This window comes from Roseovarius sp. A-2 (genome assembly GCF_002072155.1).
Taxonomy (GTDB): domain Bacteria; phylum Pseudomonadota; class Alphaproteobacteria; order Rhodobacterales; family Rhodobacteraceae; genus Roseovarius.
This window is the reverse complement of record NZ_BDIY01000022.1, coordinates 1-56,480: the sequence shown is the minus strand read 5'-3', so window position 1 is coordinate 56,480 and position 56,480 is coordinate 1. Positions and strand designations below refer to the sequence as shown.

Sequence of the window (56,480 nt, the reverse complement as noted above, 5' to 3'; positions counted from 1 at the left end):
GGGTGCTGTGTGGGTCTTGACCCGGGCAAGCGCCTCCTCCACGCCGATCAGGCGCTTGAGCGCGTCTTGCCCGTCACATCCACAGTGCGCTGTCTCGATTGCCCGATGGATCGTCATGCGTTTGTCTCCTTGGTGAAATGCCCCGGCCCGATACTGCAATCGAGATTGCGCAACAGGCCGTCCTTCAACCCGTAGATCAGGCCATGCACGCGCAGATCTGCCCTGTGCGCCCACGCGCCTTGCAGGATCGGGGTCTCGCAAACGCGCCGCACCCCTTCAACGACATTCAACTCCGACAACCTGTCGCGCCGCGCCTCGGCATCCGATTCCCGTGCGAGATCAACGGCATAGCTGCGGGCGAGACGCCGGATCGGCTCCAGCCAGTGATCGGCAAGGCCATGCGGCAAGTTCTCGGTCGCGGCCTTGATCCCGCCGCAGCCGTAATGACCACAGACGATGACCTCGCGCACACTTAACGTCTCGACCGCGAATTCCAGTGCCGAGAGCAGGTTCATGTCGGCGGAATGGATGATATTGGCGACGTTGCGATGCACAAAGACCTCGCCCGGATCAAGCCCCGCGACCACGTTGGCCGGAACCCGGCTGTCCGAACAGCCGATCCAGAAGAACTCGGGCGCTTGCTGTCCGGCAAGCCGTGTGAAATAGCCCGGATCCTCAACATGGCGTGCCTTGGCCCATCGGACGTTGCGCTCAAGCAGGTCGTTCAGCATTTATCAATCCGTATTTGTTTCAAGACCGCGCCGCCGCCTCATGGAGGCACGGAGCGTTTCAAGATCGGCCTCGGTCAGGCGAAGCCGTGCAAAGGGCATGAGAACGGCCTTCTCCAGGGTAAGATGGCGTCTCACATGCCCTGCAAACCGGCGCAGGTCAGTGATATCCTTAGCCCCCAGACCTGACGCCGCTGATTGCAGGATTCTTGTTACCCCGGTGACGTCGAAATGCGCGTGGCGATGGTCGTCCATCAGCTTGTCAAGCAGTCGGTCGATGTCGTCGTCCCGCTCGCACCGCAGGCGCAACAGGGGGAAAAGATCCTGCTCTTCATCCTCGAGGTGGATCGGGAATTCATCCGACAGGAAGGCTGTCGCGGCCTCGACATTTTCCGAGGGGGCGGGGTCGCCATCTGCGATCCGTTCCAGCAGGGCGCAAAGCTCGCGCTTGCACAGATGCACGGCATGCAGGTAGTCGATCGGCGAGGTCGGCAGGCCCGGGTCGAGAGGGACAAGACCGGCCCCGTTCTGTGCTTGATCAGACTGTTGCATGACCCGCACCCCACCCAAAGATTCAGATCGGCGCGAGGCTTGCGCCGGTGATGGCGGCCCCTGCGGCCAGCGTCTCGACGAACTCCCGCGAGGCGCGTGCCCATGCCGTCTTTTCCAGTGCCTGCGCGATCTTGGGTCGGACAGTATCATAGGGCAGGACCTGCCCCGGAGCGATGGCGTTCAGGCGGATGATGTGCCAGCCGTGCCGCGAAAGCACCGGCGCAGGGCTTATGCTACTCTCATCCAGTTGGCGCAGCGCCGCCTCGAATTCGGGCACGGTGTCGTCGGGGCCAAGCTGCCCCAGATGGCCGCCCGCGTTCTTCGATCCGCAATCGCTCTCGCGAGCGGCCGAGGCAAAGCCCTTGGCTTCACCATCCAGTTTGGCCAGCAGCGCCGTTGCCCGTCTCTCGGCTGATGCACGCTCTTCGTCATCGCGCGGGTCGCAGGCGCACAGGATGTGCGACACGTCCCATAGAGGGGCGGAGCGGTAGCGCTCGGGGTCCTTTTCCCATTCGGCGCGCACGGCCTCTTCCGTCACCGGCGCGATGGATAGCGCCTCGTCCAGAAGGGCGCGGATCAGTGCCTCCTCTTCGGTCTCGAACCGGTCGGGGGCCAGTTCCACGGGATCGGGCACGAGCCCGCGCCGCCGCGCCTCCTGCAAGAGAAGCGCACGGATCGCCAGCGCCTGCGCGGCCTTGCGCCATGCGATGCCGGGCTTTTCGCGCGGACCGGTGTGATTCTGGGCCTCGGCAGCAATCGCCGCCGAGGGGATGGTCTCATCGTTCACGACGACATCGGGGAAAAGGGCCACGTTCATCGCGCTTACTCCGCCGGGGTCGTGGTTGCGGGGCTGCTCTCGCCCTGCCGCTTGTCGAACGCATGACGGCGCTCCTCAAGCGGGCGGCGACGGCGCGAGCGCACGATCTGGTAACCCGAGCGCGTCAGCAGGTAGCGGACCGGGGCGGCGAAGCCCGACCAGATATGCACCAGCCGCGTGAATGGGAACAGGATGGTGATGATCAGCCCGAGGAAGATGTGCAGCTTGTAGAGCCAGTGCACGTCCACCACCGTGACCCAGGCGTTGACGTTCCACGTCACCACGCTTTGCGACCAGGTCATGAAGCGGACCATCTCGGACCCGTCCATGTGCTGGAGCGTCTGCGTGATGGTCAGAAGGCCGATGGCAAGCTGAAGCCAGATCAGCCCCATGATGACGATATCCGGGGTGGTCGAGGTCACGCGAATGCGCGGATCGACCAGCCGCCGGTGCAACAGCATGGTCGAGCCAATGAGCGCGGCGATGCCCGCCGGGCCGCCGATCAGAACCGCCATCCACTGTTTCAGACCATAGGGGACACCGAGCGCATCCAGTACCCAGATTGGCGTGAAGAGACCGATCAGATGGCCGAAGAATACCGTCAGAATACCGACGTGAAACAGAATGGACCCCCAGACCAGTTGCTTGCGGCGCAAGAGTTGGCTGGAAGAGCTTTTCCAGGTGAAGGGATCGCGTTCATAGCGCACGACGGAACCCACGAGGAACACCGTCAGCGCGATATAGGGCATGACCCCGAAGATGATGAAATTGATATCGAAATTGCCGAACATGTCATGCGCTCCTGTTCAGGGGTGTGGTGGGGGCGTCCATGCCCGCCAGCATGTCGCGGACCTGCGGGCAGCCGCCATTCGGGTCGGGGCCAAAGGTAACTTCGGTTTCCTCCCAGACCGCATCGAGCGCCTCGAGATCGGTCGGGTCGTCGTCGGGCTGCGCCAGCATCTCGGTCAATGCCTCGGCGTCGGGCTGCGTTCCGGAAAGCTGCGATAGCGCCTTGAAAACGTCTGCGTAACCACTTTCGCGCCGCTCCAGTCGCGTGCCGAGCGCGTCGAGGATATGCGCCGCGTCGGCGAGGATGTCCTGTGCCTCGGCAAAGGGCCGCATGGAGAGGAACTCCAGAAGTACCGGCAGGTGATCGGGCAATTCCGAGGTGGCGGGCTCGACCCCGCCCTCCCGGTAGGTCTCGATCAGGCTGACCATCGCGCCACCCCGATCCCGGCTTTCGCCATGGACATGCTCGAAGAGGTTGAGCGACAGGCTGCGCGAGCGGTCGAAGAGCATCACATAACCCTCTTGCAGGGCGTAGATATCGCCCTGCGCCAGGTTTTCGGTAAGCGTTTGCAACGCCGCGCGATGGCTTGCTTCGATGCGCGCGTCACGCGCCAGAACGGCCGCGATCTCGGGCATTGCCTCCTGCAACTCTGTTGAGGGGTAGCTCAGCAGCAGCGACAGGGCTTTCAATGTACGGTCCATCATCAGAATGTCTCCGTCGGAAGGGCAAAATTCTTCTTCTTCCCGCCAAAGAGCGTCGTCTTGCCCGTTTCGCCGGAAGAACAGCCATTGCCATCGGTAAAGCCGCAGCCGCCGCGAATGTCGGCCCCGTCTTCGTTCTGTTCACGGTGCGCCGTGGGGATTGCGAAACGGTCCTCGTAATCGGCGATAGCCATGATCTTGTACATGTCCTCGATCATCCGGCCCGACATGCCGACGCGGGCGGCGATGGCCTCGTCGCGCACGCCGTCCACGCTCAGCGCGCGCATGTAAAGCCGCATGGCAGACATGCGTTCGAGCGCGTGCACAATCGGCTCCTCATCGCCCGCCGTCAGCATGTTGGCGAGGTATTTCACCGGGATGCGCAAGGAGCGCACGTCGGGCATCTGGTCGCTCATCGCGATCTGCCCCGCCTGCGCGGCGTTCTGAATCGGCGACAGCGGCGGGATATACCAGACCATCGGCAGGGTGCGGTATTCCGGGTGCAGCGGGAAGGCCACCTTCCAATCCATCGCCATCTTCCAGACCGGGCTGACCTTCGCCGCCTCGATCCAGTCCTCGGGAATGCCGTCGCGGCGTGCAGCGGCGATCACCTCCGGATCGTTGGGGTCGAGGAACACATCCATCTGTGCACCATAAAGATCGGTCTCGCGTTCGGCGCTGGCCGCTTCCTCGATCTTGTCGGCATCATATAGGATCACGCCCAGATAACGGATGCGACCGACGCAGGTCTCCGAACACACGGTCGGCTGGCCGCTCTCGATGCGCGGATAGCAAAAGGTGCATTTCTCGGATTTACCGCTCTCCCAGTTGTAGTAGATCTTCTTGTAGGGGCAGCCCGAGATGCACATCCGCCAGCCCCGGCACTTTTCCTGGTCGATCAGGACGATGCCGTCCTCCTCGCGCTTGTAGATCGCGCCCGAGGGGCACGACGCCGAGCAGGTCGGGTTCAGGCAATGCTCGCACAGGCGCGGCAGATACATCATGAAGGTGTTTTCGTACTCTCCGTAGATCTCCTTCTGCACATTCTCGAAGTTGTAGTCCTGCGACCGCTTGGAGAACTCGCCGCCGAGGATTTCCTCCCAGTTGGGGCCCTTTTCGATCTTTTCCATCCGCTCGCCGGTGATCGCAGAACGCGGGCGCGCGGTCGGGAAATGATCCATGTCGGGCGCGGATTTCAGGTGGTCATAGTCGAAGTCGAACGGCTCGTAATAGTCGTCGATCTCGGGCATCGAGGGGTTGGCAAAGATATTCGCCAGAATCCGCCACTTGGCCCCCTGCTTGGGGTGCAGCTTGCCGGATGCCGAACGCACCCAGCCCCCGTTCCAGCGTTTCTGGTTCTCCCAATCGGTCGGATAGCCGGTGCCGGGCTTGGTCTCGACATTGTTGAACCAAGCGTATTCAACGCCTTCGCGGGTCGTCCACACGTTCTTGCATGTGACCGAGCAGGTGTGACACCCGATGCATTTATCAAGATTCAGGACCTTGCCGATTTGCGCACGAACTCTCATTCCGCTGCCTCCACTTTTCCGGTTGCGGGCTGATCCAGCCAGTCGATCTTTTTCATCTTGCGCACGATCACGAACTCGTCGCGGTTGCTGCCAACGGTGCCGTAGTAGTTGAACCCGTAGGAAAGCTGCGCGTAGCCGCCGATCATATGCGTGGGCTTGAGCGTGGTACGGGTGACCGAGTTGTGAATACCACCGCGATGGCCGGTCTTTTCCGATCCGGGCGTGTTCACGATCTTTTCTTGCGCGTGATACATGAACAGTGTGCCCTGCTTGATCCGCTGGCTCACCACCACCCGCGCGGTCAGCGCGCCGTTGATGTTGTAGGCCTCGACCCAATCGTTATCGACCAACCCGGCCTTTTGCGCGTCCACCTCGGACATCCACACGACCGGACCGCCCCGGTTCAGCGTCAGCATCAAGAGGTTGTCGGTATAGGTGCTGTGGATGCCCCATTTCTGGTGCGGCGTGATGAAGTTGAGCACGACGTGCGGGCTGCCCTCGGCGGCGTCATTGTTTACGGCCTTGGTGATGGTCTTGAGGTCGACCGGCGGGCGATAGGCCACGAACCCCTCGCCAAAGGCGCGCATCCACAGGTGATCCTGATAGAGCTGTTGTCGCCCCGTGAGGGTGCGCCACGGGATCAGCTCGTGCACATTGGTATAGCCCGCGTTGTAGCTGACCTTGTCGCTCTCGATACCCGACCATGTGGGCGAGGAAATGATCTTGCGCGGCTGTGCGGCGATATCGCGAAAGCGAATCTTGTTGTGATGCTCGCCCTCGGCCAGATGCGCATGGTGCCGCCCGGTGGGTTTCTCCAGCTCTTCCCACGCCTTGACCGCGACATTGCCGTTGGTTTCCGGTGCAAGCATCAGGATCATCTCGCAGGCGTCGATGGCTGTCTCAAGCTTCGGCTGCCCCTTGGACACACCCTCGTCCAGCACCTCGCCGTTGAGGTCGCGCAAGGCTTGCACCTCAACATCGGTGTTCCAGTTGATCCCCTTACCGCCATTGCCAAGCTTTTCCATGAGCGGGCCTATGGAGGTGAACTTCTTGTAGAGGTTGGGATAATCCCGCTCCACGGCGATATAGTTGGGTGCGGTCTTGCCCGGGATCAGGTCGCATTCGCCCGTCTTCCAGTCCTTGACATGCGCCTGCGCCAACTCGCCCGGCGTGTCGTGCAGAAGCGGAAGCTGCACGATGTCGGTTTCCACTCCCAGAACTTCGGGCGCGACCTCGCTGAACTTCTTGGCAATCGTCTTGAAGATTTCCCAGTCGGATTTGCTCTCATAGGCCGGGTCCACCGCTGCCTGAAGCGGGTGGATGAACGGGTGCATGTCGGACGTGTTCATGTCGTCTTTCTCGTACCAACTCGCCGTCGGCAGGACGATGTCGGAATAAACGGCGGTGGTGGACATGCGGAAGTCGATGCAGACCAGCAGGTCAAGCTTGCCCTTGGGCGCCTCGTCATGCCAGACGGCCTCTTTCGGCATGGCCTGCCCTTCCTCGCCCAGATCCTTGCCCATGACGCCATGATCGGTGCCCAGAAGGTGCTTGAGGAAATATTCGTGCCCCTTGCCCGAGGAGCCGAGCAGATTGGAGCGCCACACGAACAGGTTGCGCGGCCAGTTCTCGGGCGCGTCGGGGTCTTCGCAGGACATTTGCAGATCGCCGGATTTGAGCTGTTCGGCGACATAGTTCTTGATGTCCTTGCCCGCCGCCTTGGCCGCTTTCGACACCTCCAGAGGGTTGGTCTTGAGTTGTGGGGCCGAGGGCAGCCAGCCCATGCGTTCGGCGCGGATATTGTAGTCGATCAGCGAAATGTCCCAATCGCCCTCGGGAGCCGTGGGCGACAGGATTTCGCCTGCGCGCAGCGTCTCGTAGCGCCACTGATCGGTATGGGCATACCAGCAGGACGTGGAATTCATGTGCCGCGGTGGGCGGTTCCAGTCGAGCGCGAAGGCCAGCGGTTGCCAGCCGGTCTGCGGGCGGAGTTTCTCCTGGCCCACGTAATGCGACCAGCCGCCACCCTCCTGCCCGATGCAGCCGCACATCACCAACATGTTGATGATGCCGCGATAGTTCATGTCCATGTGATACCAGTGGTTCAGACCGGCCCCGAGGATGACCATGGACTTGCCATGCGTTTTCTCGGCATTGCCCGCGAATTCGCGGGCCACGGCGATGATCTTTTCGGCGGCCACGCCGGTGATCTTTTCGGCCCATGCGGGGGTGTAGGGGCTGTCGTCGTTGAAATCGGCGGACACCCAGTCACCGCCAAGGCCCCGGTCAAGCCCGTAATTGGCGCAGAACAGATCGAACACCGTCGCAACGAGAACCTCTTGCCCATCGGCCAGGGTGACTCGGCGCGCGGGGATGTTGCGGGTCAGCACATCGGGGTGGTCGCATTTGACGAAATCGCCGGTGGCGACACCGCCGAAATAGGGAAAATCGACGCCCACCACCTCGTCGTGATCCCCGTCGAGGATCTGGCTCAGGCGCAGGTTTACTTCTGCTCCCTTGGCTCGTTCCTCAAGATTCCACTTGCCTTCCTCACCCCAGCGGAACCCGATGGAGCCGTTGGGGGCTACGACTTGGCCGCTTGCCTCGTCATAGGCGACGGTCTTCCAATCGGGGTTGTTCGTTTCGCCCAGCTTGCCGTCGAAATCCTCGGCGCGCAGCATCCGACCGGGCACGATGTGGCCGTCCTTTTCATCGAGCCGCACCAGCATCGGCATGTCCGTGTATTTGCGGGCATAGTCCTCGAAATACTCCGCCTGCCGGTCAAGATGGTATTCGCGCAGAATCACGTGGCCCATGGCCATCGCCAGCGCCGCGTCGGTCCCCGCCTGCGGGTTTAGCCAGATATCACCGAACTTGGCGGCCTCGGAATAGTCGGGGCTGACCACCGCCGACTTGGTGCCGCGATAGCGCACTTCGGTGTAGAAATGGGCGTCGGGCGTGCGGGTCTGAGGCACGTTCGAGCCCCAGAGCATCAGGAAGCCCGCATTGTACCAGTCAGCCGATTCCGGCACGTCGGTCTGTTCGCCCCATGTCTGCGGGCTGGCGGGGGGCAGGTCGCAATACCAGTCATAGAACGACATGCAGGTGCCGCCCATCAGGCTCAGGTAGCGCGTGCCTGCCGCGTAGCTGACCATCGACATGGCCGGGATGGGCGAGAAGCCGAACACCCGGTCGGGGCCGTAGGTCTTGGCAGTGTAGGCATTTGCGGCGGCGACGATTTCGGTCGCCTCGTCCCAGGTGGCGCGCACGAAGCCACCCTTGCCGCGCGTCGTGGTGATCGAGGCGCGCAGGGCAGGATCGGTCTGGATCGCGGCCCAGGCGGCCACCGGCGTCATCTTGGCGCGCATCTGGCGCCACGCGCGCATCAGCGCACCGCGGATGAGCGGGTTTTTTACCCGGTTGGCGGAATAGAGATACCAGCTATAAGACGCCCCCCGCGCGCACCCGCGCGGCTCGTGGTTGGGCATGCCCGCGCGGGTGCGCGGATAATCGGTCTGCTGCGTCTCCCAGGTGACGATCCCGGATTTCACGTAGATCTTCCAAGAACACGAGCCGGTGCAGTTCACCCCGTGGGTCGAGCGCACCACCTTGTCGTGCCGCCAGCGGTTGCGATAGGTGTCCTCCCAGTCGCGGTTCTCGGACGTGGTCTGGCCCCAACCGTCCGAGAATTGCTCCAGTTTCTTGCTCTGGAAGAAGTTCAGTTTATCGAGCAGATGGCTCATCTGGCTTTCCTTTCGTTACTCGGCGGGTTGGGTAGAGCCGCGCGGCGCGCGTGCGAGTTCGATGTCGTGAAGCAGGCCACCCTGGCGGGTGTAGACGGCCCAGGTGATCGCCACGCAAATCGCGTAGAAGACCAGAAAGCCCCATAGCGCCCCCACGGCCGTTCCTGTCATCGCGATGGAGGTGCCGTAGGCCTTGGGGATGAAAAAGGCACCATAGGCTGCGATGGCCGAGGTAAAGGCGGTGATCGCGCCCGATTCCATGGCGATCTGCCGCGTGCACTCCTCCTGCCCCAGTTGCGGCATGAGACGCGGCACCTCGCGGCCCATGATCACCGGGATCATCTGGAAGGTCGACGCATTGCCGATGCCGGTCAGCAGGAACAGCGCCATGAAGCAGGCGAAGAACCCGATGAAGGAGCCAATTCCGAGAAAGAAGATCACGCCGAAGGTGGCCACGATCATGGCGGCGAAGGTCCAGAAGGTCACCCGCCCGCCACCGAACCGGTCGCTGATCCAGCCGGTCGCGGCGCGGCTCAGCGCCCCCACCAGTGGCCCGAGGAACACGTAGTTGAGCGCGTTGACCTCGGGAAAGGCCAGCTTGGTCAGCAGCGGAAAGCCTGCTGAGTAGCCGATGAAGCTGCCGAAGGTGCCGGTATAGAGGACACACATCAGCCAGTTATGCTTGCGCGAGAAGATCACCGCCTGATCGGCAAAGCTGGCGCGCGCATCGGCGATGTCGTTCATGCCCAGCCAGGCCGCGATGGTGGCCGCGAGGATGAAGGGAACCCAGACAAAGCCCGCGTTCTGCATCCACATCTGGCCGCCATCGGACATGGTCTGCGGCTGTCCGCCCAAGGCCCCGAACACACCCGCCGTGATGACGATGGGCACTAGGAACTGCATGACCGAGACGCCGAGATTGCCCAGCCCCGCATTCAGCGCCAGCGCATTGCCTTTTTCGGCCTTGGGGAAGAAATAGCCGATATTGGCCATGGAGGAGGCAAAGTTACCGCCGCCGAAGCCACAGAGCAGCGCGAGCGTCAGGAAAATGAAATAGGGGGTGTCCGGGTTCTGCACCGCGTATCCGATCCCAAGCGCGGGCAGGAGCAGCGATGCGGTCGAAAGCGTCGTCCAAAGCCGCCCGCCAAAGATCGGGATCATGAAGCTGTAGAAGATGCGCAGCGTCGCCCCCGAAAGCCCCGGCAGCGCCGCCAGCCAGAACAACTGACCCGGTGTGAAATCGAACCCGATGGCGGGCAGGCGTGCCACGACCACCGACCACACCATCCAGACCGAGAAGGCGAGCAGTAGCGCGGGGATCGAGATCCAGAGGTTGCGCCTGGCGATCCGGCGTCCCTTTTCCTCCCAGAATGCCGGGGCCTCGGGATGCCAGTCCTCCAGAACCTTGGGCATGTCGGTCTTGCCGGGGACGTGGATCTCCTGCATCTCGGGCAGGGCCGGAAGCTGATCGAGTTCGGCACCGCGCGCCTTGCGCTCCATCGCGCGGACCGACATGTGCATCCAGCCGAGCGAGACGGCCACCAGGCCGAAGAGGATCACGAAGCAGGAGGTGTAGATTCCCGTCAGATCGAGCGCGGCCCCGAAGATGATCGGCAGAACAAAGCCGCCAAGGCCGCCGATCATGCCGACAAGACCGCCGACCGCACCGACATGGCTCGGGTAATACACGGGGATGTGCTTGAACACCGCCGCCTTGCCAAGGCTCATGAAGAAGCCCAGGCCAAAGAGGACGATGACGAATGGCCAGAGCCCCATTTCGGTCGAGAAGGCAATCGGGCCATCCCTGCCGACAATGACATACTCGGTCGGCGGATAAGACAGCATGAACAGAAAGATCAGCGAGAAGCCGAAGGTCCAGTACATGACCTGACGCGCCCCGAACTTGTCGCTGAGATGCCCGCCATAGGCCCGGAAGAGCGAGGCCGACAGGCTGAACGAGGCTGCGGCCATGCCCGCCGTCTTGACGTCGATGCCGTAGACGTCGATCAGGTAATGCGGCATCCAGAGCGCCAGTGCCACGAAGGCCCCGAAGACAAAGAAATAGTAGAGCGAGAAGCGCCAGACCTGCAGATTCCTAAGCGGCGCGAATTGCTCCGCGAGCGAGGGGGCCTTTGCCCCGGATTTGCGTCGCGCCACCAGTTCGGGATCGTCCTTGGCCAGCAGGAAGAACAGAACGGCGATGATCGCCAGCACCGCCGCCCAGGCATGTGCAACCCCGTGCCAGCCATAGGCGACCAGGACAAAGGGCGCGACGAACTTGGTCACCGCAGCCCCGACGTTGCCTGCGCCGAAAATGCCCAGGGCGGTGCCCTGATGGCCCGCGTCATACCACCGGCTGACATAGGCGACACCGATGATGAACGAGCCGCCCGCCAGACCGATGCCAAGCGCCGTAACCAGATACATCACATAGGTATCCGCCAGCGTCAGCGCCCAGGTCGCGAGGGCTGTCAGAAGCATCTGCACGGGAAAGACCAGTCGCCCGCCATACTTTTCCGTCCATACCCCGAGAAACAGGCGGGAGATGGACCCTGTCAGAATGGGCGTTGCAACCAGCAGGCCGAACTGCGTGTCATTCAGGCCGAGTTCGGCCTTGATCGACACGCCGATGATGGAAAAGATCGTCCACACGGCGAAGCAGGCAGTGAAGGCGATGGTGCTCAGGACCAAAGCGCGCGTCTGTTCGGCGGGTGAGGCTGTGGCAACGGTCTGCATGGCTTGATCTCCGGAAAGATTGGCGTGGGCCTCCCATAGGAAACCTTGGACAAGCCTATCGCGACCCGCGGATCGAAGGAATTGATCTGCATCATATGGAATGTGAAAATGTATTTGAAATGAATGGGTTATTATGATTTATCAATCGCGAATGAAGACCTCGTCAAATTGACGGAGTGCAAAAATCAACTCCAATATTGATATTTGTCAATTTCATCTGCGATAAACGGAATGGCCAAAGGCCGGAAAGAAACATGGATGCCTGATTCCGTCCACGAGGAGATTCGAAAGCTGCATCTGTTCGATGCCATGGCGGTGGAGCATTTCCAGACGCTCATGCGCGGTGCCTTCGTGCAAACCTTTCCGCCGCTGGTCGATCTGATCACCGAAGGAGACCCGAGCGATTTCCTGCATGTCCTCATTTCCGGTTCGGTCGATCTGTTCTCGGCGTGGAACGACCGGGAAACAAGCTTGGCCACCGTGCGACCCGTCTCGACCTTCATCCTCGCCGCCACGATCCGCGACCAGCCCTATCTGATGTCGGCGCGCACCCTGGAGAAAAGCCGCATCGCGCTCATTCCGAGCGCCGAGATCCGTCGCATATTCGACGCCGACAGTGACTTTGCCCGCGCCATCGTGACCGAACTTGCGCTATGCTATCGCTCGGTAGTCAAGGCGCAGAAGAACCTCAAGCTGCGCACATCATCTGAACGTCTCGCGAATTACCTTCTGCGCGCGCAGGCACGTGCGGGCGGTCAGGCCGAATTTGAACTCGGGTTCGAGAAACGTCGCCTCGCCTCGGTACTTGGCATGACGCCCGAGCATCTGAGTCGGGCCTTCAAGGGATTGCAACCGCATGGCGTTGTCGCCACAGCAATGCGCGTGGGCATTGCGGAGCCGGACAAGCTCAAACGCTTCGCGCGGCCGAATCCCCTTATAGATGACCCCAAGACGTGAAGGCGACGAACATGTCCAAGCAGATGTCCGGCACCGCCGGAGATTTGGCAGGGCAATACCCCGATATCTGGCAGGCCTAGGCCACACTCGGCGCGGTTACGGCCGATTGCGGGCTGCTTACGGATCGCGAGATCCGACTCGTCAACCTGGCACTTGCCATCAACGCGCTCGGCGATATCTGCCGGATGTTCACGCCGGACGAATGTTGGAGCTACTTTCTCGCTGTTGGATATGTCGCAGGTTAAAACCGAATTTCTTTAATTGAAGAGCAAAAGGAGTTGGATGCGCTGATTTCGGAGAAGCTGTACCGCAAACGCTGCATGGCGAATGCTGATGTATGACATCGGCGACTAGGCTGGTTTCGGCTGAGCCTGTGCATGAAACTTATTCTTTCGCCATGACATATATCAAAGACGGAATATGTTAATTCATTTATATTTAATATGTTATCAAGTGTTTTGATTGTCAGTCTTAGTGCAGTGTGGGGGATTTACCTTTGAGGTGCGTGCGTCCCAAGCGTATGTGTAAGCGCCATGCCAATTTGAGGAAGTATAGCCCGCGACGTTACATCGTCGCGGGCAATTTTTCAGTGATAAGCGCGTTCAGGCAGGTCATTGTCCGCACCGCGCGCCTTGAGGGATGGCGAGAATAAGTAACGCTAACCTCAACCGCCAAGAGGGGAGACCGGGGGCGTGTTAGACTTCAGAAGGTGACAAACTGGAACCGGCGGCGATAGTCATTTTTTCTTCCGGGCAGTTTGAAAGATAAAAAGCAAAACACCCTTAAGCGTTTTTTCCACGTGAGGCTTTATGTGGGGCGCTTATTCAATAGGCCAGTTTAAATCAATAAAATCAATGGATAGTGGCGGAGAGGAAGGGATTCGAAATTTGGGTCAATTTATGTGAACCAGTTTTAACCAGATGAAAATCTAGCAATTTGAATTATACATATGTGCAGCCCCAAAAGTTTGCGTCGCCTAGCCTCCGAGCACATCAACGAGCAGGTGTTCAACGGCTGGATGCAGGACAATGCGTTCGACTCCATTTCCAAGGGCTACAAGCAGATGCTGAGTTCCCTGGATCTGAGTGAGCTGTCTGATGCAGCCATCAAGGAGATCGAAGGTATTCTGGCTCTTGAGAAGGGTCAGTTAATTGAGGAAGAGCTTGATCGTATCTCTGCCCAGTTGGAGAGCAAGGCAGACATCATCAAAGCCCGCAAGGAAGCCATGGCAAGCGTTCCCAGTAGGATTGACCACATGGCGGGTGCTGGCGCCTCCCACGAGCACAAGGGCACTGCTGAGGCTGCTGAGGCTTCTGAGCCAGTGACCAACCTCAATGACATGGCTGATCTGATCTCGTCTCGGGCAAGAGAAGCCTATGACCGGATCCAGGCAGAGAAGGAAACCAAAACCAAACGACCCACGATCCAGACACCCAACAAGAACGCTCAGGACACGATGAGCGAGTTGGGTCTCCCAGTCGAGGGCTATGATAACGTGAAGTCGATGCCGGGTAATGCCCTGATGCTCATGGTCACGAAAGAGAACGGGGCTTCTCCCGAGCAGATCCGCCTGATGAACCTGGTTCGTCAAGGTGGTGGTATGGGTGGTTTGGACAACATCAAGGTGTTCGTTGGACCGGTAGAAGAGCTGAACCGTCTGAAAGAGACAGAGTATAAGTACCTTGGGGATGACAAGATCGAAGAAGGTCAGACCTTCGTCGGATCCCAGGTCATGTTCCTGACCAACTTCTCGCCCGAGACTGTGCTTCATGAGTCCCTGCATGCCTCCACATTCAAGGCAACCGTGGACTATTTCGACAACCCCGAAGCTGCTCCTCAGCCAGTGCGGGAAGCCGTGCAACGGCTGGAAGCACTGGAGGCAGAGTTCCTGAAAATCAAACCTGATACCCAGAGAGACAACATCCGGAAAGCGATGGAGACGCTGCGGGCAGATCTCTCAAATCCGAACATGAGCCCTGCACAGAAAATATCCGAGTTCATTTCCTGGAGTTTGTCGAACCAGAACCTGATCGAACTTGGTCAAGCCACCCGTGTCCGTAATCCCCTGGTTCAGGTGGTTTCGGGGGTGCTCAAGATGCTTCGCAAGATGCTTGGGCTCAAGACCAGTCCAGGCAAGAACCTGTTCGAGAACGTCCGGTTCAACGCTGAAATCCTGGGGGCCTTCTCAGGCAAGGAGCTGACCGCACGTCGTCAGTCCGTGGAGACCGATCAGGTCCTGAACCAGAAGTATCCGGGCAGTGAGCGTCTGAAGACCATCGAGTCCCGGTTCCTGTCCCGTCTGAACAGCTATCTGGAAGCCAGTCGGCCCGAGGCATCCAACACCAAAGGACGTGCTCAGTTCGACAAGGAAGTCGAGACCCGTCGCCAGCAAGCACGGACAGCCTCTGAGACAGCCATTGCCAACGGCTACGACCTCAACCCTCGTCAGGGGCAAGCCTATGAAGCTATGCACTTGGCTCTGATGTCTGGCATGCGTCTCGATCCGTCCCTGATGCGTCAGGCCACTCAGGCTTATCCTTTAGGATGTCTTTAGTCGAAACCAGTGACTGTTTTGGATCTGGTCTTTAGGAGTTGAAATTGGAAAGTTAACTTATGTTCGCTCGTTCGAGATAAAATTCGCGCACAGCTTATGCCCATCCAATCGCTATGAGAACCTAAAAAGTCCCTATATCGTAGTATTTTGTAGAGAGGGGTAGCGAGAGTTCCGAGAGCGTTTCGGCGACCGCGCTTGCAACCGCGTCAGATCCCAGCATTCCGATTTTGATCGCGGAGGGGGTGTCCTTAGCCAGGGCCGCTTTGATCTGCTCCACCACAAACGCCGCAGGCATCATTTGACTCCGACCTTGGCCGCGGTTTTGTCTGAATGCACTATGGGTTTTTCCGCTATCACGCGCGCATCCGGGTTCGATCAGCGTTGCGGGACAGCCACCTCAGGCGGCGCGGCAATCACGCGCCACATCAGACAAAATCGCTAAGAGACGGTTGTCATTACCCTTGCGCATAACGAATTGCGCCCCGACAGGCAGGCCGTTCACCTGCCACAGGGGCAGGCTCGTCGCTGCAAGATCAAGATAATTGGCTAGTCGGGTAAAGCGCGACATGGGCAATTGCGTCTCATCGATTTCGGCCACCGGCCGCGTAGGCTCTGGTGTGGTGGGCAGGATAAGCAGGTCATCGGGACCGAAACGGTTGAGGAATTCGGCAATATCCTTTTGTCGGGTCTGCCATTTTTGCTGTTGCTGCCTGTCACTTATGCTCCGACCCACAGCGATGCGGCGGCGTACACAAGGATCAAGTGCCGTCTCCGGATCGTCGATCAGACCGTGGAGCAAGGCGTAGGAATCGTGCGCCATGAGGTCGCCGCAGCGGCTCTGATATTCGGCCAACGGCAGCGGCAGGATTAAGGTCTGCGCCTGTCCCAAAGTGGTGGATACCTCGGCCAGATATGCGTCGTAACGATCGAGGATGTCGGCATGCACTGGTTCCAGATCGCCCGCGGCAAGACGAAAGATACGCCGGGGCCGACGCTGCGGAGCAGAAGCGGCAGGTGCCTTTCGGTCGGTGGTGATGGCGTCGAGGAGAAACTTCAGACCGGCCACGTCCTTGGCCAGCGGCCCGATCGTGTCCAAGCCGGCGCTGAGCGGAGCAACCCCTTCGAGTGAGGTCAGCCCGTGGCTTGGTTTCATTCCCGCGACACCACAAAGCCCGGCCGGGATGCGAACCGACCCGCCGGTGTCGGAGCCGATGGCGAGTGGCACCATCCCTGATGCCACTGCGACGGCCGAGCCGCTGGATGACCCACCGGGCGCCAAGTGACCCGGCCCTGCCGGGTTGACGGGCGTGCCCATCGCATAATTCGTGCCCCAGCTGCCAAAGGCGAATTCGACCATATGGGTCTGGCCTATGATGATCGCTCCGGCGTCGTCCAGCGCCTTGACGAAAGGTGCGGTTGCGCGCGCGGGCGTGTCAGAATAGCAGCGCGAGCCAAACCCCGTGACTCGATCCCGGATGTCGGCAAGGTCCTTGATGGCCACAGGCAGCCCGTGTAACGGCCCGCGCGATGACCCGACGGCGGTCTCGGCGTCAAGCTCCGCGGCGCGCTCCATCGCGCTGTCGGAAAAGACCGTTACAAAGGCATGCAACTTGCCATTGGTCGCCTCGATTTTGGCCAGTGACGCTGAAACGAGGGCAGCGCTTGTCAGCCGTCTGTCACGTATACCGTCAGAGAGGTCCTCAGTCCCCCAATCGAGAAAATAATCGCTGGTCATTCCGTGCACCCCTATAGACCCGTAAGCTGGCCAAGCTTAGCGCGATGCACTGCGCCACAGCATCGGATAATCACTCCGGCGCCTGAACCTGGCTGACTATTAAAAAGCGACACAAAGCGTCACCCCATGTTATCTTTCAGGTTGGCCGCCGTTCCGAAGTTAGTCCATGTTGTGCGGCAAATGTGCAGGGAGCGGATTTCAGAATGAGCATGGTGGCCATACTTGAACAGGCATTGAACGGCTTCATCGTCAGCGCCTTCTACGCGCTTGCGGCATTAGGACTTGCGATCATCTTTGGCGTCTTGCGGGTCGTCAACTTTGCGCATGGCGAACTCTACATGCTTGGGGGCTACGCCTATTTTCTGGCAGTTTCGGCGCTTGGCATGCCACCCATATTCGGCATTCTGTTTGCGACGGTTGCGCTTGCAGCAATGGGGGCGTTGGTCGAATGGTTGTTGATAAGACCCGTTTATGACGGGCGGGCCGACAGACCAGAAGAATATTCGATCATGATCACCTTCGCCCTTTCAATCCTGTTGCTTAACCTCGCAAACAGCCTGTTTGGCCCGTGGCCGCGCCGGCCTGAACCGCTGTTCCGCGGCGGTGTGGAACTGGGCGAGCTGATCGTCAGTGGCGACAGGCTGGCGGCAGCGGGCGTGGCGGTGGTGCTTATTGCGCTGCTGCTGTGCGGATTGCGCTACACATGGGCCGGGCGCGCAGTGCGCGCAGTCAGCCAGAATCGAGAAGCTGCCGCGATCTTTGGCGTAAGCGTGACCCAGGTGGGTATGTTGGCCTTTGCCCTTGGTGCGGCTCTCGCAGGCACGGCGGGGGCATTGATGGGGCCGGTTTTCAACGTGGTACCTGCGATGGGTATCATACCCGTCATCAAGGCCTATGTGATCGTGGTGCTTGGCGGGCTCGGGTCTATCCCCGGTGCGATCATTGGCGCGCTTATTCTTGGGCAGGTCGAGAGTTTCGGCACCATCCTGATCCCTGATCCAAGCCGTGCCCTGGCCTACAAAGATGCTTACGGCCTCGTATTGTTGGTCGCGATCCTGCTGTTGCGTCCGCAGGGACTTCTGGGAACAAAGGAGCGTCGGGCATGAGCCTTACAATGCTGCGCGTCACTGGTTCGGGTCTTCTTCTTGCCGGCTTCCTGATCCTCCCTTTTGTCCTTGGTGACTACTGGATCTACACGGTCACGATCGGCTTCTACTACGCAATCCTTGCGGCGAGCTGGGCGTTGTTGGTTGGCTATGTAGGACGGATCAGCTTTGCCCAGACCGCGATGGCAGGGCTTGGCGGCTACGTCTCTGCGTTGAGCGTGCAGTATATCGGTTTGCCGCCGGTCTTTGGCTTGCTGCTGGGCGTGATGATCGCTGCGGCGATCGGTTTTGCCATCGGGTGGCTGACCCTGCAACTGCACGGCGCATATCTCGGTCTGACGACCATCGCATTTGCCGAGATTCTGCGAATTACGGCAACCGCCGAGTACAATCTTACTGAAGGCTCGCGCGGGCTTCAGGTCGTACCGCTGCTCGAAAACGGTACGCGGGTCGAGTATTATTTCCTCTTCCTGATGATCACCCTAGCCTGTCTGGCGCTGATGACGTGGCTGCTGCAGTCGCGCGTCGGCTTGTTCTTTCAGTCCATACGCGAAGATGAGGACGGGGCGGCCAGCCTTGGTGTGAATGTCACGCTTTGGAAAATCATGGCTTTTGCCATTTCAAGCGCCTTTGCTGGCTTGGCGGGAGGGCTTCAGGCGCATTTCGTGCAGTTGATCACACCGTCGATGATGTCGCTGCAGGAAATGGGGCTGGTTCTTGCAATGGCGGTGGTCGGCGGGTTCCATAACGTTATCTTTGCTGCGCTTGGTGGGGTGGGGCTTCAGGTTCTGCTGGAGGCCCTGCGAGAACTCGGAGAATGGCGGCTGGTGGTCTTTGGTCTGCTCACACTGCTTATCCTGCGCGCAGCTCCGAACGGGATTTTTGGCATTATCTTTGACGCTTTGGCGAAACGGCTGCTGACGAAGGGACGCGACGAGTGAGGCACCAACTTCTGGAAATCAACGGGCTCGTGAAACGCTTCGGCGGACTTACAGCTTTGAAGGCTGTCGACATGACTGTCGAAGAAGGCGAGCTTTTGGGTTTGATCGGCCCCAACGGGTCCGGAAAGACGACCTTGCTGAATATTGTCAGCGGCTATTACAAAGCGGATGCGGGCACCATTGCCTATCAGGGGCGCGCAATTCTTGGTCATGCACCGCACAAACTGGCACGGATCGGCATTGGCCGCTCGTTTCAGATAACCAAGATTTTCAAGCGTCTTACTGTTATCGAGAATATGTTGGTCGCGGGGTTGTCTGATGGAAAGGCCGCGCGCGCCGAAGCCCAGGACCGCGCCGAAGGGCTGTTGCGCGATTTGAAGCTGGACCGGCTGCGCGATGAACGTGCGTCCAGTCTGTCGGGCGGGCAGGGCAAATTGCTGGAATTTGCCCGCATCATGATGCTATCCCCCAAAATCGTGCTTCTGGACGAACCATTTGGCGGCGTCCACCCCGAGCTGAAGCGATTCATGCACGATCGAATCCGCAAATGGAATGCTGCTGGTACAACGATCATCCTGATCAGCCACGACATGGGGTCCATTTTCGATCTTTGCGAGCGGGTTGTGACGCTGAGCTACGGCGACATCATCTGCGACGGGACGCCAGAAGAAACCCGCAACAGTCCCGCTGTACTGGATGCCTACCTTGGAGATCACCATGGCTCAGCTTGAGGTCGCAAACCTGCACGCGGGATATAGCCGCGACATAGATATTCTGCGCGGACTCGACGTAACCGCGCGCGAAGGCATGCTCACCACGATCATCGGTGCGAATGGGGTCGGTAAATCCACCCTGCTCAAGGCCATCATCGGACAGCTGCGACCCCATACCGGCGAGATTCGCTATGGCGAGACCGACATGACTATGATGAATACCCGGGATCTGATCAATCTTGGTATCGCATATGTGCCGCAGAAACACGCCATCTTCCCCGACATGACCGTACAGGAAAACGTTGAAATGGCCACGTGGGCCTTCCGCCACCAAAAGGCCCGCGCCAGGGAAGCGATTGAACGCACGTTTCAGCGCGCCACCTATCTGCACGAGTTCCGCAACCGTCGCGCAGGCCAGATGTCTGGCGGTCAACAACGCCTGATGCAGCTTGAATTGGCGCTGATGAGCGATCCGGATCTACTGCTGATCGACGAACCGACCGTGGGGCTGGACCCCAAGCGCGCCACCCAGATCTATGAGCATCTGCGCGGCCTCGTCGTGGATGAAAATCGCACCATCCTGATGGTCGATCAAAATGTGATCGCGGGCACAAATGTCGCCGATTACATCTATGTTCTCGAATTGGGCGCGAACAAGCTCGAAGGCAGCAAGCAGAAGTTCGACGACGAATATCGTGACGCCATTTCGGATTGGCTGTTTTAGACCTTTCCCAAACTGGGAAACCGGGCTGTCTCAAAGTACCCACCTGAATGAAAAGTCCCCGCCAAAGGCGAGGAGCTTGTCAAAAGTCTGAGGCGCACGGGCCCCGTGCGCCTCTTCGTTTTTCTGATCTGGAAGCGGTGTTACGGCTTCAAAAAGATCTCCTCCGTGGTTGCCTGTTCCCGCGGCCACAGGATCGCGGCATCCGACGGCGTCTGGCTTACCTCGTCATACTGGATCACGAAGATCGGAACGCCCAGCCATTGCTGGAATTTCCACGCCGGGTCCGTGGTCTCGGCAAAGCTGATGGTGCCGCGTGTGCCGTCCCACTCCAGGCTACGCAGAGCGTCTTCGATGGCATCGGATTCGGTGCTGGCGGCATTCTCGATCGCCTGTGCAAGCACCATCACGCCGTCATAGCCTTCCATCGCCACTGCGTTTGCGGGGCGGGCAAACTTGTCCTGATAGGCCTTGCCAAAGCTTCGCGACAACGGCGTGTCCGGTTTGCCAGGCAGGCCAGCGGGATTGCCGATGACGTATTTGCCAGCGTCCCCCATCACGTCCCAGAACTCGGGTTCCAGAACATCGGCCCCGGCGGCAAAAATTGCGGTCTCGGAACTTGGCGCAATTCCGAGGTCCGCAGCCTGCCTCAGCATCAACAGCAGGTTAGATCCGGTAAAGCCCGCAACAATCAAGTCCGGCTGAGGATCCGAGCGCTTGAGTTGCAGCAGCTGAGGCGTGAAATCCGAAACGGTGCGTTCCGCTGTGAAGGAGGTCACATTGGCTCCGGTATCCTTCAAATTCTCGGTAAAGACGTCAATGATGCCAAAACCCCAGTCAGAGTTTTCCGAGATGATGGCGATGTTCTCAAAACCGGCTTCCTTCACCCAGTCGGCCGCAACCGAATAGACAAGGGAATTGGCAACTGTGATGCGGAACACTTCGTCGATCTGCGCTGCGGTCACGCTGTCGGACCAGCATTCACCGGCGACAAAGACCGTGTTGGTTTTCTCCGCCACGGGGCCTACTGCCGAACAGACGGCGCTATGCGCAGAACCGGTCACGCCGACCACGCCTTCCGACGTTGCAAGGCGTTCGAAAGCGGCCACACCTTTTTCCGGCACACCGGAGGTATCTTCGATGATCAGTTCGACCTGCTTTCCCATTATACCGCCATTGGCGTTCAGTTCTTCGACCGCGACCACCATGCCGTCACGCAACGACTCGCCGGTCTGGACGCCACCCGGAGGCGACAGCGGGGCGATCCCGCCGATCTTGATGGTTTCTTGTGCTGCGAGCGTCCCGGCAGCCGCAACAAGCGACGTTGAAAACGCCGCTGCTATGAGTGCTGTCTTTTTCATCCTGAATTCCCTTTTGGCTAGAGGTTCGCGCGTTCAGATGCGTTTACCAAATGGAAGTCTGAACCACAGCAGACCTTGGAGCAATTAGCTTGGGGCTATAGATTTGTCGTGACTAGTCATCTGAACAGCATCAACTAGCGACAAATGCGAGGCGATATGCGAGACTATTTTCCCAAGAACCTGCGTCTCTTGTGCAGTTACCACAGCTCGGTCTCTCAAGTCGCGCGGCAGTTGCGGATGAACCGGCAACAGATCATGAAATACCTTGCAGGAGCGGCCCATCCATCTGCTCGCTCCATGCGCCGTCTTTGCGATTTCTTTGGCGTTGACGAACATGAGATCCTCATGCCGGACGATCAGTTTCGGGACATCGTGCGCCTGAAACCTGGTCTGCCGCTGAATTCGGGTTTGACGCCCCCGCTGTTGTCGGCACTGCTCAAGGCAGCGGCGGGTCAGATCAATCAACTCAAAAGCTATGAGGGCTATTACTACGAGTTCCGCTATTCCTTCACGACGCCGCGGTTGGTGCTCAAATCGCTCTTGCATATTCAGGAAGATAACGGGCTGATGATGTATAAGTCCATCGAACGCCTGAGGGATCAGCGTGCGCCGGCCAATCAGGACGGCGTGACGACGTCCGGCGTGGATGTGTTCAAATACACCGGCATCCTGCTGATGATTGGGCACCGGATACACATGTTGGATCAGGAGGGGGTGTTGGGGCAGGAGTTGTCGCACATGATCCTGTTTCCACCCTATCGTAACCGCATTTGTACGCTGAATGGGATGAAGATGGGCGTCACCGCAACCGCCGCGCATGAGCCCGTTGCATCGCGCGTTGTGCTGGAAAAGATCGGGCGCAGTGTCGATCTGCGTGCGACCATGCAGCGATGTGGTCTCTACGGGCCGCACGACGACGGAGTGCCTCCCAGCGTGCTCTGCTACTTGGGACAACATGGCGGCTCCGACCCAATCCTCTTCAGAAGCGAAGCCGTGTCTCAGAGCTAGTGACATCTTCGCCGTCAACTTGGGTGCTTAGTCACATATAAACTCGCCACGGCGCTTCCGACCGATTGTCCGTGCCGGAGCCTTCACAGGTTCAAGACAGAGAAGACCCCGCCGTTGAGCGGGGCCTGTCCAAGGTCGCGACGACGCCCGGGGTCAGCTTTTGCGGAATCGGCGCAATGCACCCAGACCGCCAATACCGGTCAACAGAAGCAGGCTCGCAGCGGGCAGCGGTACAGGACTGATTTCGCCCGAGAGAACTGGCAGACCGGCATTGTAGTTGCGCGCTGCCGAGGTTGGGTTACCTTCGCCGTCATCGAGGATTCCACCCCCTAGGCCGTCTCCGATATCATCCTGAAGTGCGAAATTGGTGAAAGCACCGTGAATTACGATCTCACGGTCCGTGAGGTCCAGAAGGTCGGCGACCCCGGTAGTCGTCGGCTCGATTTTGGAAGCAATCAGCGATCTTGGTGACGGTATGTATTGCGCTGAAAGGAAGAATGGGCTATTTTTTGTGTACATGGCTACATTTAGCCACGAAAAATGCGCTTGATAACTCCGTGTATTCGCGTGACGCCAAGCTTGCAATATCACCGATATGGTACAATGCCAGTGAATCTCGATTTTGCTAGATTTAGCAGATTAAGACGAACGACCTGTGCCCAAAAGTTTGACTAAAATCAAGCTTGCCCCGGCTGAATTGCACCCCCCTGAAGTCATGTTAATACGGAGAACATCCCGGCATGAGCAAAGATCTGACCTTCAGCAATAGCAGCGCTTTTGGCTCGATTTCCTGGGCGGCACAAAGATTGGGAATGTCGAAGGGCATGTTCCTTCGGCGTCGCGCGACGCTCGAAAGCGAAGGATTTCCCAAGCGGGATCCGCTCACGAATTACTATCACAAGGCGGACGTCGATGCCTGGATTGATAATCGCCGCCGCATCCCCGACGCAGCGTCGTATTCGGGTTCCAGCGAAAGGACCAAGTCGGAGGTAAATCTCCATGCCCTTTAAGGACGCGCTGTGGGATGGGTCAGACCCGCTTTACGCGCCGTGTCTGTCGTGGTCCGGGCAGGACCCGTTTGCGAGACAGGCCCGCTGGAAATGCCCTCAGAAATATCTGTCCGCAGGATACAAGGTCAGTTCTGTGAAAGTTGGCGCACCTGGTTATCCCGAAGATGAGTATCAACGCGAGCGCGCGCTGCGGTGCCGTCAACTGACACAGGAACTCGTACGATGGTGGGAGGCACTGGATCAGCCAAAGCTGCGTCTTGGAACGTGGCAATACCTTATCGGGCGTTACAAGTCCGATGAATTCTCGCCAATCTACGAAGTGAAGAAAAATACCAAGCATGGCTACCTTCAACAGCTCGCGAAGCTGGAAACCGCAATCGGGCACATGCCGATCCAGGATCTGGACTATGAGCAGATCAAACGTATCCAGAAAGCAATGGAAGAGAAGGGGCGTTCAACGTCATACATTCACCGCTTCTTCAATACGCTCAGACGCGTCGCGCGCTACGGCAAGGCACTGCAGATCAGGGAAGCGGCGGCAGTTGCACAAACGCTTGGCGAAATGCGCTTTCAAGTCGAAGCTGCCCGGCAGGTAGCGCCAACGCGTGCGCAAATCTATGAGATTGTCTCCGCAGCAGATGCAGCAGGGCTCCCGGACTTTGCCCTGGGGATACTTATTCAGTTTGAATTCACTCTTCGCGCGGTGGATGTGCGCGGCCAGTGGCTCGAGACCCATGAACGGGAAGGGGGCATAATCCGCAATGGCAAGTGGTGGCAGGACGGTCTGACATGGGACATGTTCGATGCAGACCTCAAAGGCTTCTCCAAGGTCATATCCAAGACCGCAAAGAGCCTTCCTGAGCCGTACTGGTTCGACCTGACACCATTGCCTGAAATTCAGTCGAGGCTCCGGATGCTACGACAGGAGAATCCGGTAGGACCGGTTAGATTGTCGACGCGCGCTGGCGGTCTGCCATATACAGTCAGCGGTTGGACGCAAGCTTGGGCGCGAATGCGAAAAGCTGCAGGGTTGCCCAAGAACATCTGGATGATGGATATCCGTGCCGGAGCGGTCACGGAAGCCAAAAGCCTTGGTGTCGATCCCTATGCGCTTCGCGATGCAGCTCAACATGCAAGTGTGTCGACAACAAATCGCTACTCGAGAAATCGCAGCGATGGTGCAAACCAGATTGTCCAGTTGCGACGGAATCGTTAGTTGGATCGGATCAAGAACATTCTCGATCCAACACCATGCCGGTGAAAGCGCTAAGTCCTTGAAACAGTGGTGAGCCGTGCAGGATTCGAACCTGCGACCCACTGATTAAAAGTCAGTTGCTCTACCAACTGAGCTAACGGCCCACTAGGGGCGCTATCTAGAAAGAGCGGCGCGGGGGGTCAACCCCGAAAGTGGCGCTGGATCAAAGGATCGTATGGATTCATCCCGCGCGCGGGTTTATATGCCCGGACATGAGCGATATCCGCGAGACAGGGCTGGCTTTCATGATGATGCACGGGTTGGGCAACGACTTTGTCGTGCTTGATGCCCGTGCAGGTGATTTTGCGCTTTCTCCGGCTCTGGTCGCGGGGATTGCGGACCGGCATCGCGGTATCGGATTCGATCAGCTTGCGGTGATCGGGGTGGGCGACGGGGATGCGCATCTGACTTTCTACAATGCCGATGGCTCTACCTCTGCGGCCTGTGGCAATGCCACCCGCTGCATTGCGCGCCATATAATGCAGGAGACGGGCAAGACCGCAGTCACGCTGACCACCGCGCGCGGGGCGTTGCGGGCGGTCGATGCGGGGGGCGGGTTGACTTCGGTCAACATGGGACAGCCGCAGCTGGACTGGCAGGACATCCCGCTCGCCAAGGCGATGGACACGCTGGAAATGCCAATAGAGGGCACCCCCACCGCCACCGGCATGGGCAATCCGCATTGCACCTTTTTCGTCGAGGATGCCTGTGCCGTCTCGCTCGACCAGTTCGGGCCGCGCTATGAGAATCACCCGCTTTATCCCGAGCGCACCAATGTGCAGGTGGCGAGCGTGATCGGCCCCGATCATCTGCGCATGCGGGTTTGGGAGCGGGGTGTGGGGGTGACGCTCGCCTCGGGCTCGTCGTCTTGCGCCGTGGCCGTTGCCGCCGCGCGGCGCGGGCTGACCGGGCAGCGCGTGCGGATCACCCTTGATGGTGGCACGCTCGACGTCGACTGGCGCGAGGATGGCGTCTGGATGACTGGCGAGACGGCGCATGTCGCGAGCGGCCATCTGACGCCCGCATTCCTTGCGGGGTTCCAATGACCGACGCGCCGCGATTCACCACGCTGGGCTGTCGGCTGAACGCCTATGAGACCGAGGCAATGAAGGATCTTGCCGGGCAGGCGGGGCTGAAAAATGCCGTTGTGGTCAACACCTGTGCTGTCACGTCGGAGGCCGTGCGCAAGGCCCGGCAGGAAATTCGCCGGTTGCGCCGTGCGCATCCCCGTGCGCGCCTCATCGTGACCGGCTGCGCGGCGCAGACCGAGCCCGAGACCTTTGCCGCGATGGAAGAGGTCGATGCCGTCATCGGCAATACCGAGAAGATGCAGGGCGACACATGGGGCCGCCTTGCCGCCGATTTCATCGGCGATAGCGAGCGTGTGCAGGTCAACGACATTATGTCCGTGACTGAGACCGCGGGCCACCTGATCGACGGATTCGGCACCCGCTCCCGCGCCTATGTGCAGGTGCAGAACGGCTGTGATCATCGCTGCACCTTCTGCATCATCCCGTATGGCCGGGGCAATTCGCGCAGCGTTCCGGCGGGCGTCGTTGTCGATCAGATCAAGCGGCTGGTAGGCTCAGGCTATAACGAGGTGGTGCTGACCGGCGTGGACCTGACAAGCTGGGGTGCGGATCTACCGTCACAGCCGAAACTGGGCGATCTGGTGATGCGCATCCTGAAGCTGGTGCCAGATCTGCCGCGCCTGCGTATTTCGTCGATCGATTCGATCGAGGTGGACGACAATCTCATGCAGGCCATCGCGACCGAGCCGCGCCTGATGCCGCATCTGCACCTGAGCCTGCAACATGGCGACGACCTGATCCTCAAGCGGATGAAGCGGCGGCATCTGCGTGACGATGCGATCCGCTTTGCCGAAGAGGCACGGCGCCTGCGGCCCGAGATGACCTTTGGTGCCGATATCATCGCGGGCTTTCCGACCGAGAGCGAGGCGGCGTTCGAAAACTCGCTGCGGCTGGTCGAGGACTGCCACCTGACATGGCTGCATGTCTTTCCCTATTCGCCGCGCCCCGGCACCCCGGCGGCAAAGATGCCGCAGGTGGACGGGCGTGCGATCAAGGCGCGGGCCGCACGGCTGCGGGCGGCGGGTGAGGGGCGTGTCGCGGCGCATCTGGCAGACCAGCAGGGGCGGTGCCACGCGGTGCTGATGGAAAACCCGCGGATGGGCCGGACCGAGCAATTCACCGAGGTCGCCTTTGGCAGTGACCGCCCCGAAGGCACGATTGTCAGCGCGACCGTGACCGGCCATACCGGCACGCAGCTTACCGCTTTCTGAAGGGTAGTCCACGATGCACCCCAACCCTACCTATCGTCAGGTCGACGCCGCGGGCAATATCGCCTTCGCGCGCGGGCAGGGCTTTGGCGTGCTGGCGGTGACCACGGGCGACGCGCCGCTGATCAGCCATATCCCGTTCCTGCTGTCGGAGGACGGCACACGGGCCGAGTTTCACCTCGTGCGCTCCAACCCTATCGTGCGGCTCATGTCTGATCCGCTGCCTGCGCGGCTCGCGGTGCAGGGGCCGCATTCCTACGTCTCGCCGGACTGGTATGGCGTCGCCGATCAGGTGCCGACCTGGAATTACGTCGCCGTGCATCTGGTGGGCGAGGTGCGTCTGCAGCCGCAGGAGCGGATGCGCGACCTGCTTGACCGGCAATCGGCAGAGTTCGAGTCTCGGCTGGCACCCAAGCCCGAGTGGCGGGCGGAGAAAATGACACCCGAGGTGCTGGAGCGGATGATGCGGCAGATCGTGCCCTGTGAGATGCGGGTGGACGAGATCGCGGGCACCTGGAAGCTGGGCCAGAACAAACCCGAGGACGTGCGCCTGCGCGCCGCCGATCCGCTGCAGGTAGCGGGGCAGGGGCAGGACGTGGCGATGCTTGCCCGCCTGATGCGCGAACCGCCCGCCTGACGGGGCGGGTGCCGGTTCTGCGAAGTGCGAATCAAGTGGTAAGTATGGCCTGGAGTGGCCATAGCACCCCGCCAGAAGGTGCCGCGCGAGATGCGGCAACGGCAGCGTCAGGCCAACCATGCTTTACACACGAGCCGCATCCTCCTAGCGTCTGCCTCACAACAGCCTCAGGAATCCCCCATGCAGCTCATCGCCTCACCACTCTCCCCTTTCGTGCGCAAAGTTCGCGTGCTCCTGCTCGAGACCGGGCTGTCTGATAGCGTCGAGGTGGTGAATCTGGCCACCACGCCGCTCGATACAGACCCGAAAGCCGCCTCGGCCAATCCGCTGGGCAAGATCCCGGCCCTGGTGCGCGAGGGCGCGGCGACGCTCTATGACAGCCGGGTGATCACCCGTTATCTCGACGACATGGCTGATGGCGGGCTCTACCCGCAGGCGCGACTCTGGGAGGTGCTGACGCTGGAGGCCACCGCGGAAGGGATCATGGACGCCGCCGTGCTGATGACCTATGAGGCGCGGTTTCGCCCCGAGGAGATGCAATATGCGCCTTGGGTCGAGGCGCAATGGGCCAAGGTCGCCCGGGCGCTCGACGCGGTAGAGGCGCGCTGGATGAGCCATCTGGCCGGGCCGCTGGATATGAGTCATATCGCCATGGGTTGCGCGCTGGGTTATCTCGATTTCCGCCACGAGGCGCGCGGATGGCGTACCAGGCGGCCCGCCCTTGAGACATGGTATGCCGAGTTCCGTGCGCGCGAAAGCATGGCGAAAACCGCGCCGGATGCCGCGTGAGCCTTGGGCGGCATGGTAACAAGCGCGACAGATGCGCGCTCTGATTCGGATTGAGGCAATGCAGGCTGGACGCCTCGGGAAAGCCCCGTTAAATAACCGGGCAGAGTGGTCGCGGGATTCCCGTGGCCCGAACACCGTATGAGGCCGCACGCGGCACTGATATAATGGAGTAAACCTCGTGTCCCACGCAGAAGATCACGAAGGCACCCGGAGGGATTTCCTCTACTACGCCACCGCAGGCGCAGGTGCCGTCACCGCAGGGGCCGCCATCTGGCCGCTGGTCAACCAGATGAACCCGTCGGCGGATGTGCAGGCCCTGTCCTCGATCCGCGTCGATGTGGCCGGGGTCAATCCGGGCTCGCAGATCAGCGTCAAGTTCCTCGGCAAGCCGGTCTTCATCCGTCGCCGCACGGAAAAGGAAATCGAGGCGGCCCGTTCGGTGGAACTGTCAGCGCTGCCCGATCAGAACGCGCAGAACCGCAACGACATGTCGCTGGACGCTGCCGATCAGAACCGCACGCTGGACGAGGCGGGCGAGTGGCTGGTGATGATCGGCGTCTGCACCCACTTGGGCTGCGTGCCGATCGGGGATGGTGCCGGTGACTTCGGCGGCTGGTTCTGCCCCTGCCACGGCTCTCACTACGACACCGCGGGACGTATCCGCAAAGGCCCCGCGCCCGAGAACCTCTGGATTCCCGTGGCCGAATTCGTCGATGATACGACGATCCAACTGGGATAAGGAAACGCGCACATGTCCGGAATTCCACACGATCATTACGAGCCCAAGACCGGCGGCGAAAAGTGGCTTCACTCGCGCCTGCCCATCGTCGGGCTGCTTTACGACACCATCATGATTCCCACACCCAAGAACCTCAACTGGATGTGGATCTGGGGGATTGTCCTGACTTTCTGCCTCGTGTTGCAGATCGCCACCGGCATCATCCTGGCGATGCATTACACGCCGCATGTCGATATGGCCTTTGCCAGCGTCGAGCATATCATGCGCAACGTGAACGGCGGGCATTTTATCCGCTACCTGCACATGAACGGCGCGTCGCTGTTCTTTGTCGCGGTCTACCTGCACATTTTCCGCGGTCTCTATTACGGATCGTACAAGGCCCCGCGCGAGATCACGTGGATCATCGGCATGCTGATTTACCTGATGATGATGGGCACCGCCTTCATGGGCTACGTGCTGCCCTGGGGTCAGATGTCGTTCTGGGGGGCCACGGTGATTACCGGCCTCTTTGGCGCGATCCCGTTCATCGGCGATGCGATCCAGACATGGCTTCTGGGCGGACCGGCGGTGGACAATGCGACGCTCAACCGCTTCTTCTCGCTGCACTACCTGCTGCCCTTCGTGATCGCGGCGCTGGTGGCGCTGCATATCTGGGCGTTCCACACCACGGGCAACAACAATCCCACCGGGGTTGACGTGCGCCGGACGTCGAAGGCCGAGGCCGAGAAGGACACGGTGTCGTTCTGGCCCTATTTCGTGATCAAGGACCTCTTTGCGCTCGCCGTGATCATGGTCGTCTTCTTCGCAATCGTCGGCTTCATGCCCAACTATCTCGGGCACCCTGACAACTATATCGAGGCCGACGCGCTGGTGACACCCGCGCATATCGTGCCGGAATGGTATTTCCTGCCGTTCTACGCGATCCTGCGAGCCTTTACCTCGGACGTCTGGGTGGTGATGTTCGCAAGCTGGATTACCGGCGGGATCATCGACGCCAAGTTCTTCGGCGTGCTGGCGATGTTCGGCGCGATCGCGGTGATGGCGCTGGCACCGTGGCTTGATACCTCCTCGGTGCGCTCGGGCCGTTACCGTCCGATGTTCAAGTGGTGGTTCTGGCTGTTGGCGATTGATTTCGTCGTCCTGATGTGGGTCGGCGCGATGCCGGCAGAACCGCCCTATTCGACGATCTCGTTGATCGCGTCGGCCTATTGGTTCGCCTACTTCCTTGTGATCCTGCCGTTGCTTGGCGTGATCGAGAAACCCGAGGCGCAGCCTGCCACCATCGAAGAGGATTTCGATGCGCATTATGGCAAGGCCGAAACGCCTGCCGAATAAGAAAGGACGGATGACAATGTTCAAGAAAACAGGCATTGCGGCCCTCGTGGCGCTGTCCCTTTCTGCCGGTGGCGCCTTCGCCGCCGGGGGCGCGGGGCATATCGAGGATGTCGACTTTTCCTTCGAGGGGCCGTTCGGCAAGTTCGACCAGAACCAGCTTCAGCGCGGTCTCAAGATCTATACGCAGGTCTGTTCGGCCTGCCACGGGCTGCAATACGTACCGCTCCGCACGCTGGCGGATGAGGGCGGACCGCACCTGCCCGGTGATCAGATGCGCGCCTATGCCGGGCAGTTCGAGGTCTTCGACGAGGAGATCGACGACTTTCGGGCGGCCAAACCGGTGGATCATTTCCCCGGGTCGCAACTGGAGAACGCCCCTGACCTGTCGCTGATGGCGAAAAAGCGGGCCGGCTTCCACGGGCCTTACGGCACCGGTCTGGCGCAGCTCTTCAAGGGCATGGGCGGGGCGGAATACATCTACTCGCTGATGGTTGGCTATGAAGAGCCGCCGGAATGCGCGCCGGAGGATTTCGAGGGCAGCTATAACGCCGCCTTCACCGCCGGTGGCTATCCGGAGGAATGCAAGGACGAGCATGGTCACCCGACCGTGCCCGGCAGCTGGATTGCAATGGCGCAGCCGCTCTGGGGTGACGATGTCGAGTATGACGACGGCACCGAGGCGACGCTGGGGCAACAGGCCAAGGATGTGGCGGCGTTCCTGATGTGGACGGCGGAGCCCAAGATGATGGCACGCAAGCATGCGGGCCTGTCGGGGGTGATCTTCCTTACCGTGCTGTCGGTGCTGCTCTATCTCACCAACAAGCGGATCTGGGCCCCGATCAAGGGCAAGAAGACCAGCTGACCGATCTCGCCTCCAGGGCAGGATTCAAAGCCCCGCAGGTTTGCCCTGCGGGGCTTTTGCGTGCCGCGAGCGGCGAAAATGCCCCGGCGTGGTCAAATAGCGCAGGGTCGGGATCAACGCAGCGTTTGCAAAAGCCCGCCAATCCACTATGCAGTTCGCCATCGAGACAAAAAAAAGCAGGCACATGCCCGATCATTCCAATCCCGTCCTGCCGCAACCCGAAATTCGGGCTGGCAGGGAATGGGCACAGCTTCTCGCGAAATACCGCGAGCCGAGTTCGCCGCGCGCCGCCTTTGAGCTGGCCGTTACCCTTGTGCCGTTCCTGGCGTTGTGGGGGATGGCCTGGTGGGCGCTGTCGGTCAGCTACGCGCTGAGCCTCGCGCTCGCGGTCTGCGCGGCGGCGTTCCTGTTGCGCCTGTTCGCGATCCAGCATGACTGCGGCCATGGCGCATTCTTCAGGAGCCGAACGCTCAACGACTGGTTGGGGCGTGCGCTGGGCGTGATGACGCTCACGCCCTATGACGTCTGGCGGCATTCGCATTCGATCCATCACAGTTCCTCGGGCAACCTGGGACGGCGTGGGATCGGCGATATCAACACTCTGACGGTGGCGGAATATGCCGCCCTTACGCCGTTCCAGCGGCTGAAATACCGGCTCTACCGTAACCCCGTGGTGCTGTTCGGGCTGGGGCCGGGCTATATTTTCCTGCTGGAGAACCGGCTGCCGCTCGGCTTTATGGGGCGCGCGCGGTATTGGGTCAGTGCGATGGTCACCAATGCCGTCTTGTTGGCGGCTCTTGGATTGGTTGCATGGTTCGGGGGGCTGATGCCGATCCTGCTGATTTTCCTGCCCTCGACCTTGCTGGCGGCGACGGCGGGGATGTGGCTGTTCTACGTGCAGCACCAGTTCGAGACCACCCATTGGGAGGCCGAGGAGAACTGGCAATTGCACGATGCAGCCCTTGAGGGCAGTTCGCATTACGTGATGCCCGCCTGGATGCAATGGCTGAGCGCTAATATCGGCATTCACCATGTCCATCACGTCAACAGCCGTATCCCCTTTTATCGCCTGCCCGAAGTGTTACGCGATCACGCCTATCTGGATCGGATCAACCGGATGACCATCCGCGAGAGCCTGGCCAATGCACGTTTGCACCTGTGGGATGAACGGGCGCGGCGACTGTTGTCCTTTGCCGAGGCGCGGGGGGTCATGGGCGGCGCTTGAATTCGCCGGGCCGTCGCTTATGTCCGGACAAGGAGGACCGATATGCGCCTTAATGCCGATTTCTCGCTGCGGGTCGTGATCCGGCCCGAAGATTACAATTGGGTTCAGTCGCCTGCGGGCGGGGTGGAGCGGATGATGCTCGACCGCGTGGGCGACGAGGTCGCGCGCGCCACGACCATCGTGCGGTTCGCACCCGACTCTTGGTTCGACGCGCATACGCATGGCGGTGGTGAGGAATATCTTGTGCTCGACGGCGTTTTTTCCGACGAATCGGGCGATTACCGGGCGGGCACCTATGTGCGCAACCCGATCGGCACGCGGCACAAGCCGCATACGCGCGAGGGCTGTACCATCCTCGTCAAACTGCACCAGTTCGACCCCTCGGATACCGAACAGTTCCATATCGACACGAGCTTGGCCGAGTTTCGGCCCGGTCAGGTCGACGGGCTGAGCGTGCTGCCGCTGCATGCGGCGGTAAACGAGAACGTGGCGCTTGTTCGCTGGGCTCCCGGCACCCGTTTCAACACGCATCGCCATTGGGGAGGCGAAGAGATTTTCGTGCTTGAGGGCACGTTTCAGGATGAGCATGGCGATTATCCTGCCGGCACCTGGCTGCGCAGCCCGCATCTTTCGGAACATACACCGTTCTCAGATGAGGGCTGTCTGATTTATGTGAAAACGGGGCATCTTTTGGATCAGGCGGCCGCCTGATGTTTTGGCATTGATCTGCCGTCACCGCATCCCGCGCGGGACCTTCTGGCGGGATGCTATGTCCGCTCAAGGCCACGTGCCGCTTATCTTACGGACAGTGATTGATCCCGCGCACCTGCCACCGACCTCCTGCCCAGTGCAGTTCGGTCACTGACAGATTGTCGATGCGCTGCGCGAAGGCGTCATAGGCGCTGATCCCGAGCGCCGCCTGCACTTGCGTGAGGATCGTACCCATATGGGCCACCGCGACAATATCGCGCCCCGGATGGGCCGCGCGCAGCCGTGCCACCGCACCCGAGACGCGGGTCGAGACCTCAAGCCAGCTTTCACCGCCGGGGGGGCGGACATCGCCCGGATGTTCCCAGAAGGCGCGCAGATGGGTCTGGTCGGGGATGCTGTCGAAGTCTTGCAACTCCCAATCACCGAAATGGATTTCGCGCAGGTCACGCTCGTCGGCAAGGCGCGGGCGTGGCCCGGCGATGGCATCGGCGGTGGCACGTGCGCGGATGAGATCGGACGAGACCACAAGCGCGCCCTCCGGCAGATGCGTCGAGAGCCGCGCAAGCCACGCGGTATCGCTGAGATCAGCGGGAATGTCGGACCAGCCGACCATGGATTTGGCATGTGTCGGACCGTGTCGAACCCAGAAAACCCGACTCACGGCAGCGTTCCTTTCAGCACCTGCGGTAGCCCCGCGATCACGTTGACCACCAGCCCCGCGCGCGCCGCAAGCCGTTGGTTGAGCGCGCCCTGCGCATTTTGAAACCGTCGCGCGAGCGCGTTGTCGGGCACCACCGACAGCCCGACCTCGTTCGAGACTACGACGACCGGTGCCGCGCAGCTGTCGAGCGCCGCGACGAGCGCCGCTTCGGCCTGCGCAAGATCGCTCTCGGCCAGCAGATGATTGGAGAGCCACATCGTCGCGCAGTCGAGCAGGACGACATCACCGGACCCTGCCTGTGCGAGTGCCGGGCCAATATCGCGCGCCGCCTCGACGGTGCGCCAGTCGGGGCCGCGCCGCGCGCGGTGACGCTCGAGCTTGGCGCGCATCTCGGCGTCATGGGCTTCGGCCGTGGCGAGATAGATGCGGGGCCTGCCAGCCGCGCGGACGAGCCCCTCGGCATAGGCGGACTTTCCGGAGGCAGCCCCTCCGAGCACCAGGGTCAGCGGCTGCAACATGTCTCTCAAACCTTGTTTATTTTGATCCGGTTCACATCTTGTCTCGTAACACCCCGTGAAATGCTCAGAAAGAGCACTTTGGCACCAGATGCATGACAGGGGAATACAATGCCACTTGATGCACCGCAGCAAAGCAACATGTCCCGCACCGCGATGAAAGCAGAAATGTTGGACGCCGAAACCGAACTCAAACTCGCCTATGCATGGCGAGATGATCGGGACGAGGAGGCGTTGCACCGCTTGATCACCGCCTACATGCGACTGGCCATTTCGATGGCGTCCAAGTTCCGCCGCTACGGTGCGCCCATGAACGACCTCATTCAAGAGGCCGGGCTTGGCTTGATGAAGGCCGCCGACAAGTTCGACCCCGACCGGGGCGTGCGATTTTCGACCTACGCCGTGTGGTGGATCAAGGCGAGCATTCAGGATTACGTGATGCGCAACTGGTCGATGGTGCGTACCGGCTCGACCTCCTCGCAGAAATCACTCTTCTTTAATATGCGCCGGGTTCAGGCTCGGATCGAGCGAGAAGCGATGGCCAATGGCGAGGAGTTGGACGGCTACCAACTGCGCGAAATGATCGCGCATGAGGTCGGCGTGCCCTTGCGCGATGTTGAAATGATGGAGGGGCGTTTGTCGGGCTCCGATTTCTCGCTTAATGCCAGACAATCCTCTGAGGATGAGGGGCGCGAGTGGATCGACACGATCGAGGATGAGGGTGCGCGCGGCGATGAGCTGGTTGAGAAGGATCACGATTTGCAGGCGCTGCGCGATTGGCTGGGCGATGCGATGAGCAAGCTCAACGAGCGTGAGCGCTTCATCGTCCGCGAGCGCAAGCTGCGCGATGCGCCGCGCACGCTGGAAAGTCTCGGTGCGGAACTGAGCCTGTCCAAGGAACGGGTACGTCAGCTTGAGGCGGCGGCGTTCCAGAAAATGCGCAAGCATCTTGAAAAGCACGGCGGCGAGGTGCAGAACCTGCTCGCATGAGCCTGCGCGCCCTTGCCCTGACAGTTACCCTATGCGCCGCCGGTCCGGTGGCGTCGCAGGATGTGGCGATACTGGGCGAGGTGCATGACAACCCCGACCATCACGCAGAACAGGCCGCACAGGTGGCGCGGTTGCAGCCCGCCGCCATCGTGTTTGAGATGCTGACCGAAGATCAGGCTGCGCGCGCGACCCCCGGGCTGCGCGGCGATGCCGCGGCACTGGCCGAGGCGCTGGATTGGGCCGATAGCGGCTGGCCCGATTTCACCATGTATCATCCGATCTTCACAGCCGCCCCCGAGGCGGTGATTTACGGTGCCTTGGTGCCGCGCGACGCGGCGCGCGCGGTGTTCGACAGCGGCCCGTCAGAGGCGTTCGGGCCAGAGGCCGCACGCTACGGCCTCGACCGCGATCTCGACCCGGAAGAGCAGGCCACGCGCGAGGCGATGCAGATGGCGGCGCATTGCGACGCGCTGCCCGAAGAGATGCTGCCCGGCATGGTCGCGGTGCAGCGCCTGCGCGACGCGGTGCTGGCTCGGGCGGTGGTGCAGGCAGTGGACGAGACCGGCGGGCCGGTGGTGGTGATCACCGGCAACGGCCATGCGCGCCGTGACTGGGGCGTGCCCGCAGTGCTGGACAAGATTGCCCCGGATCTCGATATCTGGGTGCTGGGTCAGACCGAGGACAACCGCCCGCTGGAGGGCGGTTTCGATGCGATCAAATCCGCCCCTGCCGCCCCGCGCCCCGATCCCTGCGCGGCGTTCGAGTAGCCGCCCGCGCCCTTGCACGCGCGCGGCAGCCGCCCTACTGTCGGCGCGGCCCTGGAAGGAACGCCCATGCTCACCTCGAAACGCATTCTACTGATCATCGGCGGCGGCATCGCGGCGTTCAAATCGCTCGATCTGATCCGGCGGCTACGCGAGCGCGGGGCTGAGGTGACGCCGGTTCTGACCCGGGCCGGGACGGAATTCGTGACGCCACTGTCGGTCTCGGCGCTGGCGGGGCGCCGCGTGTTTTCGGACCTTTTCGACCTGACCGACGAGGCCGAGATGGGGCATATCGAGCTCAGTCGCTCGGCTGATCTGATTGTCGTGGCCCCCGCCACCGCCGACCTGATGGCGAAGATGGCCCATGGTCATGCGGATGATCTGGCCTCGACGCTGCTGCTGGCCACCGACACGCCGGTGCTACTGGCCCCGGCGATGAATGTGCGGATGTGGCAGCACGCGGCAACGCAGCGCAATATCGAGACGCTGATTGGTGACGGGATCGGATTCGTCGGCCCCAATGAGGGCGACATGGCCTGTGGCGAGCATGGCCCCGGCCGAATGGCCGAGGTGCCCGAGATCCTTGCCGCAGTCGAGGCGGCGCTGGCAGATGGGCCGCTCCGGGGGCGGCGCGTGCTGGTCACCTCCGGCCCGACGCATGAGCCTATCGACCCGGTACGCTATATCGCCAACCGCTCCTCCGGTGCTCAGGGCACGGCGATTGCGCGGGCGCTGGCGGCTTTGGGTGCGGAGGTGGTGTTCGTCACCGGCCCCGCAACCGTGCCGCCCCCCGAAGGCGTCGAGGTGATCCGCGTCGAGACCGCACGGCACATGCTGGCGGCGGTCGAGGCCGCGTTGCCCGCCGATGCCGCTATCTTTGCCGCCGCAGTGGCCGATTGGCGGATGGCGCAGCCAACCGACCGCAAGATAAAGAAGACCGAGGGCGGATTGCCGGTGCTGGAATTCGCCGAGAACCCGGACATTCTGGCGACGGTGAGCCAGATCGCGGAAGGACGTCCGAGCCTCGTTGTGGGCTTTGCCGCCGAGACGCATGACGTGGTAGAACACGCCACCGCCAAACGTGCGCGCAAAGGTTGTGACTGGATCGTCGCCAATGACGTGAGCGCGGGCACGGGGATCATGGGCGGGACCGAGAATGCCGTGACGCTGATCACCGACGAGGGTGCCGAAAGTTGGCCGCGCATGGGCAAGGCGCAGGTGGCGCGGCATCTGGCCGAGCGGATCGCGCAGGCACTGGCCTGAGAATTTTGAGTATTTTTGGAACAATGAAAGAGGGCCGTACATGCTGACCGTCGCGTTTCAATGGGAGGAGGGGGCGGATCGTTCCCTGGGTCTGCCTGCCTACGAAACGGACGGGGCGGCGGGGGCCGACCTGCGCGCGAATTTTCCCGATCGGGGCGCGGTGATGCTGGCTCCGGGCGTGCGGGCACTGGTGCCGACGGGGCTGCGGCTCATGGTGCCTGCGGGATATGAGGTACAATTGCGGCCGCGTTCGGGGCTGGCGCTGAAACACGGGATCACGCTGCCAAACAGCCCCGGCACCATCGACAGCGATTATCGCGGCCCGCTTGGCGTGATCGTGATGAATGCGGGCGAGGAGCAGTTCGAGGTAAAGCATGGCGCGCGGATCGCGCAGATGGTCGTGGCCCCGGTGGTGCAGGCGCGGTTCGAGGTGGTCGAGAGCCTGGAGGCCACCGCGCGTGGCGCGGGGGGCTTTGGCTCCACCGGGGTGCGTTGATGCTGCTGGTTCTGGTGATGGCGGCGGTGCTCTGGGGCATCGGGGCGGCGATGGGCACACCCCGGCGGTTACGTTGGGGGATGATCGCCGGGCTGTGGGCCGGGGTCACGTTGGCGCATCTGGTCTTGCCCTCAGGACATTCCATCCGGCTCGCCACGGGCGAGAGCGCGGCGCTTTGGTTGATGATCGGCGGGGGTGCGGCACTGGTGCTGGTCTATCGCGCCGGGCTGGGGGCGTTGCGTGCCCGGGCCGGGCGGCGCGAGGCAGAGGCAGGGGCGGACACCGTGCCCAAGCCGCTTTTCACCGAGGCCGAACTGAGCCGCTATGCCCGCCATATCGTTCTGCGCGAGATCGGCGGGCCGGGGCAGAAGGCGATGAAAGAAGCGCGGGTACTGGTGATCGGCGCAGGGGGTCTCGGCTCGCCGGTACTGTTGTATCTCGCGGCGGCGGGGGTCGGGACCATTGGCGTGATAGACGATGACGAGGTCGATAATTCCAACCTGCAACGGCAGGTGATCCACCGCGATGCCGATATCGGCCTGCCGAAAGTGCAATCGGCCATGGCCGCGATGCAGAGGCAGAACCCCGCTGTGGCGGTGCGCCCCTATCAGCGGCGACTGAGCGCGGAGATCGCCGAGGACCTCTTTGCCGACTACGATCTGATCCTTGATGGCACCGACAATTTCGAGACGCGTTATCTGGTCAATGCCGCCGCTGTTGCGCAGGGCAAACCGCTGATTTCCGGCGCGATGTCGCAATGGGAGGGGCAGTTGAGCGTTTTCGACCCCGCCCACGGCGCGCCCTGCTACCAATGCATTTTCCCCGAGGAGCCCGCGCCCGGTCTTGCGCCGTCCTGTGCCGAGGCGGGGGTGCTGGGCCCCTTGCCCGGTGTGGTCGGTGCGATGATGGCCGCCGAGGCGGTGAAGCTGATCACCGGGGCGGGGCAAAGCTTGCGCGGGGAGATGCTGATTTACGACGCGCTTTATGGCGAGAGCCGCAAGATCGCGGTGAGCCGCCGCGCGGATTGTCCGATCTGCGGCGATAAAGGAGAGAAACATGACCAACCCATTGCTGGCTGAGTGGAACACGCCCTTTGCCCTTGCCCCGTTCGATGCGATTTCGGACGAGAATTTTGCCCCCGCATTTGAAGTTGCGATGGACAAGGCGCGGGTTGAGGTGGCGGCGATTGCCGAGAACTCCAACGCGCCGACCTTCGCCAACACCATTGAGGCGCTGGAGGCGTCGGGCAAGGCGCTCGACCGCGTGCTGTCGGTGTTTTTCACCGTGGCGGGGGCGGACAGCAACCCGAGGCGGCAGGAATTGCAGCGCGATTTTGGCCCGAAGCTGGCGGCCTATTCCTCGGAGCTTTATGGCAACAAAGCGCTGTTCGCGCGGGTTGAGGCTGTGTGGGAGGCGCGCGAGACGCTGAGCCTGACGCCAGAGCAGCAGCGCCTCTTGATGCTGACGCATCGCGCGTTTCGCCGGGCGGGCGCGGCTCTGACCGGTGAGCAAGACAAACGCATGCGCGCGATCATGGCGCGGCTGGCGGAACTGGGCACGGCCTTCACGCAGAACCTGCTGGCGGATGAGGCGAGCTGGCATATGGCGCTTTCGGAGGGTGATCTGGAGGGGTTGCCGGAGTTCGTGATCCGCGCGGCCCGCGCAGCGGGGCAGGAGAAGGGGGCGGATGGCCCGGTGATCACGCTGTCGCGCTCGCTCATCGTGCCGTTCCTGCAATTCTCGCCCCGCCGCGGCCTGCGCCGAAAGGCGTTCGAGGCCTGGATCTCGCGTGGGGCAAGGGGGGGTGAGACCGACAACCGCGCCATTGCCGAGGAGATATTGCGCCTGCGTGCCGAGCGCGCGGCGCTTTTGGGCTATGAGAGTTTCGCCGCCTACAAGCTGGAAACCGAGATGGCGAAGACGCCCGACGCCGTGCGCGATTTGCTGATGGCGGTATGGGAGCCAGCCCGCACGCAGGCCGAGGCCGATGCGGACACACTGACCGCGATGATGCGCGCCGATGGGATCAACGGCGATCTTGAGCCGTGGGACTGGCGCTATTATTCCGAGAAGCGGCGGCAGGCGGAGCATGATCTCGATGAGGCGGCGCTCAAGCCCTATCTCTCGCTCGATGCGATGATCGAGGCGGCGTTCGGTTGTGCCAATCGGCTGTTCGGGCTGGAATTCACGCCGATGGACATCCCGCTCTACCATTCCGATTGCCGGGCGTGGGAGGTGACGCGACACGGGCGGCATGTGGCGGTCTTCATCGGGGACTATTTCGCGCGCGGCTCCAAACGCTCGGGCGCGTGGTGCTCGTCGATGCGTGGGCAAGCCAAAGTCCCGCAGGTGCAGGGGGCCGTGGTGATCAACGTGTGCAATTTCGCCAAGGGCGATCCGGCGCTGCTGAGCTATGACGACGCGCGCACGCTGTTCCATGAATTCGGCCATGCGCTGCATCACCTGCTGTCGGATGTGAGTTACGAGAGCCTGTCGGGCACCTCGGTGGCGCGTGATTTCGTGGAACTGCCGAGCCAGCTCTATGAGCATTGGCTGGAGGTGCCGGAGGTGTTGGAGCGCTACGCCACCCATGTCGAGACCGGCGCGGCGATGCCACCCGAGATGCTGGAGCGGCTGCTTGCCGCCACGACCTACGACATGGGGTTCCAGACGGTGGAATACGTGGCCTCGGCGCTGGTCGATCTGGCGTTTCACGAGGGCACGCCGCCCGAGGATCTGATGGCGGCGCAGCGCGATGTGCTGGACCGGTTGGGCCTGCCGCATGCCATCACCATGCGCCACGCAAGCCCGCATTTCGCGCATGTGTTTTCCGGCGACGGCTATTCCAGCGGCTATTACAGCTACATGTGGTCCGAGGTGATGGATGCCGATGCCTTCGCCGCCTTCGAGGAGGCGGGGGGGGCGTTCGACGCCGAGCAGGCGCGGGCGCTGGAGCGGCATATCCTGTCAAAAGGCGGATCGGCGGACCCGGCAGAGCTCTATTCCTCGTTCCGGGGGCGGTTGCCGGGGGTCGAGGCGCTCTTGCGCGGGCGCGGGTTGGCGGCCTGACGTGGAAGAATGACGGCCCGCGAATCACTTCCAGTTGACGGCTCGCCCTTGGCCCGACTATATCTTAGAGTGACCCGCACCCCAAGCGGACCATACGGCTAACGATGGCAGGAATGATCGAGGGGCCGACCCAACGGCCCCCTTTCATTTTTCGGGATCAGCCGCGTGCGTCCTTGGGCGAGCCCATCACGACATAGGAGGTGATCGCGTTGACCTGCGGCAGGGTGCCGAGCACCTCGGTGTGAAAGCTCTTGTAGACGGGCAGATCGGCCATCTCGACGCGCAGCAGGTATTCCACCGCACCGGTGGTATTGTGGCACTCCACCACTTCGGGCGCGCGGGTCATGGCGCGCTCGAACGCCTCCTGGCTGGCCTTGGTGTGGCTGTTGAGGCCGACGGTGATATAGGCGGTGAAACCCACCCCGAGTGCTGCGCGATCAAGCACCGCGCGATACCCGGCGATGACGCCGCGCCGTTCGAGATCCTGCACCCGGCGCAGGCAGGCCGAGGGCGAGAGACCCACCCGGTCGGCGAGGTCAAGATTGCTGATCCGTCCATTGCGTGTCAGCTCTTGCAATATTCGCTCGCTGATCTGGTCCATAGAGATCAGTGATTGCACAGATCAGAATAAATCACAATAAAACGCAATTCAAACGCGCCATAGATCGCATATGGGTGCAGGTATGACACCGGATCTTCTTGCCGCCCTCGCCACCTTTGCCCTTGTCACGGTCATTACGCCCGGACCCAATAACCTGATGCTGATGGCGTCGGGGACAAACTTCGGTTTTGTTCGGACCATCCCGCATATGCTGGGGATCGGGCTGGGCTTTCCGCTGATGGTGTTTTGCGTGGGTCTGGGGGTGATGCGGGTCTTTGATCTCTGGCCGCTCAGCTATACGCTGCTCAAGGCCGTGTCGGTGGCCTATCTGCTGTGGCTCGCCTGGAAGATCGCCCATGCCGCACCGCCCAGAGCGGCGACGGAGCAGGCGGAGGGCACGCCGCTCACCTTCTTGCAATCGGCGGCATTCCAGTGGGTCAACCCCAAGGCCTGGAGCATGGCACTCTCGGCGATCACGCTTTACGCCACAGGGCGTGATCTGGCAGCGGTGCTGTGGGTTGCAGGGGTCTATGTGGCGATGTCGACGATCAGCACGACAAGCTGGACAGTGCTGGGACAGCAGGTGCGACGCCTGCTGAAGAGCCCCGGACGGCTCCGGCTGTTCAACCGGGTCATGGCGGCGCTGCTGGTGGCAACGCTCGTGCCGGTTCTCTGGCCTGCGGGCTGATCGTGCCGGGCCCGCAATTCGCGCGCCCCGGGCCATCATGTAAGGTGCATTCGACATTTGTTCCGGCCTAAACCCCGGGGTGCAAAGAACGGTCCGGATCATTTGAAACAGACAAAGTTTTTGTCACAAACCCTCTGGACCTTCCCAAACCGGATTGCTATAGCGCGAGGCGTGTTCCGGCGTAGCTCAGCGGTAGAGCAGTTGACTGTTAATCAATTGGTCGTAGGTTCGATCCCTACCGCCGGAGCCAAAAAACCCTGAAAGAACAGTGAGTTAAGAGCAAGCCCCCGTAAGGGGGCTTTTCTCATTTGGTCAGGGGTAACGTTTGGGGTAACGCGCCTTGCTTTTTCTGGGGCGATACACTATCTGATTTTTAACGGAATGATGATTTTATCGCTCCGAACGCAGCTTATCAGGTAAGGGGGGAAAGATGGCATATCTCACAGCGAATCAGCTTGCTGACTATCTCTTGTGCGAAGCGCGCTATCGTGGCGAAGCGCTCACACACCTGAAACTCCAGAAGCTTTGCTACTATGCGCAGGCGTGGTGGCTTGCACTTCATGGTGAACCTTTGATTGAAGAAGATTTTCAAGCATGGGTGCATGGCCCCGTGCTGACATCCCAATTCGGACGTTTTAGAGACTATCGGTGGCAACCGATTGTCCATCAAGTGCCACGCCCAGAGGTTCCCGAAGGAGTGCGCACTCACCTTGACGAGGTGATGGACGTTTTCGGAGTGGAAAGCGCCGTTGCGCTTGAGCGCATGACTCATGAGGAAGCGCCTTGGCTGGAAGCGCGCGGGGAACTGCCGCCTCACGAAGCCTCCAGAAACGTAATCCGCAAGGAAACGATGCAATCGTTCTATGCTTCGTTGAATTGAGATTTCCTTGGCCGGTAAAATTAAGAAGCGGCATCTTGCGCCTACAGACGATCAAATTAAGAAAAGACCGCCGCATGATGGCAAGGTTCTCTTTTCATTTGCACTTTTCGATGACGCGGACGAAGAACTATGTCCTTGTAATTACCCAGAGGGTTATACTGCAACCCTTATGAGTCGTCTTGCTGGCGTGTCTCAGATGACCGAGACAGAGTTTCGCTCATCACGGGGGGACAGATCCTTACGAATCCACACACATGAATGGCCTCGAACAGCCCGTCCCGACGGGTTCACGCATCTGAATGAACAGCTTCGTGAATACCAAGGATGGCAATTTTGCCTAACTGCCAATGCTCATGGCCGCGTCCATGGAATAATGATTGATAACGTCTTTTACATTATTTGGCTCGACGTTAATCATGCGCTTTATCCTTGATTTAGCATGTGCAGAATTGGCCGCGGATCAATCCGTGCCTCCTGCGCTTCCGCCAGAGCGCTGATCATGGCGGAGAAAGCCCGCCTAACTGGCTGGCAATGGCCGCTAAAACTCGCCGGGTTTGATCTCTTTATTCATCGCCCCACCCCACCAGCTTCATCACGGTATCAGCATCAACTCCCGCCTCCTTCGCCGCCGCCAAGGCTTGCACGATCCCGACAGCCGCCCGCGCCCGTCCACCAGCATCGAAGGCTTGCAACGGTCGCAGCGTGTCCAGCGTGACGATCGATCCCAGCTTGTCGGTCGCTTCTTCCGCCATGGCCTCAGCCATCGGTTGTAAGGCCCATTGGCAAAGGTGGCGTTGCGCTTCCCTGACCATGGGGCCGGTCGTGGCCGCGTTGTTCAATCCGGGCAGGATGCCAAACGCGCCGTTAATTTGGTCGCGGGCTTGATCCAGCGTCTTGTCCATCAGCGCGTCGTCCAGCTTGGGCGTCAGATCATTGGCCCGCCAGTCTTGCGCCGGGGCCGGTCCACCCGCCGCCTGCACCTGCACCGATTCTCGCACCAGCACCCGGCCCCGTGATCCACGAAAGCCCCGTGCAATGTCCGTAAGGTCGGTTTCGGGTGTCTCAGGCATTGGCACGATGGACGATCCCAGCGGGGCGTCCCCATACACCTCGACAAGCGCCCGCTCGATGATTTCCAGCAGGTCAGCCGAAAGACTGGCCCGCTTAAGCGGGGCCGTCCCGTACCACGGTTGTGTTGCATCCGCGCCGATCCGAAAGTGCAGCACCTCGCCCGCCAGCGCGGTCATGGTCTTGCCGCCGCCCACATCGGGCAAAGTCAGGCGGTAGGCCGTGGGCCGCGACAGACGGGTGGACAAATCCCAATCCGACACCGGGATAAGCATGTCGTCGGTGATGTAGAAAAGCGCCTCGCCCCGCAGGGCAAGCATCCGGCCCGCCATGGCCAGCGTCCGCTTGGTCAGCAGGTCGGTGCCGTCCACGTCAGCAACAGACAAGCCGTTTTCCCAGAGCGTGACCGCCCCCTGCACCGTTGCCGTCAGTTCGGCCCGTCCGCCCGTGCCGGTGATGTAGGCCGTCCGGGCGTGGATCATTTGCGCAGAGTATCCCGCCGAGGATGCCGCGCGCGTCTCAGTCTTGCGTTTGAATGGCCAGATCATTTCTGCCTCCGATATGGGCGCAGCAAATCAGCCGCCCCGCTGTTTTGAAGCGCACGGGCCGCATGGGCCGCGCTGCGCTGATAGCTTTCTTGGATCGCGCCACCCATGTTGACGCTGTAGCTGGACACGCCCGCCCGGTCGGTATCGTCGGCCATGTATTCGGCCAGCCGCCGGAACGCCTCAGAGACAGCCCTAGGCGGGTCGCCAGCGCCCACTTGCGCCGTGACCTTGAACACGCCGTCAGAGGGCAGGCACAGGCCCACAGGGCCGTCAGGTAGTGCCGTGGATACCCATGCGCCGCTTTCCCATTTCTCAGCCGTGTGAGACGCGACAGGCGACAGCGGGGGCGTCCAGTTCTCACCCTCGCCACCCTCGACAGTCCACACCACCTCGCGGGCCGTGTAGCGGGTCCGGGTGTATGCCTCGATCCGCTCCCAGATCATTTCAGCATCCAGCGCCGCCGCCGGGGTCGATAGCCCGGACGGGCTGGCGGGATAGCTGGCCGGGGTTGCCTCAGTCTCTTGCAACAGGTCAGTCATGTCAGGCCCTCCACCGCATTGCGGCCGGAACGGGGGCACGGATGAATTGACCAGCCTCCCAGTTTCGCGCCTCGATTTGCGCCGAGGGATAGGCCCCGCGCGTGACCGCCGAGACTTCCACCAGCGCCGCGTCCACGATCTTGCGATGCACCACGTCGCCGTCGCGGGTGACACGTTCGCCGCCCTTGGACACGCGAAAGCCCGGTGAAAGCCCCCGGATCAAGCCCGCCTCATGGGCCGCAAGAAAGTCCCGCGCCCATGTCGTGTTGCCCGCAACCGTGGCCTCGAAGATCAGAGCGCCATCGTCCTGGCGCACCTCAAGCGTCCCGGCCTTGCGGCTGGCCAGCGGCTTTTCAAAGTCGTGACCGCTCAGAAAATGCAGATCGTCGTCAGAGTTCACGCGGGACGCAAAGGCCCCCCGCGCAATGGTTTCAAAGTATCCCGGCGCAAGTTCCGTCCGGGTGTCATAGGGGAAGCGGCCCGCCACGCGCACCGCCTCGCCCTCTTGGCGAACCTCAAGCCCGCCTAGCGAACCACCCCAAAGCATCACTGCACCCCGGTCAGGATTTCAAGCTGCACCCCACGGGCCACGGTCACGTCCATGGTCGTCAAAGCGGTCAGCCGCAGTTGCCCAGACTTGGCGTCGGAATACGGATCGCGGATCACGTCCACCGCGCCCCACATGCCGCAGAACACCGGGGCCACGCCGTTCGTGGTCGTGGTCAACAGCGACTTGGACTCGACAGGGGGGCCACCAGCCGGGGCCGTGATGCCATTCGTGGTCAGCACAACCTTGCCCATCTTGGCAACCAGCCGATCCCATTCCGAGATTGCCAGACCGCTAATCAGTTCATCCATGCCGTCGAACACTTCAGGGCGCAGCAGCAGATTAACCGCGCCAAGACTGTTAGCCGCGTTTGCCGTCATGAACCGCACCGCCGCCGCCCGGAACGCTGCATAAGACGCCGCCGCGTCGATTGCGGTTTCGGTGATGCCGTAGGCGGAAGCGCCGGGAAAGATGCCCAGCGGCTCGCCCGAAGATCCCGAGCCGAGGAAAATGGCCCGATCCGTCTCTTGCTGGATTGCCGCGCTCATGTCGCGCCGCACCGCTTGCTCAAGGCCCGCGCCCGCCTGTTTCAGCGCCTTGCGGGTGATCTTCATTTGAACGCCCAACGTTTGATCCGGCTTCATCGGGCGGTCCACCGTGGTGTAGGCTTGCGGCCCCGGAACGTCGCCAGTCTCAGACCCAGCCCAGCCCGGTTGCGCGCCGCCAGTGGCCACGGGGTATTCGACCTCGCCCACGCCCACGTTAATCATCCGGCACCCCATTTGCGTGGCGCTGGAATTGGCGAAAATGCGGTCGATCGTCGGCATGGTTCGCACGGGGTCAGGAACACCGCCCGCCAGCGTTTCGCCAGTACGGGTTTCCAGAGCCTCAAGCGGAACCGGGATGCCTTGGAACCCGCCGACGTTGCGCAGTTCTTCCACCATTTCAGCGGTCGCGCCGTCTAGCTTGCGGCCTTCGTCCAGAGCCAAGGCGACTTGGCGCACCTCGAACCGGCCAGCCATTTCGGCCCATTCCTTGTCAGAGCGGGTTTCCAGTTCGGCCCCCGCTTCCCGGCGTTCGTCGTCCTCAGACACAAGGGCCGCGCGATATTGGGTTTCCTTGGCACGGTATTCCGTATCCAGATCGCCCATCTTGCGCACCTCGTCCTCAGACGGGTTTTCGATGTTGGCCAGTTGGGCCAGAGATTGCCGGATTTCAGACCGGCGCAGTTCCAGTTTCTTCGATGTCAGCATGATGTTTCTCCTATGCTCGACGGGTTGCGCTGCATGTCGCGCAGCAGGTCGCGCCATTGTTGGCGCTTTGGGGTCAGGGGCTTGTGCCCCACCTCAATTCGGGTTTTGCGCGTGTGACAGGCACCGCACAAAATCTGTAAATTGCTCAGGGTGTAGGCGAGTTCGGGGTGCGTCCTGACGGGCAGAACGTGGTCGCACTCAAGCCGCTTGCGTGTGCCGCACTGAACGCAGGCCCAGCCATCACGGTCCAGCGCCTGCATCCGCAGAGCGCGCCAGCGCGGGCCGCGCGTGACCTTGGCCGAGTGCCGGATATGCTCTTTGCGCTTAAACGAGGTCACGGGCTTGCACCTCCCAGAAATAGAGGGTGCCGCCGGGGGCATGGGGGACCACCCGGACAATGCCGAGCGTGGTCGTGCCGATCCGCAGTTTGTCGGTCGTTTCAGGCGTGATCGTCAGCCCATCGACAGACACCAGCACCCGTTGATCGCCCACATCCATCAGGCCAGCGGCAATAAATTCCTCGTTCACAGTGAAGGTCGCCACCATAGCCGTGCCGGGGTGTGCCGTGTCCGGGCCGGGGATGTATCCCCCGAAACCGTCCGTTGTGCCTTCACCGGGCCGCAGGACCTCAGCCGCTTGTCCATATTTCGCAATCAATCGTGTTGCCGTCTCAGTCAGCCCCATGCCAGCCTCCCCGCTTTGCGGGCCGGTCGGCCCATGATCCGAGCGCCCTCAGCAACGGCCAGAACCGCAGCACATGCCGCGTCGATCCGGCCCATACTGCGCCCCTTCGTGATTTTGGAATTACCCGCCGGGTCGATTTGCACCGCCGCCTCAGCCATCGCATGTCGCAGCAGGTAGTTGGCCGAGGTGGCCACCTTCCCGTCGAATACGGCGCGGCGGAACCGCTCCACATCCTCGCCCCCGTCGCGGAATCCCATGCCCCGCCAGATCACCGGGGCGCGGTTGCCGATAGCGTCCAGCCCGTCCGCAATCTCGCTTTGCTTGAAGCGGTCGCAGACAATGGCCGCGATGTTCTCGCCTTCCACCTTGCCCAGCATTGCCCGCAGGAATTGCGCCAGCGGCACCGTGCGGTCGCCCATCAGCAGCAGCTCACCCCGCTTGTGCATAATCGAATACAGATCACCCACCGCGTCAGCCTGCCCACGGGCCTCAAGGGTCGGTTGCGTCCCGAACGCGCCGAACGCCTCAAGCCGCCCCGTCTCAGGCCACAGAAACGCCGCCGCCGTCATGGATGCCGATTGACCTTGATCCAGCCCGATCACCACCTGACCTTGGCGCGGGGGCAGATCGTCGGTTTCGCAGGCCAGCCATTCGTCCAGCGTCAGCAGCGCGTCCCGATTATCCTCAGCCACCCGTTCGTTGCGGGTCAGCAGGCGGAACCGCGACAGCGCAGAACCGCCCCGTTCCATCGCCAGCGCCGCGTCCTGTTTCAGCCGTGTCAGCGTGGGGCCGATCCCATACTTGGAACCGGGGTTAGCGATTTGAAGGCTTTCCACATCATCGACAGGCAAGCCCGGTGTGGGGCGATGTTCCTGCCGGTAAACGCCGGGTGCATCCCGATCCAGCCAGAGCGAAAAGGGGTGCATGTCATTGCTGGCCGAGGTGCTGATAATCAGGGCCTTGCCGTCGCGCTTGGCCAGACCTGTCAGCAACGCCGCCTCAAGTTCGTCACCCGCCGCCAAGGGCCAGTGGCCGCGTTCGTCTAAGACGCAGAGCGTAGGGCTTGAGCCAAGCGCGCTTTTGCCGTCCGCAGAGATTGCCTTGAGAATGTGCTGCGGGCCGTTGTGATCGTCATACTGGATTTCAAACCGGGGTTGCCGCCGGATCGTGATGTTCTCTTGCACATCCTCAGGCAAGGTTTGGATAAAGCTGGCCGTGTAGTTCCACGCAATCTTGGCTTGCTCTTGGGTCCGGGCCGCGATGATGATTTCCCGCTCAGCCGCGTCAGACCACGCGCCCAGCAATTCGCCCGCGCAGAGCATCGCAGACAGCGCAGACTTACCGTTGCCGCGCCCGACACTCAGAACGCCCACGTTCACGTCAGCACCGAAAGCGCCCTCGATAAACTGGTTCTGATACGGGGCCAGCTTGATCTCGTTCCCGGCCAGCCGCCCGGTCGGAACCTTGAGCGATTTGCAGAACCGTTTCACCAGCGTGGAAGTCTTAGCCATCGGCCAGCCCTCCCGTGTGTGTCGAAAGAAAAGTCATGCCGCCGGTTTCCTGCCCACTCAGAAAAAGGGGCATTGGGACCATTCCAGCGGCCATCTTCGCCAGCGTCACACCCGTCACACTTCCTAGTGTTGTGTGACGTTTGTGACGGTCATTCTGGCCTGCACATGTGACGCACTGTGACGGGCTGTGACGATTGTGACGGTTAGTCATCATCCTGCACCCTCCACACATAGCCGCCAAACTCGCGCACCTCGTCCATGTCCATCAGCTTGGTCTTGGCGCGCATGAATGCAGTCCGGGCCGCGCTATCGCTCACACCCGTGGTCAGCCCGTGGGCGTCACAGGCTTCCCGCCAGCAGTCCACATGCACCACCTTGCGGTTGGACGGATACAGGTTGCCGCTCTTGGTCTCGCCGTGGTCGCGCAGAGCGTCATATAGCGCCTGCATGGCCACCTCATTCTTGCCCTTGAGCGGCTTGCGTTCCGGCTTGGGCGGTTCGGCCACGTCCACCACCGCGCTTGTCACGGGGTCGCCATCTTCATCGCAGCCCAGCACCACAGCGCGCAGCTTGAAATGCAGCGGCTCAGGCGGTTCTTGATCGCGTTGTTTGCGGGATATGATCTCCCAATCGGCTGTAACCTGTATCTCGTTATCCACCGCCGCCCGCAGGGCAGACGATCCACGCGCGCCCCGGTCCTCATCCTTGCCGGTGTGGTGAATGACCATGACGTGCGCGCCGGTCGCCTCGCGGATCAGGTCGCAGTTACGGACGAACATGGCCGCATCCTTGGCCGTGTTCTCATCGCCCACGCCCATAGACCGGGCCAAGGTGTCGATCACCACAAGCGCCGGGTCAGCGTCCGGCATGATCTCGCAGACGGCCATTGCATCGCCTTGGCCGTGCAGGTCCAGCCCGACAGGCAAAAGGGTGAAGGGTGCCGCCGCCAGTTCCGGGCGGTCACGCTTGATCGCCGCAAGGCGGTTGCGGATACCCGCGCCGCCCTCAGCCGCGATGTAGAGAACCGGCCCGCCGTTCACCCGTAGACCGCGCCAAGGCTTGCCCGCCGCGATGTGCATGGCAATGTCCAGCGCAACAAACGTCTTGCCCGCGTTGGACGGGCCGTAGAGCATCGAAAGGCAATTCCGATCCAGCCACCCTTTGACCATGTAGTTGCTGGTCAACACCGACTCGATTTCTGACAGGCTTACAAGGCGGGTTTCGATCTCGGACGCGCGGGAAGCGTTCATGTTGAGGTTAATCACGGTCATGCTGCCCACCTCCGCGCAATGTCGGACAGGTCAGCCCCGTTTTGACGGGCCAGCGCGGGGATGGTTGCCCAGGACACACCGCTACGCTTGAAGCTGCGCCACTTGGCGGCAACCTCGCCCTTGCGGTATTTCGATCCGGTCGCGCTCCACCGATCCGCCAGCGCGAAACCTTCGTCAGAGCCGTTGAAACGGTCGTGCAAGGCCATCAGCACGGCCACCCAATCGCCGTAAGGCATATCCGCCGGGATGTGGGTCAGCAGTTCCTCCACCTCGCCCGTGGGCGTCAGGCGGTCGAAGGTTCGGACCGGTGCCGAGGGCGTGTGCAACAGCATCGCCCGCAGACCCATGGGGACCGGGGGCAACGTCTCAGGGAAGTGGCCTAGATAGGAACCGCCCTCGACAAACGATCCAGGCGCGACCACGTAGCCGCCTTGCCCGCGCGTGTCGATCTTGGGGCCGATCTTGTTCGCCGTGTTGCGCGCACCATTGAAGTGCTGGCAATAGATGTGCCGCCCACCTGAGGGCGTGTAGACGTTCGCGCAATCCAGCAGGCCCGCGTAGCGGGGCAGAGCCTTCAAGCTGGCCTCGCCCATCGGCTCGCCCGTGGCCTTGTCCACGTCCAAGTCGATCACAAACAAGCCGTTGGCCTCGCCGCATGGGATGCCCCATGCGACAGCCCCGTGGGCCTCCCATTGCGATATGGTGTAGCCGTCGCGGGTGGCCTTATCCTGCCAGCCTGCCACAAGCGGGGCCTTGTCCGGGCCAACGGGGAAGATGTTGAACGGGATACGGGTCATGCCGCCACCCCGCAGAAATGGCGCAGGATAATCGCTGGCGCTCCGGCCCATTCTGGGCTATCTTTCGGGGGAAGCTGGACTGCTTCAATTACGGTCTTAGCGTCGGGTGCAGTTGCCGCTGCCCCGGCGTTTTTCGTTTCATAATTGCTCATGCTGCTACCTCAGCCTGAGCGTCCAACCATGCGGAAACGTCAGCTTCGCGCCAGTAGCGGCGACGGGCGATGTAGATGGGCTTGGGGAAGTTCAGCGCTGGGTCATTCAGCCAGCGCCAGAGGGTCATATCGGAGACGCCGCCAAGTGCATCGCGCACCGCCGCCGCCGTCAGCAATTTGGAAGTCATGGGCCTACCTCGTTAGAACAGGTTAGGCCCCTCAATATTCACAGGAATTAGCTTGCCGGTATTGCGGAAGAAAATCAGAAATTAAATCGCAAAGCGTCGGCTTGTTGCCATGCGTCCCGCGCCGCCTGTTCCGTTCCGTTACGGGAAGGCAGCAAGCCGGTCAGTTCTGCCCACGATGCGCCTGCCTCTCTACCGTCTAGGATGCGCAGATAGGTTAACCATTTCGTCGGATGCCGCCGCTTCTGAATAGCCTTGCCATGGGCGGTGCGTTGCATCTCCTTGAGCAATTGTTTTGCACATTCCAATTGAGGTTCAAGGGGCTTGCTCAGATCAAAGTCTACACGCTCAAATCCCTCAGGCGGTTCTTCGGAATAAAACTGTGCCACGCCTTCCGCCCAGTCACTAAATCCGATTACATCAAACGGCTGCTCTCCAATTCTCGGATTAGGTAGGCGCGGCAAGCCCAAGGATCGGGCAAGCGGATGCATGGCAGTAAAGCCGGGTTGATCCGGGCGCAGATGCGCAACGGGAAACCCTTCTTTTCCTGCAAATTTCGACCAGTAGCAATAGCTGTTTTCAGCTTCATCATCGAAGGCAGATCGCACATCATCGCGTCGTCGCAAAAACTCCCATCGCCAGCGATTGCGCGTCCAATTGATTGTTTCGCCATAGGTGAATGGGTCAAGCCAATTTGGTATGCCCCACTCATTCACGCCCGGACCTCGCCAATCCGCACCACGTTCTCCGCTGGGCCGTCCACCAGATCACCGACAACGCGCGCCCATGCGTCAAGCGCGGCTCGCTTTTCATCTGCATAATCGTGCCTTTGATAGACGCTCACAATGCCGCCTGCCGTGCCGCTCACATGGTTTAGCACCGCCTCAGTCACGCGCACGGGAATGCCAAGCCTTGCCATGCCGGTTGCAGCGGTGCGGCGCAGATCGTGAAACGTCCAATGCGGAATGTCCACCGGCTCGGCGCGTTCGTCGCTGGCAATCTCCGCCATGCGTTTGGCGATATGATTGCGGCCCTTGTGATAGCCTTGCAAGGCGCTTTCGCCGGTTGTGGTGAACACATAGCCCGCATCGCCCTTGACGCGCTCCACCGCACCCAGAACGTCCCGCGCGGCCTCTGACAACGGCACGTCATGCGCCCGCCCGTTTTTTGTCCTATCGGCGCTCAGGTGCCACAGATCACCGCTAACCTCGCGGTCGGTTATGTTCACAACCTCGCCAAGTCGCTGGCCGGTCAGCAACAGCATCTTGCCAAGGTGCCCCCACGGCTGGCCTTCCCGATCACAGGCTTGCCAGAGCCACCGGATTTCATCATCGGACAACACGCGGTCGCGGCTCTTCTCCTTGGCCACCGGCTTGACGCCCATCGCGGGGGATTGGTCGATAATATCGCGCTCGACACACCAGCTTAGAAACTTGTTCAGATAAGCCCGAACCCGGTTTGCGGTCACGACACGCCCGCTATCGGCTATCCCATCTAGCAGGTCGATCACGTCACGCTTGGCTATGTCGTGAATGTCGCGCTCACCCCAGACCGCCACCACATGCCGGTTCAACTCGCGTTTCACCGTTTCGCCGGATTTCAGGGTGGATAGGTGCCGCTTGCCGAATTGGTCCACCAGCGTCTTGATCTTATCGCGCTCAGATAGCTGCGCTTCCATCCGCGCGGCCTTGGTCCGCTTCTTCGCCGCGCTCGGATCGTTGCCGTGCTCCACCGCCTCGATAGCATCAGTTGCGGCGGCGCGCGCATCGGCCAATCCCATGACAGGCCAGCGCCCCAAGGTCAGTTTCTTTGGCTTGCCCGCGTAGCGGTAGCGCAAGGCCCAGGATTTCACCCCGCTTGGCTGGATCACAAGATAAAGCCCGGACAGCGAAGGGTCAGGAATTTCGCGGCGGTTAGCGTCCGGTTTCGCGGCTTCAATCGCCTTAGTCGTGAGTGCCTTCGCCATAGTCAATTTTCCCTCTGGGGTAACACTGGGGTAACGAATTGGCCGGTTTGCGACCGTTACCCCAAGTTAGTATCAGAGGCTCACCATTCAAGTAAATACTTTCTATGTATGGTATTTTCATGAACCGATAGCTTTACAAAGTTAGGTGACGTTTGACCGCAAATCTTGACTGTTAATCAATTGGTCGTAGGTTCGATCCCTACCGCCGGAGCCAAAATCATCCAACGAATTGATGGTATTGGTAAAATCACTCTTTCAGGGGTGATTTCTGTGTGGGTGTGATACGTATCACATCCCAAATGGCCAAATCCGGGTTCCGGTCCGCCTCCTTTGAGGGGCTACCATGGGACGACAATCCAATCTCTACCGCCGCGGTGCGAGCTATGTCTGGCGCAGGCGTCTGCCTGCCCGTCTTGGCGGCACGATCTTGCAAATCAGCCTGCGCACGAATGACCCGCTGCTCGCGCGTCGTCTCGGTGCAAGCGTCACCGCCGAAAGCTATCATGTCTTTGAACATATGACCGCTCATGGCCTGTCGCGCGAGGATGCGCGGGCATGTCTGGAACGCATTATCACCGGCGAGACGCGCAATCACGCCATTTTACAGCCGGAGCCGCGCAGGCGGGCCGATACCACGCCCCCAATCGCCACGCCTCCGGTCGATAGCACATCTGTCAACGCCTACGATCCGGCATGGTCGGCGCTGGTGGAACGGTTCGCGGCGCTCAAGGCCCAGCAGAAGATCAGCGACCAAACCATCGCCCAGATGGGCAAGGTGTTCCAGCTGTTTGCCGAAGCAACCGGCATCACCGACATCCGCACTCTGCGCCAAACCCATGTCGCACAATTTGTCGACGTGCTGCGGGTTTTGCCCAAAAGCTACCGCAAGTCATCCAGGGACAAGGGGAAAAGCCTTCAGCAAATTCTTGCGGAGGCACAGGCAAAGCCAGCCCGCGAGCCGGGTCTTTCCGACGCTACGATCCACCGGAACCTCAACTATATCGGCCAGATCGTGACCAAGGGCGCGAGCGAAGGTTATCACTCCCTGACCCTGATCGACATCTCATCCCTGCGCCCGCGCAAGAGCCAACGCGACCGGGATGTCCGGGTGGCCTACACCGAGGCTGACGTTCAGGCGATTTTCCGGCATCCGGTTTGGCAAGGCCGCAGTCGCCGCAATTCATGGGATCAGCCCGGTAAGGTCATCGTGCCAGACGGGCTATATTGGCTGCCTGTGATTGCTGCACTTTCGGGCGCGCGGCGGGCAGAGATCGCAGGGCTGATGCCCGACGAGATCGCGCTTGTTGATGGGGTCCCGACGATCCGGATCAAGCCGAACAGGATCCGAGGCCTCAAGACCCTCGCCTCCACGCGCGATGTGCCGCTGCATCCGCAGCTGGTGGATCTGGGGCTGTTGGAGCAGGCGCAGAGGTTGGTGGCCGAAGGGGCCGGGATGCTCTTTGCGGACCAGCGCACCCCGAAGAATGTCAAGCTTGGCGACAAGATCGACTACAAGTTCCGGCGAATCAAGGAACAACAGCTGGGCGAAGCGTCGGAGAGGAAATCCTTCCACAGCTTCCGGCATTACGTGACGACCCGGCTGACGCATATGGGCACTGTGCCGGAGCGGGTGATCAAGGATATCCTCGGCCATACAGGCGACAGCGTGACGACCGAGCGCTATAGCGAAACAACCCCGCTTGCGGCAAAGGCCGAGGCGATCAGCCAGCTGCCGTGGCTGCCGGTCGCGTGGCCCGATCAACGGTTGTCACAGACCACCCGAACATCGTGAGGCTTTCACTTCCGCCCTCAAGGGCGTCATGCAAGGCTGGCAACGCCAGCCGCGCAGTCTGTTCGTAAAACACATGCCCCGCATGGTTTTACGGACAGACGGAGCGCCCCCCCGGCGTAAGGGGCGGACGAGGTAGCTTTAGCTACCTATAGTCTGTCTCTCTGCATAGCTTTTCCGGATGCTGTTTTAGCATCCGACGCAGTGTTTATTCGGCAACCAAACGAAACCCGTCTGGTCAAAGATCGATAGCCTGCTCACGTTCGATCAACCTCTTTTGCCGTGCTGACTACACGGCTTTGCGGCGTGTATCCACGCAGGTTTTATACGCCTGAATCCGGGGAGGCGCAAAGAGTTAGGGCAAGGCTTGCAAGCAAGCCCTGCGGTCGGAATCTATAATGGCTTTGAGGTCGGGGAAGTGGAAAGGTAGGGTCTCAAGGGGAAAGGCAAGGTGCGTGTTGTAAGGGAGGAGGAAAGATCGTGGTCTAAATTTTAGTGCATAGTTTCGGCAGGATAAGGGGGGCGGGTAATCGGGACGAAAGCGTGAGTGGTGGGCATCGGGCGGAAGGACGAAGCCGCTCGCGCGGCAATGGCGCTTGTGGCTGGCGTATTGAATCGATCCTGACGGCGCGCATTTTGTAATTTGGCTGACCTGTTTGACGATTGGGGTTTCTCAATCTGATGACAGG

Annotated in this window: 55 protein-coding genes and 2 tRNA genes (1 of these 57 running past the window's edge); 28 read left to right on the top strand and 29 right to left on the bottom strand. The window is 61.2% G+C overall.

Features of this window, described 5'->3' with window-relative positions:
* The 9 genes in view from glp to BHD06_RS18560 are tightly spaced (at most 22 nt apart) and all read right to left on the bottom strand, a layout consistent with a single transcriptional unit that may run on beyond the window.
* Positions 1-117: the start of a gephyrin-like molybdotransferase Glp gene (gene glp, locus BHD06_RS18600; protein ID WP_080458472.1), read on the bottom strand. 1,161 nt of this gene lie to the left of the window's left edge; only the first 117 of its 1,278 coding nucleotides appear in the window; it begins with the start codon at positions 115-117; its stop codon lies off the left edge, out of view.
* Positions 114-731 (bottom strand): carbonic anhydrase, encoded by a 618-nt coding sequence (locus BHD06_RS18595; protein ID WP_080458471.1) that lies wholly within the window; start codon positions 729-731, stop codon positions 114-116. Before BHD06_RS18595 ends, glp begins: the two co-directional genes overlap by 4 nt.
* A gap of 3 nt (positions 732-734) precedes the next feature.
* Positions 735-1,280 carry a hemerythrin domain-containing protein gene (locus BHD06_RS18590; protein WP_080458470.1) on the bottom strand — a complete coding sequence of 182 codons (546 nt, stop codon included), beginning with the start codon at positions 1,278-1,280 and terminating at the stop codon, positions 735-737.
* A 22-nt stretch (positions 1,281-1,302) separates the two neighbouring features.
* Positions 1,303-2,097, bottom strand: coding sequence for a peptidylprolyl isomerase (locus BHD06_RS18585; RefSeq protein WP_080458469.1), 795 nt, complete (start codon positions 2,095-2,097; stop codon positions 1,303-1,305).
* A gap of 5 nt (positions 2,098-2,102) precedes the next feature.
* On the bottom strand, positions 2,103-2,888 hold the full coding sequence (gene narI / locus BHD06_RS18580; RefSeq protein WP_080458468.1) for a respiratory nitrate reductase subunit gamma: 786 nt from the start codon (positions 2,886-2,888) through the stop codon (positions 2,103-2,105).
* Between the two features lies 1 nt (position 2,889).
* Positions 2,890-3,588: a nitrate reductase molybdenum cofactor assembly chaperone gene (gene narJ / locus BHD06_RS18575; RefSeq protein ID WP_080458499.1), complete on the bottom strand. Its 699-nt coding sequence runs from the start codon at positions 3,586-3,588 to the stop codon at positions 2,890-2,892.
* Between the two features lie 2 nt (positions 3,589-3,590).
* Positions 3,591-5,117, bottom strand: a complete 1,527-nt coding sequence (gene narH, locus BHD06_RS18570; RefSeq protein ID WP_080458467.1) for a nitrate reductase subunit beta — start codon at positions 5,115-5,117, stop codon at positions 3,591-3,593.
* Positions 5,114-8,860, bottom strand: coding sequence for a nitrate reductase subunit alpha (locus BHD06_RS18565; protein WP_080458466.1), 3,747 nt, complete (start codon positions 8,858-8,860; stop codon positions 5,114-5,116). The genes narH and BHD06_RS18565 overlap by 4 nt, the downstream gene beginning before the upstream one ends.
* A 15-nt stretch (positions 8,861-8,875) precedes the next feature.
* Positions 8,876-11,596: an MFS transporter gene (locus BHD06_RS18560; RefSeq protein WP_080458465.1), complete on the bottom strand. Its 2,721-nt coding sequence runs from the start codon at positions 11,594-11,596 to the stop codon at positions 8,876-8,878.
* A 258-nt stretch (positions 11,597-11,854) separates the two neighbouring features.
* Here BHD06_RS18560 and BHD06_RS18555 point away from each other — a divergent pair, with 258 nt between their 5' ends.
* Together BHD06_RS18555 and BHD06_RS18550 are read left to right on the top strand one after the other, a co-directional pair.
* Positions 11,855-12,553, top strand: coding sequence for a helix-turn-helix domain-containing protein (locus tag BHD06_RS18555; protein ID WP_080458498.1), 699 nt, complete (start codon positions 11,855-11,857; stop codon positions 12,551-12,553).
* Between the two features lie 949 nt (positions 12,554-13,502).
* Positions 13,503-15,107 (top strand): hypothetical protein, encoded by a 1,605-nt coding sequence (locus tag BHD06_RS18550; protein ID WP_080458464.1) that lies wholly within the window; start codon positions 13,503-13,505, stop codon positions 15,105-15,107.
* 121 nt (positions 15,108-15,228) lie between these two features.
* Here BHD06_RS18550 and BHD06_RS24830 read toward each other — a convergent pair whose 3' ends face one another.
* On the bottom strand, positions 15,229-15,483 hold the full coding sequence (locus BHD06_RS24830) for a bifunctional hydroxymethylpyrimidine kinase/phosphomethylpyrimidine kinase (protein WP_376764867.1): 255 nt from the start codon (positions 15,481-15,483) through the stop codon (positions 15,229-15,231).
* A 21-nt stretch (positions 15,484-15,504) separates the two neighbouring features.
* A complete protein-coding gene (locus BHD06_RS18540; RefSeq protein ID WP_080458462.1) occupies positions 15,505-16,842 on the bottom strand; it encodes an amidase in 1,338 nt (445 codons plus the stop codon).
* Positions 16,843-17,045: 203 nt separating this feature from the next.
* Between BHD06_RS18540 and BHD06_RS18535 the strand changes: the two genes are divergently transcribed.
* From BHD06_RS18535 to BHD06_RS18520, 4 genes are read left to right on the top strand one after another with little or no spacing between them, the layout of a single operon-like run.
* Entirely contained in the window at positions 17,046-17,948 is a 903-nt protein-coding gene (locus BHD06_RS18535; RefSeq protein WP_080458461.1) for a branched-chain amino acid ABC transporter permease, read from the top strand.
* Entirely contained in the window at positions 17,945-18,889 is a 945-nt protein-coding gene (locus BHD06_RS18530) for a branched-chain amino acid ABC transporter permease (RefSeq protein ID WP_080458460.1), read from the top strand. The genes BHD06_RS18535 and BHD06_RS18530 overlap by 4 nt, the downstream gene beginning before the upstream one ends.
* Positions 18,886-19,620, top strand: a complete 735-nt coding sequence (locus BHD06_RS18525) for an ABC transporter ATP-binding protein (protein ID WP_217805693.1) — start codon at positions 18,886-18,888, stop codon at positions 19,618-19,620. Before BHD06_RS18530 ends, BHD06_RS18525 begins: the two co-directional genes overlap by 4 nt.
* Positions 19,607-20,326, top strand: a complete 720-nt coding sequence (locus tag BHD06_RS18520) for an ABC transporter ATP-binding protein (RefSeq protein ID WP_176214407.1) — start codon at positions 19,607-19,609, stop codon at positions 20,324-20,326. The genes BHD06_RS18525 and BHD06_RS18520 overlap by 14 nt, the downstream gene beginning before the upstream one ends.
* A 140-nt stretch (positions 20,327-20,466) precedes the next feature.
* Here the strand turns inward: BHD06_RS18520 and BHD06_RS18515 are convergent, their stop codons facing one another.
* Positions 20,467-21,684 carry an ABC transporter substrate-binding protein gene (locus BHD06_RS18515; RefSeq protein ID WP_080458457.1) on the bottom strand — a complete coding sequence of 406 codons (1,218 nt, stop codon included), beginning with the start codon at positions 21,682-21,684 and terminating at the stop codon, positions 20,467-20,469.
* A 144-nt stretch (positions 21,685-21,828) separates the two neighbouring features.
* Here BHD06_RS18515 and BHD06_RS18510 point away from each other — a divergent pair, with 144 nt between their 5' ends.
* Positions 21,829-22,692, top strand: coding sequence for a helix-turn-helix transcriptional regulator (locus tag BHD06_RS18510; protein WP_376764866.1), 864 nt, complete (start codon positions 21,829-21,831; stop codon positions 22,690-22,692).
* Positions 22,693-22,845: 153 nt separating this feature from the next.
* On the opposite strand, the gene BHD06_RS18505 is transcribed toward BHD06_RS18510, so the two are convergent.
* Complete coding sequence (locus BHD06_RS18505) at positions 22,846-23,211, bottom strand: VPLPA-CTERM sorting domain-containing protein (RefSeq protein ID WP_080458455.1); 366 nt, start codon at positions 23,209-23,211, stop codon at positions 22,846-22,848.
* Between the two features lie 221 nt (positions 23,212-23,432).
* Here BHD06_RS18505 and BHD06_RS18500 point away from each other — a divergent pair, with 221 nt between their 5' ends.
* Together BHD06_RS18500 and BHD06_RS18495 are read left to right on the top strand one after the other, a co-directional pair.
* Positions 23,433-23,702: a hypothetical protein gene (locus BHD06_RS18500; protein WP_080458454.1), complete on the top strand. Its 270-nt coding sequence runs from the start codon at positions 23,433-23,435 to the stop codon at positions 23,700-23,702.
* Complete coding sequence (locus BHD06_RS18495) at positions 23,692-24,918, top strand: recombinase (protein WP_254892477.1); 1,227 nt, start codon at positions 23,692-23,694, stop codon at positions 24,916-24,918. The genes BHD06_RS18500 and BHD06_RS18495 overlap by 11 nt, the downstream gene beginning before the upstream one ends.
* 67 nt (positions 24,919-24,985) lie before the next feature.
* On the opposite strand, the gene BHD06_RS18490 is transcribed toward BHD06_RS18495, so the two are convergent.
* Positions 24,986-25,061 (bottom strand) — tRNA-Lys (locus BHD06_RS18490).
* A 108-nt stretch (positions 25,062-25,169) separates the two neighbouring features.
* On the opposite strand from BHD06_RS18490, the gene dapF reads away from it, so the two are divergent.
* The 9 genes from dapF to BHD06_RS18445 all read left to right on the top strand — a co-directional run bounded on the left by dapF (position 25,170) and on the right by BHD06_RS18445 (position 33,554).
* Positions 25,170-26,003 (top strand): diaminopimelate epimerase, encoded by an 834-nt coding sequence (gene dapF, locus BHD06_RS18485; RefSeq protein ID WP_080458453.1) that lies wholly within the window; start codon positions 25,170-25,172, stop codon positions 26,001-26,003.
* Positions 26,000-27,259, top strand: coding sequence for a tRNA (N(6)-L-threonylcarbamoyladenosine(37)-C(2))-methylthiotransferase MtaB (gene mtaB / locus BHD06_RS18480; RefSeq protein ID WP_080458452.1), 1,260 nt, complete (start codon positions 26,000-26,002; stop codon positions 27,257-27,259). The genes dapF and mtaB overlap by 4 nt, the downstream gene beginning before the upstream one ends.
* A 13-nt stretch (positions 27,260-27,272) precedes the next feature.
* Entirely contained in the window at positions 27,273-27,893 is a 621-nt protein-coding gene (locus BHD06_RS18475; RefSeq protein ID WP_080458451.1) for an FMN-binding negative transcriptional regulator, read from the top strand.
* Positions 27,894-28,073: 180 nt separating this feature from the next.
* Positions 28,074-28,682: a glutathione S-transferase gene (locus BHD06_RS18470; RefSeq protein WP_080458450.1), complete on the top strand. Its 609-nt coding sequence runs from the start codon at positions 28,074-28,076 to the stop codon at positions 28,680-28,682.
* Positions 28,683-28,860: 178 nt separating this feature from the next.
* Positions 28,861-29,421: a ubiquinol-cytochrome c reductase iron-sulfur subunit gene (gene petA / locus BHD06_RS18465; RefSeq protein ID WP_080458449.1), complete on the top strand. Its 561-nt coding sequence runs from the start codon at positions 28,861-28,863 to the stop codon at positions 29,419-29,421.
* Positions 29,422-29,433: 12 nt separating this feature from the next.
* Complete coding sequence (gene petB / locus BHD06_RS18460) at positions 29,434-30,756, top strand: cytochrome b (RefSeq protein WP_080458448.1); 1,323 nt, start codon at positions 29,434-29,436, stop codon at positions 30,754-30,756.
* Between the two features lie 10 nt (positions 30,757-30,766).
* Positions 30,767-31,618, top strand: coding sequence for a cytochrome c1 (locus tag BHD06_RS18455; RefSeq protein WP_080458447.1), 852 nt, complete (start codon positions 30,767-30,769; stop codon positions 31,616-31,618).
* A gap of 184 nt (positions 31,619-31,802) precedes the next feature.
* Positions 31,803-32,843, top strand: coding sequence for a fatty acid desaturase (locus tag BHD06_RS18450; RefSeq protein ID WP_080458496.1), 1,041 nt, complete (start codon positions 31,803-31,805; stop codon positions 32,841-32,843).
* Positions 32,844-32,885: 42 nt separating this feature from the next.
* The gene (locus BHD06_RS18445) at positions 32,886-33,554 is read left to right on the top strand and encodes a cupin domain-containing protein (protein WP_080458446.1); all 669 of its coding nucleotides are present in this window, start codon (positions 32,886-32,888) and stop codon (positions 33,552-33,554) included.
* A gap of 88 nt (positions 33,555-33,642) precedes the next feature.
* Here BHD06_RS18445 and BHD06_RS18440 read toward each other — a convergent pair whose 3' ends face one another.
* Together BHD06_RS18440 and cobU are read right to left on the bottom strand one after the other, a co-directional pair.
* On the bottom strand, positions 33,643-34,215 hold the full coding sequence (locus BHD06_RS18440) for a histidine phosphatase family protein (protein ID WP_080458445.1): 573 nt from the start codon (positions 34,213-34,215) through the stop codon (positions 33,643-33,645).
* The gene (gene cobU, locus BHD06_RS18435) at positions 34,212-34,733 is read right to left on the bottom strand and encodes a bifunctional adenosylcobinamide kinase/adenosylcobinamide-phosphate guanylyltransferase (protein WP_080458444.1); all 522 of its coding nucleotides are present in this window, start codon (positions 34,731-34,733) and stop codon (positions 34,212-34,214) included. Before cobU ends, BHD06_RS18440 begins: the two co-directional genes overlap by 4 nt.
* Positions 34,734-34,841: 108 nt before the next feature.
* On the opposite strand from cobU, the gene BHD06_RS18430 reads away from it, so the two are divergent.
* The 6 genes from BHD06_RS18430 to BHD06_RS18405 all read left to right on the top strand — a co-directional run bounded on the left by BHD06_RS18430 (position 34,842) and on the right by BHD06_RS18405 (position 41,312).
* A complete protein-coding gene (locus tag BHD06_RS18430; RefSeq protein ID WP_080458443.1) occupies positions 34,842-35,720 on the top strand; it encodes an RNA polymerase factor sigma-32 in 879 nt (292 codons plus the stop codon).
* Positions 35,717-36,487, top strand: coding sequence for a ChaN family lipoprotein (locus BHD06_RS18425; RefSeq protein WP_080458442.1), 771 nt, complete (start codon positions 35,717-35,719; stop codon positions 36,485-36,487). The genes BHD06_RS18430 and BHD06_RS18425 overlap by 4 nt, the downstream gene beginning before the upstream one ends.
* A 66-nt stretch (positions 36,488-36,553) precedes the next feature.
* A complete protein-coding gene (coaBC, locus tag BHD06_RS18420; protein ID WP_080458441.1) occupies positions 36,554-37,747 on the top strand; it encodes a bifunctional phosphopantothenoylcysteine decarboxylase/phosphopantothenate--cysteine ligase CoaBC in 1,194 nt (397 codons plus the stop codon).
* A 40-nt stretch (positions 37,748-37,787) separates the two neighbouring features.
* Entirely contained in the window at positions 37,788-38,243 is a 456-nt protein-coding gene (gene dut / locus BHD06_RS18415; RefSeq protein WP_080458440.1) for a dUTP diphosphatase, read from the top strand.
* Entirely contained in the window at positions 38,243-39,322 is a 1,080-nt protein-coding gene (locus tag BHD06_RS18410) for a HesA/MoeB/ThiF family protein (protein ID WP_080458439.1), read from the top strand. The genes dut and BHD06_RS18410 overlap by 1 nt, the downstream gene beginning before the upstream one ends.
* The gene (locus BHD06_RS18405) at positions 39,300-41,312 is read left to right on the top strand and encodes a M3 family metallopeptidase (protein ID WP_080458438.1); all 2,013 of its coding nucleotides are present in this window, start codon (positions 39,300-39,302) and stop codon (positions 41,310-41,312) included. Before BHD06_RS18410 ends, BHD06_RS18405 begins: the two co-directional genes overlap by 23 nt.
* 157 nt (positions 41,313-41,469) lie before the next feature.
* Here BHD06_RS18405 and BHD06_RS18400 read toward each other — a convergent pair whose 3' ends face one another.
* Positions 41,470-41,913: an Lrp/AsnC family transcriptional regulator gene (locus BHD06_RS18400; RefSeq protein ID WP_080458437.1), complete on the bottom strand. Its 444-nt coding sequence runs from the start codon at positions 41,911-41,913 to the stop codon at positions 41,470-41,472.
* Positions 41,914-41,995: 82 nt separating this feature from the next.
* Here BHD06_RS18400 and BHD06_RS18395 point away from each other — a divergent pair, with 82 nt between their 5' ends.
* The 3 genes from BHD06_RS18395 to BHD06_RS18385 all read left to right on the top strand — a co-directional run bounded on the left by BHD06_RS18395 (position 41,996) and on the right by BHD06_RS18385 (position 43,481).
* Positions 41,996-42,601, top strand: a complete 606-nt coding sequence (locus tag BHD06_RS18395; protein ID WP_080458436.1) for a LysE family translocator — start codon at positions 41,996-41,998, stop codon at positions 42,599-42,601.
* 175 nt (positions 42,602-42,776) lie between these two features.
* Positions 42,777-42,851: transfer RNA gene (locus BHD06_RS18390), tRNA-Asn, on the top strand.
* 180 nt (positions 42,852-43,031) lie between these two features.
* Complete coding sequence (locus BHD06_RS18385; protein WP_080458435.1) at positions 43,032-43,481, top strand: Panacea domain-containing protein; 450 nt, start codon at positions 43,032-43,034, stop codon at positions 43,479-43,481.
* Positions 43,482-44,044: 563 nt separating this feature from the next.
* Here BHD06_RS18385 and BHD06_RS18380 read toward each other — a convergent pair.
* The 12 genes from BHD06_RS18380 to BHD06_RS18325 form a co-directional block, all read right to left on the bottom strand.
* Complete coding sequence (locus BHD06_RS18380) at positions 44,045-45,097, bottom strand: phage portal protein (protein WP_080458434.1); 1,053 nt, start codon at positions 45,095-45,097, stop codon at positions 44,045-44,047.
* On the bottom strand, positions 45,094-45,636 hold the full coding sequence (locus BHD06_RS18375; protein WP_080458433.1) for a hypothetical protein: 543 nt from the start codon (positions 45,634-45,636) through the stop codon (positions 45,094-45,096). The genes BHD06_RS18380 and BHD06_RS18375 overlap by 4 nt, the downstream gene beginning before the upstream one ends.
* A gap of 1 nt (position 45,637) precedes the next feature.
* Positions 45,638-46,183 carry an HK97 family phage prohead protease gene (locus BHD06_RS18370; RefSeq protein ID WP_080458432.1) on the bottom strand — a complete coding sequence of 182 codons (546 nt, stop codon included), beginning with the start codon at positions 46,181-46,183 and terminating at the stop codon, positions 45,638-45,640.
* Positions 46,183-47,436, bottom strand: a complete 1,254-nt coding sequence (locus BHD06_RS18365; RefSeq protein WP_080458431.1) for a phage major capsid protein — start codon at positions 47,434-47,436, stop codon at positions 46,183-46,185. The genes BHD06_RS18370 and BHD06_RS18365 overlap by 1 nt, the downstream gene beginning before the upstream one ends.
* On the bottom strand, positions 47,430-47,774 hold the full coding sequence (locus BHD06_RS18360) for an HNH endonuclease (RefSeq protein ID WP_254892476.1): 345 nt from the start codon (positions 47,772-47,774) through the stop codon (positions 47,430-47,432). The genes BHD06_RS18365 and BHD06_RS18360 overlap by 7 nt, the downstream gene beginning before the upstream one ends.
* Positions 47,761-48,120, bottom strand: a complete 360-nt coding sequence (locus tag BHD06_RS18355; RefSeq protein ID WP_080458429.1) for a hypothetical protein — start codon at positions 48,118-48,120, stop codon at positions 47,761-47,763. The genes BHD06_RS18360 and BHD06_RS18355 overlap by 14 nt, the downstream gene beginning before the upstream one ends.
* Positions 48,111-49,631: a terminase large subunit domain-containing protein gene (locus tag BHD06_RS18350; RefSeq protein WP_080458428.1), complete on the bottom strand. Its 1,521-nt coding sequence runs from the start codon at positions 49,629-49,631 to the stop codon at positions 48,111-48,113. The genes BHD06_RS18355 and BHD06_RS18350 overlap by 10 nt, the downstream gene beginning before the upstream one ends.
* Before the next feature lie 203 nt (positions 49,632-49,834).
* Positions 49,835-50,902 carry a helicase RepA family protein gene (locus BHD06_RS18345; RefSeq protein WP_080458427.1) on the bottom strand — a complete coding sequence of 356 codons (1,068 nt, stop codon included), beginning with the start codon at positions 50,900-50,902 and terminating at the stop codon, positions 49,835-49,837.
* Positions 50,899-51,750 carry a bifunctional DNA primase/polymerase gene (locus tag BHD06_RS18340; protein ID WP_080458426.1) on the bottom strand — a complete coding sequence of 284 codons (852 nt, stop codon included), beginning with the start codon at positions 51,748-51,750 and terminating at the stop codon, positions 50,899-50,901. Before BHD06_RS18340 ends, BHD06_RS18345 begins: the two co-directional genes overlap by 4 nt.
* A gap of 97 nt (positions 51,751-51,847) precedes the next feature.
* Positions 51,848-52,039, bottom strand: a complete 192-nt coding sequence (locus BHD06_RS18335; RefSeq protein ID WP_080458425.1) for an AlpA family transcriptional regulator — start codon at positions 52,037-52,039, stop codon at positions 51,848-51,850.
* A 74-nt stretch (positions 52,040-52,113) separates the two neighbouring features.
* A complete protein-coding gene (locus BHD06_RS23160; RefSeq protein ID WP_139784796.1) occupies positions 52,114-52,752 on the bottom strand; it encodes a DUF2285 domain-containing protein in 639 nt (212 codons plus the stop codon).
* A complete protein-coding gene (locus BHD06_RS18325) occupies positions 52,749-54,002 on the bottom strand; it encodes a site-specific integrase (RefSeq protein ID WP_080458423.1) in 1,254 nt (417 codons plus the stop codon). The genes BHD06_RS23160 and BHD06_RS18325 overlap by 4 nt, the downstream gene beginning before the upstream one ends.
* Positions 54,003-54,345: 343 nt before the next feature.
* On the opposite strand from BHD06_RS18325, the gene BHD06_RS18320 reads away from it, so the two are divergent.
* Positions 54,346-55,794, top strand: coding sequence for a site-specific integrase (locus BHD06_RS18320; RefSeq protein ID WP_080458422.1), 1,449 nt, complete (start codon positions 54,346-54,348; stop codon positions 55,792-55,794).
* Positions 55,795-56,480 lie beyond the last annotated feature (686 nt).

Coding starts and splice junctions, on each gene's coding strand:
- BHD06_RS18595 (WP_080458471.1), bottom strand. CDS start 731: ATGCTGAACGACCTGCTTGAGCGCAACGTCCGATGGGCCAAGGCACGC.
- BHD06_RS18590 (WP_080458470.1), bottom strand. CDS start 1,280: ATGCAACAGTCTGATCAAGCACAGAACGGGGCCGGTCTTGTCCCTCTC.
- BHD06_RS18585 (WP_080458469.1), bottom strand. CDS start 2,097: ATGAACGTGGCCCTTTTCCCCGATGTCGTCGTGAACGATGAGACCATC.
- narI (WP_080458468.1), bottom strand. CDS start 2,888: ATGTTCGGCAATTTCGATATCAATTTCATCATCTTCGGGGTCATGCCC.
- narJ (WP_080458499.1), bottom strand. CDS start 3,588: ATGGACCGTACATTGAAAGCCCTGTCGCTGCTGCTGAGCTACCCCTCA.
- narH (WP_080458467.1), bottom strand. CDS start 5,117: ATGAGAGTTCGTGCGCAAATCGGCAAGGTCCTGAATCTTGATAAATGC.
- BHD06_RS18565 (WP_080458466.1), bottom strand. CDS start 8,860: ATGAGCCATCTGCTCGATAAACTGAACTTCTTCCAGAGCAAGAAACTG.
- BHD06_RS18560 (WP_080458465.1), bottom strand. CDS start 11,596: ATGCAGACCGTTGCCACAGCCTCACCCGCCGAACAGACGCGCGCTTTG.
- BHD06_RS18555 (WP_080458498.1), top strand. CDS start 11,855: ATGCCTGATTCCGTCCACGAGGAGATTCGAAAGCTGCATCTGTTCGAT.
- BHD06_RS18550 (WP_080458464.1), top strand. CDS start 13,503: ATGTGCAGCCCCAAAAGTTTGCGTCGCCTAGCCTCCGAGCACATCAAC.
- BHD06_RS18540 (WP_080458462.1), bottom strand. CDS start 16,842: ATGACCAGCGATTATTTTCTCGATTGGGGGACTGAGGACCTCTCTGAC.
- BHD06_RS18535 (WP_080458461.1), top strand. CDS start 17,046: ATGAGCATGGTGGCCATACTTGAACAGGCATTGAACGGCTTCATCGTC.
- BHD06_RS18530 (WP_080458460.1), top strand. CDS start 17,945: ATGAGCCTTACAATGCTGCGCGTCACTGGTTCGGGTCTTCTTCTTGCC.
- BHD06_RS18520 (WP_176214407.1), top strand. CDS start 19,607: ATGGCTCAGCTTGAGGTCGCAAACCTGCACGCGGGATATAGCCGCGAC.
- BHD06_RS18515 (WP_080458457.1), bottom strand. CDS start 21,684: ATGAAAAAGACAGCACTCATAGCAGCGGCGTTTTCAACGTCGCTTGTT.
- BHD06_RS18510 (WP_376764866.1), top strand. CDS start 21,829: ATGCGAGGCGATATGCGAGACTATTTTCCCAAGAACCTGCGTCTCTTG.
- BHD06_RS18505 (WP_080458455.1), bottom strand. CDS start 23,211: ATGTACACAAAAAATAGCCCATTCTTCCTTTCAGCGCAATACATACCG.
- BHD06_RS18500 (WP_080458454.1), top strand. CDS start 23,433: ATGAGCAAAGATCTGACCTTCAGCAATAGCAGCGCTTTTGGCTCGATT.
- BHD06_RS18495 (WP_254892477.1), top strand. CDS start 23,692: ATGCCCTTTAAGGACGCGCTGTGGGATGGGTCAGACCCGCTTTACGCG.
- dapF (WP_080458453.1), top strand. CDS start 25,170: ATGAGCGATATCCGCGAGACAGGGCTGGCTTTCATGATGATGCACGGG.
- mtaB (WP_080458452.1), top strand. CDS start 26,000: ATGACCGACGCGCCGCGATTCACCACGCTGGGCTGTCGGCTGAACGCC.
- BHD06_RS18475 (WP_080458451.1), top strand. CDS start 27,273: ATGCACCCCAACCCTACCTATCGTCAGGTCGACGCCGCGGGCAATATC.
- BHD06_RS18470 (WP_080458450.1), top strand. CDS start 28,074: ATGCAGCTCATCGCCTCACCACTCTCCCCTTTCGTGCGCAAAGTTCGC.
- petB (WP_080458448.1), top strand. CDS start 29,434: ATGTCCGGAATTCCACACGATCATTACGAGCCCAAGACCGGCGGCGAA.
- BHD06_RS18455 (WP_080458447.1), top strand. CDS start 30,767: ATGACAATGTTCAAGAAAACAGGCATTGCGGCCCTCGTGGCGCTGTCC.
- BHD06_RS18450 (WP_080458496.1), top strand. CDS start 31,803: ATGCCCGATCATTCCAATCCCGTCCTGCCGCAACCCGAAATTCGGGCT.
- BHD06_RS18445 (WP_080458446.1), top strand. CDS start 32,886: ATGCGCCTTAATGCCGATTTCTCGCTGCGGGTCGTGATCCGGCCCGAA.
- cobU (WP_080458444.1), bottom strand. CDS start 34,733: ATGTTGCAGCCGCTGACCCTGGTGCTCGGAGGGGCTGCCTCCGGAAAG.
- BHD06_RS18430 (WP_080458443.1), top strand. CDS start 34,842: ATGCCACTTGATGCACCGCAGCAAAGCAACATGTCCCGCACCGCGATG.
- BHD06_RS18425 (WP_080458442.1), top strand. CDS start 35,717: ATGAGCCTGCGCGCCCTTGCCCTGACAGTTACCCTATGCGCCGCCGGT.
- coaBC (WP_080458441.1), top strand. CDS start 36,554: ATGCTCACCTCGAAACGCATTCTACTGATCATCGGCGGCGGCATCGCG.
- dut (WP_080458440.1), top strand. CDS start 37,788: ATGCTGACCGTCGCGTTTCAATGGGAGGAGGGGGCGGATCGTTCCCTG.
- BHD06_RS18410 (WP_080458439.1), top strand. CDS start 38,243: ATGCTGCTGGTTCTGGTGATGGCGGCGGTGCTCTGGGGCATCGGGGCG.
- BHD06_RS18405 (WP_080458438.1), top strand. CDS start 39,300: ATGACCAACCCATTGCTGGCTGAGTGGAACACGCCCTTTGCCCTTGCC.
- BHD06_RS18400 (WP_080458437.1), bottom strand. CDS start 41,913: ATGGACCAGATCAGCGAGCGAATATTGCAAGAGCTGACACGCAATGGA.
- BHD06_RS18395 (WP_080458436.1), top strand. CDS start 41,996: ATGACACCGGATCTTCTTGCCGCCCTCGCCACCTTTGCCCTTGTCACG.
- BHD06_RS18385 (WP_080458435.1), top strand. CDS start 43,032: ATGGCATATCTCACAGCGAATCAGCTTGCTGACTATCTCTTGTGCGAA.
- BHD06_RS18380 (WP_080458434.1), bottom strand. CDS start 45,097: ATGATCTGGCCATTCAAACGCAAGACTGAGACGCGCGCGGCATCCTCG.
- BHD06_RS18375 (WP_080458433.1), bottom strand. CDS start 45,636: ATGACTGACCTGTTGCAAGAGACTGAGGCAACCCCGGCCAGCTATCCC.
- BHD06_RS18370 (WP_080458432.1), bottom strand. CDS start 46,183: ATGCTTTGGGGTGGTTCGCTAGGCGGGCTTGAGGTTCGCCAAGAGGGC.
- BHD06_RS18365 (WP_080458431.1), bottom strand. CDS start 47,436: ATGCTGACATCGAAGAAACTGGAACTGCGCCGGTCTGAAATCCGGCAA.
- BHD06_RS18355 (WP_080458429.1), bottom strand. CDS start 48,120: ATGGGGCTGACTGAGACGGCAACACGATTGATTGCGAAATATGGACAA.
- BHD06_RS18350 (WP_080458428.1), bottom strand. CDS start 49,631: ATGGCTAAGACTTCCACGCTGGTGAAACGGTTCTGCAAATCGCTCAAG.
- BHD06_RS18345 (WP_080458427.1), bottom strand. CDS start 50,902: ATGACCGTGATTAACCTCAACATGAACGCTTCCCGCGCGTCCGAGATC.
- BHD06_RS18340 (WP_080458426.1), bottom strand. CDS start 51,750: ATGGGCCGGAGCGCCAGCGATTATCCTGCGCCATTTCTGCGGGGTGGC.
- BHD06_RS18335 (WP_080458425.1), bottom strand. CDS start 52,039: ATGACTTCCAAATTGCTGACGGCGGCGGCGGTGCGCGATGCACTTGGC.
- BHD06_RS18325 (WP_080458423.1), bottom strand. CDS start 54,002: ATGGCGAAGGCACTCACGACTAAGGCGATTGAAGCCGCGAAACCGGAC.
- BHD06_RS18320 (WP_080458422.1), top strand. CDS start 54,346: ATGGGACGACAATCCAATCTCTACCGCCGCGGTGCGAGCTATGTCTGG.